The sequence below is a fragment of the Pedobacter jamesrossensis genome, assembly GCF_042650905.1.
In the GTDB taxonomy this organism is placed as follows: domain Bacteria; phylum Bacteroidota; class Bacteroidia; order Sphingobacteriales; family Sphingobacteriaceae; genus Pedobacter; species Pedobacter jamesrossensis.
Map to the genome: position 1 here is coordinate 1 of NZ_JBHSBY010000134.1, position 57671 is coordinate 57671.

The following is a 57671-nucleotide window of genomic DNA, read 5'->3' on the forward strand; positions in this document are numbered from 1 at the left end:
CAAGGATGGCAGGATGATCTCTTTAATCCATAAGTACCTAAGGTCGGGCGTAATTGTAGCAGGTAAGTTCGAACAAACGAACCTTGGGGTGCCCCAGGGAGGCCCACTGAGCCCACTATTAAGCAATATCATGCTGAATGAACTCGACAAAGAACTAACCAAACGGGGGCATCGCTTTGTCCGTTATGCAGATGACCTAGTGGTCTTCTGCAGGAGCAAACGCGGTGCGCAACGTACCATGGCCAGTACAGTCCGGTTCATCAGGGATAAGCTTTTCTTGGGTGTTAACCTCGAAAAAAGTAAAGTGGAGTATGCAGGGAATGCCAAATTCCTGGGCTACTCATTTTATAAAACCAAAGGATTATGGCGTCTAAGGACGCACCCAAAAAGTGCCTCACGGATGAAAGCCAAGCTGAGGATGCTTACCTCCCGCAGTAATGGATGGAGCAATGATCAGCGAAAAGACAAACTTAAACAGTTTGTAACTGGCTGGGTCGGATACTTCAAGCTCGCCGATATGAAATCATTATTATCTAGAACAGACGAGTGGCTTCGAAGGCGGCTTCGTATGATATTTTGGAAACAATGGAAACTGGTGAGAACACGGATAGCCAATCTGGTTAAACTCGGCATTGAAAGAGCTAAAGCATTCCAGTTCGCAAACACGAGGAAAAGTCTGTGGCGAACATCGAATAGCCCAATTCTTTCTAGCTCGGTAACCACCAAACGATTGGAGGCTGCTGGATATCCTTCATTGGCAAAGAGCTACTCCGATGTACGAAACTAAACTAGAGGAATCGCCGTATACCGAACGGTACGTACGGTGATGTGAGAGGACAGGCTGGGAAATAATCCCAGTCTTCCTACTCGATTTTAACAACCTACTGATTAAACTGTATATTTTTGGTTACAACAACGGCTAATTTTCGCGTGGTGAGGCAAATTGTTTAATATTGGGAATAACTTAATCTAACCAATTGTGACTGACCAACAAACCAGTAATACATTATTAAAAACCAAAAAGCATTTCGAAATTTTAGATGGTTTAAGAGGAATAGCTGCAATAGCTGTAGTACTTTTTCATTTCATGGAAATCGCAATTACAGATTATAGCAAAAACTTTATTGGACATGGTTATCTGGCTGTCGATTTTTTCTTCTGTTTGTCTTGTCTGGCTTTGTAATCGCATACGCTTACTATACAAGAGCTAAGGAAATCGGAATGACACAGTTTTTCAAGCTCAGACTTATTCGTCTACACCCATTAGTAATCATAGGCTCTGTACTCTTTCCTTTGGATATTCCTAACTTATGTTACCACGATTAAGCCAGATATATTAATATTAAAATTAATAATCCCAGTTTGCGTTATACTCCTTATTCTTTTTGCTTATCTGGTTATGGTGTTTATAGATTTATAGATATTCCTATAAGCAATTATCTCAAAAATAAATGGCTTAAAGTTAAGGCCTAAAGTATTTTTGATTCTGTTTAGAAGGCTATTTATCTAATAAAAACTTGCTTTTCAGCATAAAAAACAGCATCTTTGTATAAAATAAAATCACTTTGTATGTGATTTAGAATTCACTTTTTTATAAACAACTTCAAAAAGTCCTCTCTAGGGGATTTAGAGGTAAATCATAGTTGTAGATGATTAATATTACTTTACCTGACGGCTCTGTTCGTCAGTATGAAAAGGGCACATCTGCCCATCAAATTGCATTATCAATTTCTGAGGGTTTAGCCAGAAACGTTTTAGCTGCCGAAGTAAACGGAGAAGTTTGGGATTCGACTCGTCCAATTGAAGCAGATTCTTCTGTAAAACTTTTAACATGGAATGATGTAGAAGGAAAGTCAACTTTTTGGCATTCATCTGCCCACTTAATGGCCGAAGCATTAGAAGCGCTTTATCCTGGTACTAAATTTGGTATTGGTCCTGCAATTGAAACTGGTTTCTATTACGATGTAGATTTTGGCGATAAAGAATTTTCTTCGGATGACTTCAAAGCCATCGAAACCAAAATGATTGAACTGGCTAAGCAAAAAGAAACTTTTACTCGTAAAAGTGTTAGCAAAGCTGATGCAATTAAATATTTCACCGAAAAAGGCGATGAGTACAAACTAGATTTAATTGATGGTTTGGAAGATGGAAAGATTACTTTCTACTCTCAAGGTCAATTTACCGATTTATGCCGTGGTCCGCATATTCCAAATACTGGTTTTATAAAAGCAGTAAAACTGATGAATGTGGCTGGGGCTTATTGGAGAGGCGACGAAACTAAAAAACAATTAACCCGTATATATGGCGTAACTTTTCCAAAGGCTAGCGAGCTTACTGAATATCTTTTAATGATTGAAGAAGCTAAAAAACGCGATCATCGTAAACTCGGAAAAGAACTTGAATTATTTGCTTTCTCAGAAAAAGTAGGTATGGGTTTACCTTTATGGTTGCCTAAGGGAACAGCTTTACGCGAACGTTTGGTTAACTTTTTAACTAAAGCGCAAGCAAAAGCTGGTTATGAGCAAGTTGTTACTCCTCACATTGGTCACAAGAATTTATATGTAACTTCTGGTCACTGGGAGAAATATGGTAAAGATTCTTTTCAACCAATAAAAACTCCGCAAGAAGGAGAGGAGTTCTTCTTAAAACCAATGAATTGTCCGCATCACTGCGAGATTTATAAAACTAAGCCACGTTCTTATAAAGATTTACCTGTTCGCTTTGCCGAGTTTGGTACTGTTTATCGTTACGAACAAAGCGGCGAATTACACGGTTTAACTCGTGTACGTGGTTTTACTCAAGATGATGCACACTTATTCTGTATGCCAGAACAAGTAAAAGAAGAGTTTAAAAAAGTTATCGATTTGGTACTTTACGTATTCAAATCTTTAGGTTTTGAAGATTATACAGCTCAAATTTCGTTAAGAGACCCAGAAAATAAATCGAAATATATAGGTTCTGATGAAAACTGGAGATTATCTGAAAATGCAATTATCGAAGCAGCGGCAGAAAAAGGTCTAAATACAGTTGTAGAATATGGTGAAGCGGCATTTTATGGTCCTAAGCTAGATTTTATGGTTAAAGATGCTTTGGGTAGAAAATGGCAATTAGGAACCATTCAGGTTGATTACAACCTGCCAGAACGTTTCGAATTAGAATACACAGGTAGTGATAACCAAAAGCACAGACCTGTAATGATTCACCGTGCACCATTTGGTTCATTAGAAAGATTTATTGCGGTTTTGATTGAACATTGTGCCGGAAACTTCCCATTATGGTTAAGTCCGGAGCAGTTTACAATCCTTCCTATTTCAGAAAAATATGAAGATTATGCAAAAAAAGTTTTAGATGAGCTAAATAATTCCGATATTCGCGGGCTGATTGACTTTCGAGATGAGAAAATTGGTCGCAAAATACGCGACGCGGAAGTTAAAAAAATCCCTTATATGCTCATTATCGGTGATAAAGAGATGGCCGAAGGAAAAGTTTCGGTTAGAAAACATGGAGAAGGTGATTTAGGTGAAATGACGTTGGAAGAATTCAACAACTTATTAAGAAAAGAAATAACAGTTTAAATTAAAACAATACACATTTGGCATTAGGAAGACCAGGATTTAACAGGGGACCACGTCCACCTTTTAAGAAAAAAGAAGCAGAACATAACATTAATCAGTACATAAAATCGCCTGAAGTGCGTTTAGCTGGCGATAATGTTGAACCAGGGATTTATCCTTTGGCAAAAGCTTTGGCACTTGCTGATGAACTGGAGTTGGATTTGGTAGAGATTTCTCCAAACGCAGTTCCTCCGGTTTGTAGAATTATTGATTATAGCAAGTTTGTTTACGAGCAAAAGAAAAAGCAGAAAGAGATAAAATCAAACGCTAAGCAAACTGTTATTAAGGAGATTCGTTTCGGTCCTAATACGAACGACCACGATTTTCAATTTAAATTAAAACATGCAATAAGCTTTTTAGAGAGTGGTGAGAAAGTTAGAGCTTACGTGCATTTTAAAGGTAGAGCAATTGTTTACAAAGAACAGGGAGAGATTTTATTATTAAAATTTGCCCAGGCTTTGGAAGATGTAGGAAAAGTAGAGTTATTACCAAAATTAGAAGGTAAACGTATGTTCCTTACAGTTGCGCCTAAAGTAGCAAAAAAATAAAAATAGGTTTATAAATTAAAAAACAGGTTATGCCAAAAATGAAAACCAATTCCAGTGCTAAAAAGCGTTTTTCGCTTACTGGAACAGGTAAAATCAAGAGAAACAACGCATACAAAAGTCACATCTTAACAAAGATGAGTACTAAACGTAAACGTGCCTTAGGAAATGCTAGCATGGTAACAGCTGCAGATACTGGTAACGTTAAGCGTATGCTTTGTATCGGAAAGTAATTTATTAATTCACCAGGTATCAGGCTTTAAGTTTCCGATTAAACGGAACGCCGCTTGCCAAAAAACAACAACAACATGCCACGTTCGGTAAACGCAGTAGCTTCGAGAAGAAGAAGAAAGAAAATCCTTAATATGGCCAAAGGCTATTGGGGAGCAAGAAGTAAAGTTTATACTGTTGCTAAAAACACAGTAGAAAAAGGTTTGCAATATGCATACCGTGACCGTAAGGTTAAGAAAAGAGAATTCCGCGGATTATGGATCCAACGTATTAATGCAGGTGCTCGTCAGCATGGTATTTCTTACTCTCAATTAATCGGTAAACTAGCTTCAAAAGAAATCGGTTTAAACCGTAAAGTATTAGCTGATTTAGCAATGAATCATCCTGAAGCTTTCAAAGCTGTAATTGATGCAGTAAAATAGAAATTTTCGCCTCGGCGATTATAATATTAAAAAAGTCCTGATGTAAATCAGGACTTTTTTGTTTTAAAGTGTTTGATCGTCTATCGATGCATCAGGAGCATTAGTCTGAACCGATGCTATTCCATTATCTCTTGAAGTTTCACTCTCGTACATTTCACTCGAACCAATGATTTGTCCATTAGTCGCTTTTAAATTAAAATAAGCTTTTCCGCTGCTTGAAGTTTTCTTGTCGAATTTAGAATCGTCTTGCGAATTTTTTCTAACAGATTCAATACCGTTTTCACAACTGGATTTTGCAGAATAACCTTCACTGCTTAAAATTACCTGACCATTTCCTGCCGCTAAATTAAACTGAAACTCACCATTTTTTCTTTTACTGATTACAAATTTTCCCATTATAAAATTATTAAGTTAAAAATTAATTATTAATACTCTAGCCCGGGACGATTTGAATTAAAGTTATAATTTTTTCAAAATTTGTTTGCTAATTTTGAATATATATTATTTATAATCCATTTTAAACTTACTCAAATCTGGTTTTTGCTTTTTTGCTCTTTTCAATTCTACTTCGTAAATGCTTCTACCTAAATTTTTCATAAAAGGATAACAAACCGTTTCGTATTCATACTTATTATCATTGAAAATTCCATCTTCATTACTTTGAATAACTGCGGTTAAGAAAAACTCAATTCCATTTTTAAAATCTACGAAGTAAGAATTATCGATTATGTAACCATAACTATCACCATACTTATTAAATATTCTAATGTCTGGGTTTAAATCTGCGTTTTTATCTCTACCGTAATACAGCATTTTAGCATAGGTTGGCCAAAATTCTTTTTCATCATATTTAGGATAATTGCTTTCTGTTGGCAATTTGCTCATGTAGGTGTAAATCAATTGATAATCATCCGGAGTTAAATTATAGCGTTCGTTGGCAGGAAAAACTTCTGGTAGGATTAGTTTTTGCATTAGCTTTTGCTGGTCGTTAATTGCAAAAGCATTTTTATTCTCCAGGCTGAAAGGCTTATTTACCAATTTGTCAGAGCTATCTAAATAACCCTTACCCATTACTGTATTGGTTAAAACCAAATCATATTCTTTTGGGTCATATTGCGCTTCTTGATTGTAAACCAGTTTATCACCATTGTAAAATTTAATTGGATTAGTATGTTTAGCGGTTTCACCAGCATCACCGATGGCTAAGCGGTTTAAAATTCTACTATTCAGAAGTCCATTTTTCTTTAATTTTTCGTTTAATTCCGCTCTTCCAATAAACTCAAACAATCTATTAAAAGCATCGTTATCGCTGGTTAAAAGAATTTTTTTGATATAATGTTCAATTGATGGCAGGCTATTTTGAGCTGAACTATCTTTTAAAACCTTGGTTTGACCCTTAAAAGCGCTATCTGTTATCATGGTGCTTTTGACTGTAATTCCCGTTGCTTTTAAACGATTAACTTTCTCTAAAGCGAAAATTACGGCGGCTAATTTAACGGTGCTGGCAGGGTAGAAGTAATGCTGTGGATTTAAATTGTAACTATAGCTTTTAAAACTTGGTTTGTTTTTAGCATCGCGATTAATCTGTGTATAAAGAATTTGTACCTGGTTTTTATCTGCGTGGTTTAATATGCTTCCAAAGAATTCAGGTTTAGATTCTAATAATTTATTTAGAAAAACGGTATCTATTTTTTGAGCGATAGCAGATAAACTCATTACGGAAAATACAAAAAGGAGAATAGATTTCATAATTCGGATTTGATATTTAAAGTTAAAATAATCATTTCTTAATCGGTTATTTAAATAGGATAAAAAGCTTTTTGTTTTAACCTTTGGTCTTTCAGCTTTAATACCTACTTTTGCAGCGCTTTTGGTTTCCGGCTTTACAACCGGAATTAAAAGGGAATGCAGTGTAATTCTGCAACTGTCCCGCAGCTGTAAGCTCTATAACGTTTTTTCATTCAAAAAGCCACTGTTTCAATTCTGATTCGGGAAGGCAGAAAAAACGGGAGTAAGTCAGAAGACCTGCCTTAGCGTATAATTTCATAGCTTTCGGGGATTGAAGCTAGGTTTGAGGTACTAAACGTTTTCGTATTTTCATTTCCTTTCCTAATCTGTTGGCTGTGGGCAAAACTCACAATCAAATGAACAAAAAAAGAATTTTAATTGCTGCAGGCCTGGGGTTTGTACAATTAACAATTAGCCAATTGGCTAATGCACAAGACAGTTTACAACTGAAAGATGTTGTAATTACGGCTACAAAAAACGACCAGAAGCAATCGCAAACTGGTAAGGTGGTTACCATTATTAGCAAAGAAACTTTAGAACGTAGTCATGGTAAATCATTACCAGAATTAATTAGCGAGCAGGCAGGTATTATCGTTGCAGGTTCGAGCAGTAACCCAGGTTTAAATAAATCGGTATTTTTCCGTGGTGCGGGTAGTGCTTATGCTGTTGTTTTAATTGATGGAATTGTACAAAACGACCCATCAGGAAATGGCGGCGCTTTCGATTTACGTCTTTTATCAATCGACCAAATAGACCATATCGAAATTTTAAGAGGTGGCCAATCTACAATTTACGGTTCGGATGCAGTTGCAGGCGTAATTAACATCATCACTAAAAAAGGTGGTCCGAATGGAAACACAATTTATGGTGTTGCAAGTATTGGCAGTTACGAAACTTTAAAAGGTACTATTGGCTTAAATGGAGGGGTAGAAGGTTTTACATATAACGTTAATTATACTCAGAATAAAAGTAATGGTATTTCTGAAGCGGCTAATCCGGAAGGAAACAGTGCAGAATTTGATAAGGATGGTTTCAGAACGGGTGCTTTAAATGCAAATTTCGGAGTAAAATTAGATAAGCATTTCTCTGTAAATCCTTTTGTGCGCTATTACTATGGTAACTATAGTTTTGATGGTGGTGCTTTTGTGGATGCAGGAAACTATTCGATTCTTAAAAACGTTGCTGCTGGTACAAATGCAAAATATGAATTTGCTACAGGTAAAGTAACTTTAAACTATAGCTATGAAAGCACTTCAAACGATTCTCATAGTTCGTTTCCAAGTTTTTCTCAAGGTAAAATCTCAATTGTAGATGTATTTTACAACCAAAAGCTTAACAATAAGTTAGATTTACTGGTAGGTATAGATAATCGAGTAATGAAGCTTGTTTCGGCTGGTAAATCTCCAAAAGCCAATATTTTTGCAGCTTATGGTTCATTATTTTTACATGATTTAAGTGTATTTAACTTAGAGGTTGGTGGTCGTTACAACAAACACGAGCAATATGGTGAGAACTATACTTATTCAGTTACACCAAGAATCAACATTATTAAGGAAATAAAATTATTTGGTACAGTATCAACAGCTTTTAAAGTGCCAACATTAAATATGTTGTTTGGTCAGTTTGGTGCTAATTTAGATTTGAAGCCCGAAAAGTCTCAAAATTATGAGGCTGGAGTTAACTTCAGCTTTGCTGATGAGAAATTTACTTTAAGATTAGCTGGTTTTAAACGCGATTTAAAAGATGCAATTATTTATGCTTTCCCTGCAGGATATGTTAATCAGGTTAGCCAAAAAACTAAGGGTTTTGAAGTTGAGCCAGCTGTTAAGTTTGGAAAGTTTAGCTTAAATGGTTATTACGCTTATGTTGAAGGAAATGAATTTAACTTCGTAGATAACGCCATTGCAGATTATCTTTTCCGCAGACCAAAAAATACTTTTGGCATAACTGCAGGCGTTCAGGCTACTACAAATTTATTCGTTAGCGCAAATTACCGCTATTTCGGAAATCGTACTGATGGTAATTTCAGCACTTATACGGTTGATACTTTACCAGCTTACAAATTATTAAGCGCTTATGCAGAATATTCATTAGCAAACAAACGTGTTAAAATATTCTTCGATGCTAAAAACATACTAGATGAAAAGTATAATGAAATTATCGGCTATAATAGCATGGGTTTCAATTTTAATACAGGCGTAAGTTTTAATATCCGATAAGAAAATTTAACTTTGCAAAATAATTAACCAATATAAAATGGCTCATTTAAAATTTAACCCACGCACTTTATTGTTATTATTAATGATATTGGCAATAACGGGTTTCCGTTTACTGGTAACATTTAATTCTGATGAATTGAAGTTTGCTAATTTTTCATCGATAGGGGCAGTTGCACTTTTTGGTGGCGCTTACTTTAAAGATAATTTGAAAGCATTTGCTTTTCCTTTATTAAGTTTATTTTTAAGCGATTTTGTTTTATCGACAACTATTTTCAGTAAATACAGTAGCGGCTTTTTATACGAAGGTTGGTATTGGGTTTACGGAGCATTTGCTTTAATGGTTTTAGTTGGAAGATTAATGCTAAAAAATATAACGATAGCTAATTTATTAGCATCAACATTGGTTATAGTTTTAATACACTGGATTGTAACTGATTTTCCGATTTGGTTTAGAAACCCATCTTATACACAAGATTTAGCTGGTTTTTGGTTATGCCTGGAAAGAGCGATTCCTTTCGAAATTAGATTTTTAGAAGGAACTGTAATTTATGGCGCAATTCTTTTCGGAGCTTTCGAAATTTTAAAAGCGAAGTATCCAGTGTTAAAATTACAGACACAAAAGATATAATAGTTCTTAAAACGAATAATAAAATCCTCTTTCGATTAATTTCAAAAGAGGATTTTTTTTAACTTTATTCCAGGTTACATCATCCATTTTACTTTACTTATCACATTTACCACAATATGAAGGTTGTTTCTTTTTTACCCGCTGCTACCAAAATGATTTACGATATGGGTTTGCAGGAATATTTGTACGGCGTTACTTTCGAATGCCCAAAAGAAGCTGCAAACATGCCTAAAATTGTTCGCTGCATATTAGAAGGAAAAAATTATTCTAGTATAGAAATTGATAAGATTTTTTCAGCCTCGAAAGCGCAGGGGAAAAGCTTGTATTGGGTAGATGATGAGTTGCTGGAAAGCATTTCGCCTGATATCGTTTTTACACAAGATATTTGTGAGGTTTGCAATATTGACACCGTTTGCACCGAAACAGCAGTAATGAAACTTAGCAAACAGCCAACCCTCGTTCCTTTATCACCAAATAATTTGCAAGATGTTTTTGAATGTGCCATAACTATTGCTAAAGCAATGGGCAAGGAAGAAGTTGCCTTAAATTATCTAGCTAATCTTCAAAAGAAAACAGATTATATTCTGGATGAGTTAAGAGCAAATAAAGCGCCTTTAAAACGCATAATGTTGATGGAATGGATTGAGCCAATTTATAACTGCGGACATTGGATTCCTTTTCAAATTGCCGCTGCAGGTGGTGTAGATATGCTTTCTAATCCGGCAGGAGATTCTATTGTAACCCAATGGGAGAAAATTGTAAAATACAATCCACAGGTTTTGGTTATAGCGCCATGTGGTTTTGATGTAGCCAGAAGCATAGAAGAAATGCCTTTACTAACATCTAAAAAAGGTTGGGATGATTTGGAAGCTGTGAAAAATAACCAGGTTTACATAGCAGACTTTGATATGTTTACCCAACCAAGTGTAGGTACTTTGGTTGAAGGTATTGAAGCCCTGGCTTGCATGTTTCACCCCGAAATATTTACGGCAGATGAGTTTATTGCTAAGAAATTTGTAAACTATTCTAAAATCGAAGTTTTAAGCAGATAATGAAATTAGTTGTTTTAACAGGGGCAGGGATTAGTGCAGAAAGTGGCTTGAAAACTTTTCGCGATTCTGACGGACTGTGGGAAGGTTATAACATTTACGATGTGGCAACACCAGAGGCGTGGGAAAGAAATCCTGAATTGGTTCAGGAATTTTATAATGAAAGAAGAAGACAAGTTTTAGCTGCTCAGCCAAATTTGGCACATTCCATTTTGGCCGAACTCGAAAAAGATTTTGATGTTGAAATTATCACACAGAATATAGATGATTTACACGAAAGGGCAGGCTCAACAAAAGTTACTCATCTTCATGGGGTAATTACAAAATCTCAATCCAATATCAAATCAAGCCTTACTTACCAAATTAATGGCTCAGAGATACGAATGGGCGAACTATGCGAATTAGGCTCGCAGCTGCGTCCGCATGTGGTTTGGTTTGGCGAATCTGTTTCAATGATTGAGGTTGCTGCAGAAATTTGTAAGAAGGCAGATATTTTTGTGCTAATTGGTACATCTTTGGCTGTCTATCCGGCTGCTGGCTTAATAGATTTTATTCCATCATCAGTTCCAAAATACATTGTAGATCCAAAAATACCCGAAGTAAGGCGTTACAAAAACATAATAGCAATAGAACGAACTGCTGTTAACGGTGTAGCATCTCTAAAAGATATCCTTTTAAATAATGAATAAGAAGCTTTGCATTTTTAATTGGAGCGGTGGAAAAGATAGCACACTGGCTTTACATTACGCATTACAAGATGAAACTATTGAAATAAAGTATCTTATTACAACGCTAACAGAAAAATACAAGCGGGTTTCTATGCATGGCGTTCGCGAAAGCTTACTAATTAAACAGGCAGAAAGCATTGGTATTCCATTGTATCAAATTCGTTTGCCAGAAATGCCCGATATGGAAACCTATGATAATACAATGCGAATTCATCTTCAGAAATTCAAAGATGAAGGCATAACGCATTCTATTTTTGGCGACATATTTTTAGAAGATTTACGGCAATATCGGGAAGAAAAACTTGCCGAAGTTGGCTTAAAAGCAATTTTTCCTTTATGGAAAAAAGATACGACTTTATTAATTAATGAATTTCTTAAATTGAACTATAAAACCATCATAGTTTGTACGCAGCAAAATCTCAAATTCATTTGTGGAAAAGTAATTACACAATCTTTAATTAGCGCCTTACCAAAAAATATAGACCCCTGTGGTGAAAGTGGCGAGTTTCATACTTTTGCCTTCGAAGGTCCAATATTCAAGAAAATAGTCAATTTCGAGGTTGGAGAGCTTGTATATCGAACTTATAATAATCCAACAAAAAATACCGATAATGAAGTTGAAACTGATTCAGAATCAACTGATTTAGGTTTTTGGTATATTGACTTATTAGATTAGTTTTACAATTTTAAAAATTTTTGGCATCATTTTTTCTTTAGTATTGATTATTAACTAAATTATACATCCCAAATGAAACTTTTTTAACCGGGTTAGGTGGTTAAAAGAAGAGTAATGAAAATTAAACGTTATGAAAAAGATATTTGTAGTAATCGCATTAAGTTCAGTAATGTTTGCTTGTAACAATAAAGCAAAAGAAGAAGCTGCATTAAAACAACAAGAAGCAGAAAAACAATTGGCTGTTAAGGCTGTGAAAGATAGTTTAAGGTTAGATAGCTTTAAAAGAGCAGAAACTGCAAAAGTTGAAGCCGAAAAAGAAGCGCAACATCAAGCTGAGTTAGCTGCAGCAAGAAAAGCAGGTTCAAGATCTTCTAAATCTTATGCTACAACATCTGGTGGTAGTTCTAGCTCTTACGGAGGTACACAACCAACTGCTAAAAAAACAGGTTGGAGTGATGCTGCTAAGGGTACAGTAATTGGTGCAGCAGCAGGTGCAGTAGGCGGTGCTTTAATTGATAAGAAAAAAGGTCGTGGCGCAATTATCGGTGGTTTAGCTGGTGCTGGCGGTGGTTATTTAATCGGTAGAGGCGAAGACAGAAAATCTGGTCGTGTGCAACCTAAAAATTAGTTAGGTCCTTATATTTAAGAAAGCGTTTCGGTGAAAATCGAAGCGCTTTTTTTGTGACTAAAAAAATGATTTCTATATTTAAAATAAAAACTCCCATGACTGAAAACAATATAGCTGACAAAGGACAAATACAGCACTTTGTAATGTTTTGGTTAAAACCACAACTCACTAAAACCGAAATAACTGAGTTTGCAAATTTCTTCGAAAGCTTAAAACCAATCAAATTCATCAAAACATTAAATTATGGTTTGGCGGCTAATACACCTATTCGACCGGTAACCGATAATTCATTTACTTATTCGCTAACAATAACCTTTGCAAACATTGCAGACCATAATGCATACCAGGAAGATAAAACACATTTAGATGCGGTTGAGAAATTTTCTAAAAACTGGTATAGAGTAGTGGTTCACGATACCGTGATTGCTTAAAATATTTAGAAAAGCAAAACCTGTAGTTCGTGGCGAATATAGTCCCGACATTTACTACAATATTTTTGTTAACGATATTGAGATTAAATTCCATGCTGGTTTAAAACCAGCATGGAATTTTTGTTTATGAACCAAAAAGTATTTTTTTATGCTGGGTTTATAAATGATCGGAAAAGCTGATAAAAAAATGAAAATATTGTAAACTTCTCATTAATTTGGTAGAATTAACCCTCAGAATTATATTTTGTGTTATGCTTTAATAGTCAATATATCAGTAAGTTATAATACTTATACTAAACAAAAATATAAAATAAACATAGATTTTAGTGGTAAATACAGGTACTTTTTCAAAATTAAATTTTGATTAGCTATTTTACTATCTGTAAATCAGATAGTTAAGTGATACAATTAACTAAAATTGGTGTCTTTTGTAGGCTGCTGTAAAATCGCCTCTCATAATTTTAAATCTTTCTATTACTGTTGAGATAAACTCTTCGTCTAATATTTCGAGCACATCATTAACACCTCCTCCACTCAAATCAAGCTCCGCTACCTTGTAACTTTGCTCAAAAGTGCCTTGCTCAAATTTTGCAATGTATTTTTGGTTCATCGAAAAGATTGTGATCTTACATTCAGGATGTGGAAGTTCTGCTATAACTCTCATTTTTAATTATTGTTCAGTATTAGGTTTGTAATTCTCAATATTTACGCCGTTTAAAGCTCCGTGGCTTTCTAAAATAGCAAAGCGGGCAAACAACTCTTCTGAATACCATTTACGTTCTCTGGTAAGCTTAATTACGTCAGAATGGTCAAAAGATTTATATGCGTAGTTTTTCATGCTTTCGGCGTTTTCCCAAATAGAAAATGTTGCCTGGTCGAAAAATGGATTTTCACCAACACCTGCAGATAGAATAAATCCCTGTGCTTTTCTCATTCCGTCGGCAGCTCTTTTTATGTTTTGTCTAAACTCTTTCACTTTACCAAAATTAATGGCAGCTCTGGTAATCACGGCAACTCTACCTTCTATTGTTCTTTCATCTTTATTAACCTTAAAAGGCTCAACACCTGACCATAAACCATGACTAGCTAAAGGCTTTAGTAAAATAGTAAATTCTTCTACGCCAAAAAATTTAAACCATTTTATAGTGAATGATTTGCTGTAAAAATCATCATAGTCTAACTTATTTTCCCATGTAGTTAAAATAGCCCAGTGCTTAAAATCAGGACCTAAATCAACCTGAGCATTTTTACCGCTACCCATTAATTTCCAAAATTTACATTTCTTATTTAACAAAAGTGGTAAGCGCAAAATGGCCATCCCTAAAAAAGCAAACGGAATTGTTAGTGTGCGATACTTAGTAATGGTTAAAGCTACAATCATGTTCAATAGGATTAATTCGGTCAAAACTAAGGATTTTAACGATATGATGTGTTTCAAAATTTAGTCATATAATAGCTAAATTCATTAAATGCAATAAATCCTGATTAGTTTTGCTTAACAGATAATATAAATATAATGGCAGAAGATTTAACTATAAGTAGAAATACCACGAAAGAAGAACAATACAAATCTCTAATTCCTCAAATAGAAGGTTTATTGCATGGTGAAACGGATTTCATCGCCAATTTAGCTAATGTTTGTGCTGCATTAAAAGAACAGTTCAATTGGTTTTGGGTAGGTTTTTATTTGGTAAAAAACGATGAATTGGTTCTTGGGCCATTTCAAGGGCCAGTTGCCTGTACACGAATTAAAAAAGGTAAAGGCGTTTGCGGTTCTTCATGGCTGCAAGCAGAATCTATAATCGTACCTAATGTTGATGAATTTCCAGGTCATATTGCGTGTGCATCTGCATCTAAATCTGAAATCGTTTTGCCATTGATTAAAGACGGAGAAGTTATTGGTGTATTGGATGTAGATAGCGAGTTTTTAAATCACTTCGACGAAATAGATAAGCTTTATTTAGAAAAAGTTATCTCAATTATATTAAATAAATAATTTAGTTAAAATTTTGAAACTAAATCAGGAATACTATCTTAATGAAGATGTTATTAACCTTGCTAAAGACTTGCTGGGTAAAGTTTTATACACCAAAATTAATGATGAGACTACAGCAGGTATCATCGTAGAAACTGAAGCTTATTTTGGAATTCAAGATAAAGCCTCTCATGCCTACGGCGGGAAGAGAACGCCACGAACGGAAACCATGTACGCCCAAGGTGGAGTTTCATACGTTTATCTCTGTTATGGAATGCACAACCTCTTTAATGTTGTTACTTCTGCCAAAGATAATCCTAATGCTGTTTTAATTAGAGCAATAGAACCTTTAGTTGGAATAGAAATTATGGAGGAGCGAAGAAATATGCCACGTTCTAAGGCAGCAATATCTTCTGGGCCTGGTTCAGCTGCTAAAGCCTTGGGCATTGATAGAACGTTTAATGCCAAAGATTTACTTGGTGATGAAATCTGGATAGAAGATCAGCATATTAGTTTAAGTCATGAACAAATCGCAACAACACCGCGAGTTGGCATTGCTTATGCACAAGAACACGCTTTATTACCTTTACGCTTTTTTGTAAAGGGTAATAAGTATGTAAGCAAACCAAATAAAGTCTAATTTTTTTCAAACATTTCTTTGCTCGATTCTGTTCTTTCATAAATACCAAGAGTTATGAAAAACGAAAAAAACATATCAATTTTAAAAGAAATGGCAGAAAGTGTTCGCACTTGTATGTTTACAACATTCTCAAGTAACAATGAATTAGGGAGCAGACCGATGGGTACGGCTAAAATAGAAGATGATGGGAGCTTATGGTTTTATACTAATGAATATTCCCTTAAATCAAAAGAAATTTCGAAAGATGATAACGTGTTGTTGGCTTATAGCGATCCTTCTAAAAACACATATTTAACCGTAAAGGGCAAGGCTGAATTGATTGATGATAAATTAAGAAAAGAAGCTTATTTTTCGCCTTTCGTTAAAGCTTGGTTTCATGATGGAGTTGAAGACCCAAGATTGATTTTAATAAAAGTTACACCAGAAGAGGCTGAGTATTGGGATTCTTCATCATCAAAAATTGTAGTTCTTTTTAGTATTTTAAAAGCAGTCGTTACAGGCGACACCCCTGATTTGGGTAAGCACGACACAATTAAATTTTAGTTAAAATTAATTTCAAATTGAGCAGGATTGGAAACAATACCTGCTTTTTTTGTAATATTGAAAAATGAATTTCGAAAATAATTTAGCCTTCGCCAAAGCACAGGATGAAGCAGATATACTAAAAGATTTCAGGGGTCAATTTTTATTCCCAAATCATAATAATAAAAATTTTATATACTTATGTGGTAACTCTTTAGGGCTTCAACCTAAAGTTGCGAATGATGTTTTAAAACGGCAATTGGATAACTGGGCTAACCATGCAGTAGAGGGCTGGTTTGAAGGAGAGGAACCTTGGATGTTTTATCATAAAGAACTAAAAAAACTCATGGCGCCTATTGTTGGGGCTTCGCCAGCTGAAGTTTGCCCAATGAATACGCTTACTGTGAACCTTCATTTATTGATGGTTAGTTTCTATCAACCAAAGGGCAAAAAAATCAAAATTATAATGGAAGGTGGTGCTTTTCCATCAGATCAATATGCAATAGAAAGTCAGGTTAGGTTTCACGGCTTTGACCCAAAGGAAGCTATTATAGAAGTTTTTCCTAGAGAAGGTGAGGAAATATTAAGAACTGAAGATATAGTTGCTAGAATCAAAGAAAACAGCGAGGAAATTGCACTTGTTTTGTTTGGTGGCATAAATTATTATACAGGTCAGTGGTATGATATGGAAACGATTACGAAAGCTGGTCATGATATTGGTGCCATAGTTGGATGGGATTTAGCCCACGCAGCAGGTAATGTTCCTGTTAAACTACATGATTGGGGTATAGATTTTGCTTGCTGGTGTTCCTATAAATATCAAAATTCTGGTCCGGGAGGGGTAAGTGGGATTTTTGTTCACGAAAAGCATTTCTCAAACACCAAGCTTAACCGTTTTGCAGGCTGGTGGGGTTATCAGGAAAATAAGCGATTTAAAATGGAAAAAGGTTTTATACCAGAAGTTGGGGCAGACGGTTGGCAAATCAGTTGCACGCAGGTTATGCCAATGGCTTTATACCATGCATCACTGCAAATATTCGAGCAAGCAGGTTTTATAACGCCACTTAGAAACAAAAGTATTGCTTTAACAGGGTATTTAGAATTTGTTATAAATCAGGTGAATAAAGAATTAAATTTTCAGCAATATAAAATAATCACACCAAAAGATTCTAAAGGCCGTGGGGCTCAATTATCGATCATCGCAAAAGAAAAAGGAAAGGAAATTTTTGATGGCTTAGTAGCAGATTACATACTTGGCGACTGGCGTGAACCTGATGTTATACGTTTAAGTCCGATACCGCTTTACAACTCCTTTGAAGATATTTATCTAACGGGACAATCACTTTTAAAAGTGAGCAGGAAAATTATTAACACTTAATATTAAAAATCAATGATTAATTATAACCCTAAAGATTGGTTTACATTTATTTTTAACGTCCACAAGGCTGATACTATTCGCAAACTATGGCCTTTAATGTTAAGTGTTTCTATATTTTCTGCACTTGTTGCATTTTTAGAATTGAACATCTTCAAGCTCTCTAAAAGCGACTATGTAAGTAATATTGGTATGATGCATAGCCTACTTGGCTTTGTGATTTCGATGTTATTGGTATTTAGAACCAATACCTCGTACGATAGATGGTGGGATGGACGCAAATTATTGGGTGCCTTAACAAATGTTAGCCGTAATTTTGCAATGAAAATTAAAGCGCTGAAGTTACCAGAAGAAGATTTGCGTTTTTTTGAATACGGAATTCCTAAGTATGCTTTCGCACTGAAAGAACACCTTCGGGAAAAACAGTATTTTGGTAAGAATAGCTTCCTAATCGAAGTTGAAGCTGGTAAACATATTCCGAATCAAATTGCTAGTAGTATGATTACCAGGCTTTACGAATTATTAGAGCGAGGTTTAATTTCTCAGGAGCAATTAATTATTCTAACAAACGATGTTAATCAGTTTACGGATATTTGTGGTGGTTGCGAACGTATTAAAAACACACCAATCCCATTTTCTTATAGCGCATTTATTAAAAAATTCATCTTTATTTATGTACTTACCATACCAATTGGCTGGGTATTTAGTTTAGGCTATTATCTGGTATTAATTGTTCCCTTTATACTCTATGTACTAGCGAGTTTAGAGCTTATAGCTGAAGAAATAGAAAACCCATTTGGAGAAGATGCAAACGACTTACCTGTTGACCAGATTTGTGATAATATTGAAAAGCATGTCGAGGAAATTTTAAACTAATGATTAAAATTGCATGGCATCCTTTATATGCGCATCCATTACCTGAAGGACATCGCTTCCCAATGTTAAAGTATGAGCTAATACCAGAGCAATTACTACACGAAGGCACTATAGAACCAAGCAATTTATTTAACCCCGAGCCAGTAGATGAAGAAATTATTCTGCTAACTCATGATAAGAATTATTGGAGAGAACTAAAAGGTTTAACGCTTTCAGCAAAGGAGCAAAGAAGAATTGGCTTCCCACTAAATACTCAGTTGCTAGAAAGAGAATTACGTATTACACAAGGAACAATAGGTGGTGCACATTTTGCATTAGCCACTGGAGTTGCTTTTAACGTAGCTGGTGGAACACATCATTCTGGTAGCAATTGGGACGAAGGTTTCTGTATATTAAACGACCAAGCTATTACAGCCAACTACCTATTATATAAAAAGTTAGCTAAACGCATATTAATTATCGATTTAGATGTTCACCAAGGAAACGGAACGGCTGAAATCTTTCAAAATGAATCAAGGGTTTATACATTCTCCATGCATGGCGATAAAAATTTTCCGTTTAGAAAAGAACTTTCTGATTTAGATATTCCTTTGGATGATGGTGTTGCAGATTTAGAATATTTATCACTTTTAGAGAAGAATTTAAAAATAGCTTTTGAAAAAGCACAACCAGATTTTGTCTTTTATCTTTCTGGAGTGGATGTACTTTCTACCGATAAATTGGGTAAGCTAGCTTTAAGTAAAGCAGCTTGTAAAGAAAGAGATAAAATCGTACTAGAAGCTTGTAAAGCTAAAAATTTACCACTGCAAATTAGCATGGGTGGTGGCTATTCGACAGACATAAAGGATATTGTTGATGCACATTGCAATACCTATAGATTAGCTTTTGATTTATTTACCTAGATTTTCTTCCCCAATAATATTCTTATCTTCGCGGCAATATGTTGGAGATAATTTATCAGGATGAAAATCTAATTGCAATCAACAAACCACACGGTTTATTGGTTCATCAATCATCAATTGCGAGAGATGCTAAGGAGTTTGCCTTACAAATGCTTCGCGACCAGGTTGGTAAGCACGTTAGTCCGGTGCATAGATTAGATAGAAAGACAAGCGGAATCTTATTGTTTGCTTTTGATAAAGAGTCTGAAATTGCTATGCATCAGCAATTTATGAACACAGAAACTGATAAAAAATATTTGGCTATTTTGCGTGGCTTCGCACCCGACTCTATGGATATTGATTACCCACTCGCCAAAGAAAACGGAACCCTGCAAGAGGCATTTACATCTTTTAAAACTTTACAAAGAGCAGAAGTACCTATCGCTTTTGGAAAGCATCCAACATCTAGATATTCATTAATTGAGGCTACTCCTAAAACTGGAAGAATGCATCAGCTTCGCAGGCATTTCAGTCATATTCTACATCCAATTATTGGCGATAGAACTCATGGTTGTAATAAACAAAATAAGTTTTTTTTAGAACAATGGAACATGACAACAATGCTTTTGCATGCGTCCGAGTTAAGTTTCACACATCCAATTACTTCAAAACGAATTCATTTAAAGGCAGAACTTCAGAATGAATTTAAAAGGGTAATGGATTTTATGAATATTCAGCTCTAACACAATTTTTACCTTCAAAATCTGTTTATAAATCATCTATGATTAAATACTTACGTTACACAATTCCCGTTTTAGCGCTTTTTACAGCCAGTTGTTCTTCAGTTTATATGCCGAACGTTCCAAATACACCAATGTTGAGTAAGCAAGGTGAATTTAGCGGGGGCGGACATATTTCACTAAAAGGAAATGCCAGTATTAATGGCGCTTATGCTGTTTCCGACCATATTGGTGTGCTCTTTAGTGGTTCAAGAATGAACAATGAAAGAAAAAGTAAAGATTTTGGTCATAAGCTGATTGAAATTGGTGGTGGTTACTTCGATACTTTTGGACCAGATAATAATAGAATTATTGAGGTGTATGCAGGTGTAGGAAAGGGTTGGAGCGATATTACTTTTAGAGATTATAAGGACGATATCCTTATAAGTAATGAAGTGCAGGAAGTTGATTATCGCAAATCATTTTTGCAGGTAAATTATAGTTCGAAAAAGAAAAATAATCTACGTCTTTTCGGAACTGATTTTCCGATTAATTATGGAACAGCGCTTAGAATTAGTCATATTACGATGGATAGGTTCTTTATTAACGGTGTAGTTCAACCTAAAGAAGATAATGTATTTTTTGAACCTATATTCTTTACACGAATGGCATTGAGTAAAACTTTTCAGCTTCAATACACAACAAGTAGCAACATTGGTTTAAAGAACCGAAAATATATGTCGGCAGGGAACTCAATATTTACAGTTGGAGTTGTGGTTAATGTTGGCGGCAAATAATTATCCGTTAAGCGCTTTCGTTTTATTTTGAAAGCGCAGAAATAATAGGATGGAGGCTGTTAATAATCCTAGCGTTAAGCCATACCATATTCCATTAACGCCTAACCCGAATTGAAAACCAAGAATATATCCAACTGGAATGCCGATAACCCAATAAGCTAAAAAGGTAATAAGAGTTGGGATATTCACATCTCCCAATCCACGAAGTACACCTAAACCAACAACTTGCGTTCCATCAAATAGTTGGAAAAAACCTGCTATAATGAGTAATTGAGCAGCAATTTTAATAACGGCTAAATCATCAGTAATTATAAATGGCAGCAAATTATTAGCTGCGATAAAAATTATGGCTGTTATTGCCATAAAACCTAAAATAACATGATAACTTGCAATTGCCGATTTACGTAAATCATCAAAATTGTTTTTCCCAAAGTTATTACCTGTTTTAATTGTTGCTGCAGATGCAACGCCACTGGCAATCATGTAAGTCATTGCAGCCAGGCTAATGGCAATTTGATGTGCAGCCTGCTCAACAGCACCAATTGTTCCAATTAAAACAGCCGCACCGCTAAAAGCACTAATTTCAAACGAATATTGCATAGCAACTGGTGCACCAATTTTAATAATTTTCAAGGCTCTGGCTTTATCTATAAAAGTTGCTTTAAAATTTACGAGGTATTTTTTAAAATTTTGAGAACGCAAAACGTAAATACACATAACGGTTGCCATCAAAATTCTATCAATTAAAGTGCTTAAGCCCACACCGCTAACACCCATTGATTTTATGCCAAACATACCTTTTACGAAAATTACGCCTAAAATTACATTAAGTGAATTTCCCCAAATAGAAACAAACATTGCCTGTTTGGTAAAACCTAAGCCTTCGGCAAACTGCTTAAAGGTTTGGAATATTAGTAAAGGAATAATCGAAATTGAAAGTAAATTTAAATAAGGCTTAGCATAACCTACAACAGCTGGTGTTTGGTCTAAATGGTCTATTACGAGCAATACACCAAAATGAACAAGAATATAGAGGATAATGCCAATGCAAATATTGATGATTAAACTTGTTGATAAGAGTTTACCACATTCATCGTAGTTCTGTCGTCCATTCTCTTGCGCAATTAATGGAGTAATTCCATAAGAAATACCCAATCCAATTACCAGGATAAGCATAAAAATACTGTTAACTAAAGAAACTGCTGCAAGTTGAACTGTATCTGTAAAATGACCAACGATGATACTATCGGCCATATGAACCAAGGTATGGCCTAATTGAGAACCTACAATTGGCAGCGCCAGATGAAGATTTTCTTTATAGTAAGGTTTATATTTGGCGTAAATTTTAGAAAACATAAGTTTGCAAAGTTCGGCTTTTTAAAATCAAAAAATAGGAAGAAAAACGATTTTAGCATTAAATGAGATATAGACATCAAAGGCTAGTTACTCAATTAACATCTTTTAATGGGTTCAGATTTATTTTACGGCAGTAAAATATTCTTCCTTTTCTGTAGTATTAGATTTTATAACGTTAGTTAAAATCAAACTGACTAATATTTTTTGAGCTTTGCGGTAAGAGCAACGCAATAGCTTACTAAATTCTTTGAGGGTTACTTTATCATTTGCATCTAAATATTCGAGCAATTTTTTTTCGTTATCAGAATAGGAGAAGAGCACACCATTATCTTTATGGTCTTGCTTTAAAACTTCTACAATAATTTTACTTGCTAAAACACTTTTATCCTCAATTCTGATGTAAGCCCACCATTTTTTCTGGTCATCTAAAGCGTAATGTGGTTTCGTATCGCTTTCTGGAATATTAACAACAAGCACAAGTTTATCATCAACATAAATTTCTTCAAAATAAGGCTCAATAGCAGGTTTACAAAACTGATTTGCAGAAGTCAAAATCATATATTTTTCTTCTTCTTCAGATTTCACGCCCTTTATCGAGCCATCATCAGCAACACCAATTAGTAATTTCCCGCCCTTATTATTTGCAAAAGCTACAAGGCTTTTGGCAATTTTCTCGGTATTGGTAATCGTTTTCTTGAAATCAAGCATAACGCCTTCGCCCTGCAAAATCAAACTTTTAATACTCGGCATAATCTACATGTTAATAAGCAACTCTTGATTCTTCTCCTTGATGCAAGTTTCGGATATATACTTCGTTCATTACAGTTGCACAAAGTTCACCTTCTTTATTTGTAATTTCCATCGGGTAAGCCTTAACAAACTTGCCAACGGTTTTCAATGCTACTTCAGCCTCTGCAATCATCTCATCCGTAACACGAATTGTAAAATATAAGTTAAAACGTCCAGGCTTTAAATATTGTATAGATGCGCTTTTTAACCAAACTCGAACTTTAAAACCTCTGCGCTGCATTAGCTGATCAAATAATAAAGCATAAAATGGATCTGTGGCTGCATAAATTGTACCACCAAAAATAGAACCATTATAGTTTTTGTTTAAAAAACTTTTGTTCAGTTTAACAGTACAGCTTCTAAATTCATCTTCAAATTTCTGAACCCAAATGCGCTGAAAAAATAAAGGGGGGTAAAGGCGCATCACCCATTTAAGGGTATTTTGAGAAATAATCATATTCACTAATATCAGAAAGTTTTGCCACGTTTTAAAGTTTTGGAGATGATGTTTTAATAATATTTTCGTAAATTAGAATCATGCATGTTTACGATACTATTACAGCAGCTCTAGCCGACTTAGACAGTCGTGGTTACAACCTAGACTTCAATTTAACACCAGAAGCTTTAGAATGTAAAGAGATTGATTTAATATTAATGCCAGAAGAATTTGAAATTGAAGAAATCTATCGTTTTGAAGGAATGACTGACCCTGCAGATAGCTCCGTCGTATATGCAATTTCATCGAATGTTGGAAATTTGAAAGGTGTTTTGGTAGATGGTTACGGTGTTTATGCTGAAAATGTATCTCCAGAATTATTAAATAAATTGAAAATTCATCATGAATAAATATTAGTTAATTATCTGTTTGTCTATGTGTTTTGTTAAAATGACGGTATCAAAAAACAAAAAAACAAAACCAAATCATTAGAAGGTTGTTAAGAATACAGATAACAATAAAAAACTATGAAAAAAATAATCTTAAGTCTTGCTTTTGCTGGCTCATTAATGATAGCCACATCAGCATGCAATTCATCTAAAAACATGGCAAGTTCTTCTGACAGTTCAAAGATGGATTCTACAACAACACCAATGGCGGATACGACAAAAAAAATGACAACTCCACCAGATACAATGAAAAAAACAGTGCCTGATAGCACTAATAATATGCCTAAAATGTAGCAAGAAAGCTTCCCGGTTTAAAATCGGGAAGCTTTTTTGTTTATACCCCTTTTATTTATTTGTACTAATTTGTACTTTCAGCAACTAAACCAAATAAATAAATGGATTCCCAATCGAAAAGCAACAACCGTAATGTAATTTTTCTGGTTATTGTAGCTGCATTAGGCTACTTTGTAGATATTTATGACCTTGTTCTATTCTCCGTTGTACGTGTTCAAAGCTTAACCGAAATTGGTGTTTCTCCAGAAAACATGCAACATGATGGCTTTTTGATCATCAATTCTCAAATGTTTGGTTTACTACTCGGCGGAATACTCTGGGGTGTTTTAGGCGATAAGCTTGGCAGAATAAAAGTCCTTTTTGGCTCAATTTTACTTTATTCTTTAGCCAATATTGCAAATGGTTTTGTTACAACTGTTAATAGTTATGCAATAATCCGTTTTATTGCAGGTATTGGTTTAGCAGGAGAATTAGGTGCTGGAATTACCTTAGTTGCCGAAACCATGGATAAAGAAAAGCGTGGTTACGGAACCATGATAGTTGGCGCAATTGGATTATTAGGTGCTGCTGTAGCTGCTACAGTTGCATCGAAATTTACCTGGCAAACTTCATACTTTGTTGGCGGTGGAATGGGTTTAGTATTGCTTTTGCTCAGAGTAGGTACTTTCGAATCGGGTATGTTTAAACAAGCTGCTACAACCGACGTTTCAAAGGGTAATATTTTTATGCTTTTTAATAATAAGAAACGGTTCTTAAAATACCTTTACTGCATATTAATTGGCATACCATTGTGGTTTGTTGTTGGTATTTTAGTAACCCTAGCGCCAGAATTTGGGAAAGCATTGGGCGCAACAGAACCATTAAAAGCAGGCACAGGTATTATGTTTACCTATTTTGGTATTGCAATTGGCGATGTGGCTACCGGTTTATTATCCCAGGTGTTAAAATCAAGAAGAAAAACAGTTTTTATATTTCATTTGCTATCTGTTGTTAGTGTAGTTGTTTATCTAACCAGCTACGGACTTAATAGCAATTCATTTATTTGGATTTGTCTTTTTATGGGCTTTTCTGTAGGGTATTGGGCAACATTTGTTACCATCGCCTCAGAACAATTTGGTACAAATATTAGGGCAACTGTAACCACAACCGCACCTAATTTTGTACGTGGCGCATTAATTCCGATTACATTTTTATTTGAGTTTTTAGCAGAAAAATATAATTTAATTACCGCTGGATATTTGGTTATGGCTATTTTAACGGTTATAGCTATGTTTGGTTTAAGCCAATTAAAAGAAAGTTTTAATAAAGATTTAGATTATCTGGAAGAATAAAATTGTTTGAAAAGCAATTTTCTGTTTCTATCGGCTCCGAAAGCCCTGCTCATACACTCCAATCTTTTTGTTGCTGTAAGTTTAAACTTGTCTAATACCTGTAACAAAAAGTATTTCCATTTTTATCAGGTTTATTTAAATCAATACTGCTTTTAGCCACCTCATAAAAGTCAAACTGTCAATAAAATGTACTATATAAATATAAATGGGAATAGGTATGTTAATACCATTAAATTTGCATAGCAGTTAGATAAAGAAGAGCCATGTTTAAACAAGAAGTTGCCGAGCGATATAAGCAAATACAGGATGAAATTTGCAGAGGATTGGAAATTGCCGACGGGAAAGGAAAATTCGAAGAAGAGCTTTGGGAAAGAAACGGTGGGGGAGGCGGCCGTACGCGAATTATGCAAAAGGGTTCGATTATTGAAAAAGGCGGTGTAAATTTTTCTGCTGTTTATGGTAAACTGCCAGAAGCAATAAAAAAAGCTTTCAATGTTAGCGAAGACGATTTTTTTGCAACCGGTGTTTCTATCGTAATTCATCCAAACCATCCTTTGGTTCCAATAATCCACATGAATATTCGCTACTTTGAATTAAACGAAGAAACCCGTTGGTTTGGTGGCGGCATTGATTTAACACCACATTATGTTTTTGAAAACGATGCTCGTTTCTTTCATCATCAGTTAAAAAATGCCTGTGATGAATTTAACATCGATTTCTATCCAAAATTCAAAAAACATGCTGATGATTATTTCTATATCAAACATCGTGAAGAAACTCGTGGCATTGGTGGTATTTTTTATGATAGGTTAAAACCTGAAAACACAAACTTATCCTGGGAAGAAATTCTTAATTTTTCCGCAAAAATTGGGCAAACTTTTTTGCCAATTTATACAGAATTAATAGACCGTAACCGCGATAAAGATTTCACAGAATTTCAAAAAGAATGGCAATACCAACGTCGTAGCCGATATGTTGAATTTAATTTAGTTTACGACTCTGGAACAAAATTTGGACTAGAAACAAATGGCAGAATCGAATCTATTTTAATGAGTTTACCACCGCAAGCAAATTGGGGCTATAATGTTCAATCCGAAATTGGTTCAGAAGAACATAAAACATTGCAATTGCTTAAAAAAGGCATTAATTGGATTTAAAACAACGTTAAAGGCTGTTCTACTAAGTGAAAACCAGCCTTTAATTTACCCGTTCTAAAATCATTTACAATTTCGTGCGCCATTCTTGTTGGTTCCGGAATTCTATAATTCCCAATACATTTCTTAATGATGTTTATACTTTGTTCTTGAGTAATTAAATGACCAGCAGAAACATAGACCGGGGCACAATTTATTTTTGTTCGCAAAGCATACCCTAATAAATCGCCATAGCTTTTAATTTCAGCTGTGCTATATTTTGAATTTCCTGGGGTATGATTTTCTCCGTAAAGAATACTTTTCGCACAACCAATTGTAGCTTGATTTGCTAAAATCCCGAAGTGAGATGCAACACCCATTCTTCTGGGATGTAAAATCCCATTACCATCCAAAACTACAACATCTGGTTTAGCATTAATCAAATCCCAAACTTTTAGTAAGGCAGGAACTTCCTTAAAACCTAAAAAACCAGCTTTGTAAGGAAATGATGTTTCGTAAGTTTCTAACGCAAAAGCCTTTAAATTCATTTCGGGATAATTTAAAATCACAATCCCAGCGTACATTGTTGTGCTGTTCTTATTAAAAGAAATATCAGCACCAGCTATTGTTTTAATATCATCTAAATCCCGAAACTTTAGCTGTTTCGCAAGTTCTATCTGTAATATTGTAGCATCTTCAAAAGAAAAGTTATCGTACATAATTCTTAAACAAAGAAAAACAATAATTGTATGTAGAAATTAATACTAACTTTTCAAAAATCGGATTCTTTTGAAATTACGTAGGCAATCATTTCCGTTCTAATTTCAAAACCAACTTTCTGATACAATTTTACAGCTGCAATATTATCACTTCTAACGTGCAAAAAAGGAATTTCCGATTTGTTTAAAATTCGTTTAACCTGTTCGCATAAAAGAATATAGGCATAACCTTTACCTAAATAATCAGGGTGTGTACAAACGGCACTAATTTCGGTGTAAGGAGTGGGGTTAAACCGATGACCAGCCATCGATACTAATTTATCATCTTCGAAAATCCCTGTGTAGTTACCTAAATCTATAGTTCGAATACGAAATGGACCAGGTTTAGTTAAATTTACTAAATCTGTCATTTCAGTAACATTCGTTTCGCACAAATCACGCAAGCTAATATTATCAAATTCTGGTATTTCATTTTTTTGATATACCAGTTGATACATATCAATACGGGTAATCAATTTCCATGATTTTGGAATTTCGATTTTTAATTTAGAAAAAACTATAAATAAATCATTAGCATCTGAAATTTTATAAAGTTCTTCAAAGTCTTTAATGGAATTATTTTTCAGTCCTGCAAACGATGCAATTTCTTTATTATAGAACTTTACATTTTCTGAACCAGCAGAATATTTATGGTGAGCAGTAATTAGAGAATTGTATATCGGATTATCAAGTATATGACTCATTATTTTTAAAAGAATTATTCAAATATAACAACATGTTTATTCTAAAAGCAAGAATTAATCATTAATCTTGTCCTATAATTAACATTATGTTAAGTTGAAATACTTAATCCCTATTCTTTTAAAGAATAACATCCTAAAGTTCTTGTAATCGTCTTTTGAGTTCTTGCACTTTATCTAGTGCATTTTTACGAGTGTAAATTTCAATTAGCAACTGAACGGTTTGCTTATCATTTGGATTGATTTCATTTGCACGTAATAGCGCAAATTGTGCTCTGTTAATTAAAGAGCCATATTGAGCTATTTTATCTGCTTCTGGTTTTTTCAACGCATCATTAGCGGTATTAATATAAGCTAATCCAAGCTGATATAACGCATCAAAATAATTTTGATCAGTACTTAATGCTTTATTGTAAGCTAATATAGCGGTAGAATTATTGCCTCCAACTTGCTGTAGATAACCGTACAAGAAAAATAAAAGTTTATTCCCTTTTTCAACCTTAAGGTTATTTTCAATTAAACCCTGGGCTTTGCTATAGTTTTCGGTATCAAGTAATAAATTTATATAATCATTAGTAAGATTATGATTATAAGGATTTAAAGACAACCCATCTTCGAGTATTTTAACCGCATTTTCATTATCAAATTTTGCTACATATAATTGTGCCATTTTTTGAAATACAGCAGGATTTTTAATACTATCTTCTTTCGCTCGCTTAAAATATTTTAAAGATTCATCATACATTTGTACGTTTTGTGCGCAAATTGCTGTGTTTAATGCTAATGTAGAATCAGAAGGAAAATTATCACTAACTTCTTTCAAGTCATCAAGCGCTTCTTTAAAATCATTGTTAAAATAAGCAAGATTACCTCGCTCCTGCTTTTTAATTAAAATATTATGCTCAGAAGCTTTAATTAAACCTGAAGGATCCTCATATTTATCGAGGCTCTTTGCTTTTCTAATTGCAACAACAGAAGTGTCAAAATATTTAAAAGAAGATGTTGCATCTGTTTCAATAATGGCCGCATAAGAAGTCAAATATGACTTAATTGCCCATGTTTCTGCCCAGTTTTTAGTTTTGTTATCTTTTTCTGCAGATTCTATAGATTTTAAACCTTCGGAGATAATGGTTAACTGTTTTTTAGGGTCTTCTTTCCCAGCAAAAGATGCTTGTAATTTACCAACCGAGTTACGGGCAATTAGCATTTGACTCTTTTGAGCAAAGGTGTTAAATGATAGCGTAATTAAGATAGCGAATAAAAAACGTGAGCAATTTTGCATAAGATAAAGTAATGGTGATGGTGTAAAAATAAACATAAAAAAAAAAGCCCCGAAATTTCAGGGCTTTTTTTTTCGTTATTCAATTTATTGTTTAGGCAACGCGTCTAAACGTTTTTTAATTTCATCGTAGTTTTTTGTATCGTTTTTGAACGCGTAAATGGTTTTTAGTGTTTCCAATGCGCCTTCATTTTTAGGATCAATATCTAATGCTTTTTTATAATATGGTACCGATTTTTCTAACAAACCATTCATTTTTGTTGTAAGTTCATTAAATTCTTTAACCTTTTTAGCATCAATTTTATTTCTATCTGCTTGTAATTTTAAGGCCTGAGAAAAATAAACATTACCTAATAAAAGTTGATAAGTAGCATTATTTGGTTCTTTAGTAGCTAAAGTATTTAACATTTGCTCCGATTTAGCGGCATCACCTTTATTAATGTAGATTTGAGTTTCTGTCTTGATATAATCAGCTTCATCAGGAAACTTGGCCTGAGCTTCTTTAATTAACGCTAGGCCAGCGACCGTATCCTTTTGTTTTGTTAAAACAATACCAATTAACTCAGAATATAATTCTTTAGATTGAGGAGAGTTAAGTGAAATAACTTTTTTGAATTGCGTAATTGTACCAGGATAATCTTCAATATTTCTAGCTGCGATACCTGCATTTAAATACATTGCAGTATCAGTTGGGTTAATTACTGTAGCTTGTACAAATTTTGTATAGGCTGTTTTGTAATCTTTTTTATTGTAAGCAATAACACCTGCATTTCTAACAGCATTAGCGATATTAGTTTCAGCTAAAGCAATATTCTCCTTTTCTGCACCTTTAGTATCAATCGTTTTAGCTTGTGCTGCAGCATCCATAGCAATTTTCAAGTTTGCTTCAGAATTTTGTACACTAGCTGTATCTATTAATGCAATAGATGAAGCGAATAAAGCACGGTATGACCACGCATCTGGCATAATTTTAGATTTTTCATCAGCAATAGCTTTATCAGTATGTGCTAATCCTGCCGATAATGACTCTAACTTTTTAGCCAATGGAACTGAAGCCGCTTGACCTGTAATTTGGAAAATACCCCATGCCTTTTTAGCATCAGCAACTTCGCTTTTTTGAGCAAATGTAAAGCTAACCACACCTGCTAAAATTATACTTAGAACTACTTTTTTCATAAAATTATTATTCTATTCTTATTTAATGGATTAATTTTCATCTTCCTTTTCGTTGTCAGATTCGCCTTCTTCTTCTGTTTCCTCAGCTTCGGCAGTTGTGTCGGCTTCTAATTCCTCACCATCAACAACTAAAACATCAGCTAAATCTACTGTTTCTTCTTCATCTTCTTCGTGGTCTATTTTAGTAACTGATGCAATTTCATCATCACCTTTTAAAGATATTAAACGAACACCCTGCGTTGCACGGCCCATAACCCTTAATGCAGAAACCGGGATTCTGATTACTATACCAGAACGGTTAATGATCATTAAATCTTCGCTATCTGTAACATCTTTAATCGAAACTAATTGTCCGGTTTTTTCCGTAACATTAATTGTTTTTACACCTTTACCACCACGATTTGTAACACGATAATCTTCAATATCTGTACGCTTCCCGTATCCTTTTTCTGATACTACTAACACTGTAACCTCTGGATTGTTTACAGCAATCATGCCAACAACCTCATCTTGGTCATGTGCTAATCTTACGCCGCGTACACCAGTAGCTGTTCTACCCATCGGACGAACGGTACTTTCATTGAAACGAATTGCCCTACCAGAACGCAATGCCATAACAATTTCGCTCTGACCGTTTGTTAAGCAAGCTTCTAATAATACATCTCCATCGTTTATATTAATTGCATTAATACCATTAACACGTGGACGAGAATAAGCTTCAAGAGAAGTTTTCTTAATGGTACCTTTCTTAGTACACATTATGATAAAGTTGTTCTCTAAATATTCTTGATCTTTAAGGTTTTTGACTTTAATGTAAGCCTTAATCTTCTCGTCTTTCGGGATATTGATAATGTTTTGAATCGCCCTTCCTTTACTGGTACGAGAACCTTCCGGAATTTCGTAAACTCTTAACCAGAAACATCTTCCGGCCTCGGTAAAGAATAACATATAATTGTGGTTGGTTGCAACCAGCATGTGCTCAATAAAATCTTCATTTCTTGAAGTACTGCCTTTTGAACCTTTTCCACCTCTACCCTGCGCTCTAAATTCTGTTGCTGGCGTACGTTTTACGTAACCCTCATGAGAGATTGTGATAACCACTTCTTCATCATCAATGAAATCTTCCATGCTCATATCTTCAGCCGAATGAACGATAGTTGTTCTACGCTCATCACCAAATTTCTGCTTAATTTCTGCTAATTCATCTTTGATAATCTGCATACGCAAACCCTCATCATCTAAAATAGATTTTAAATATTCGATGGTTTTCATTAATTCAGCATACTCTTCTTTAATCTTATCACGCTCCAGTCCTGTTAAACGACGTAATGTCATATCCAGGATTGCACGGGCTTGCAGGTCGCTTAAACCAAATTTCTCCATTAAGCCAACACGAGCTTCTTCTGGAGTTTCTGATGCACGAATTAATTTTATTACTTCATCTAAATGATCTAAAGCAATTAAATAACCTTCTAAAATATGTGCACGTTTTTCGGCTTCTGCCAATTCATATTTTGTACGACGAACAACTACATCATGGCGGTGATCTACAAAATGCACAATTAAATCTTTTAGATTTAGCATTTGTGGACGACCCTTTACCAATGCAATATTATTTACACTGAAAGACGTTTGTAAAGCCGTGTACTTATATAAGTTGTTTAAAACGATAGATGCATTTGCGTCGCGTTTAATTTCGTAAACAATACGAATACCATCTTTATTCGACTCATCTTTAATATTAGAGATACCTTCTAGTTTTTTCTCACCAACTAATTCAGCAGTACGCTCAATCATCATGGCTTTATTAACCTGATAAGGAATTTCTGTAACAATGATTACTTCACGGTCTTTAATGCTTTCGATTTCTGCTTTAGCACGCATAACAATACGTCCGCGACCAGTTTCGAAAGCTTCTTTAACACCTGTGTAACCATAAATAATACCACCTGTAGGGAAATCCGGAGCTTTTACAAACTTCATTAACTCCTCAATGGTAATATCTCTGTTATCGATGTAGTTCACAATACCATCAATACATTCGGTTAAGTTATGTGGTGCCATGTTGGTGGCCATACCTACCGCAATACCACTTGAACCGTTTACTAAAAGGTTGGGGATTTTTGCTGGTAAAACTGTTGGTTCCTGTAAGGTATCATCAAAGTTTAACTGAAAATCTACGGTATCTTTATTGATATCGGCAAGCATTTCCTCTGCTATTTTAGAGAAACGTGCCTCCGTATAACGCATTGCAGCTGGCGAGTCACCGTCGATGTGGCCAAAGTTTCCTTGTCCGTCTACCATTGGGTAACGTAAGCTCCAATCTTGAGCCATACGAACCATAGTGAAATATACTGATGCATCACCATGTGGGTGATACTTACCTAAAACCTCACCCACAATACGGGCAGATTTTTTGTGTGGTTTATTACTGGTTACACCAAGATCAAGCATACCATATAAAACACGACGGTGAACCGGTTTCAATCCATCGCGTACGTCAGGCAAAGCCCTTGATACAATTACCGACATTGAATAGTCAATGTAGGCCGATTTCATCTGCTCCTCTATATTAATTTGGATGATTTTGTCGTTTTGTTGATTTTCTAAATCTTCTGCCATAAATTATTATTCTCGTTATCAAAAACGATGTTTCAAAAAGGTATTATTATAACCTTGCGAATTTAGCAAAAATATGCCGAAATAAGGCATTGTGGAAAAGTTTTGGCACTAAATAAAGGTTTTTAGATAGCAAAGTTTTTTTGTATGATTTTAGAGGCTTTTGCCGCGTTTTCTAAAAATGATAAATTGAAATGATTGTTAAGTACCAAAACAATTTACCTAATTAGTTCTATTTTTGCTGAGTAACCCAATCTACATTATGGCCAAGGAAAAAAAATCTGCGATGATCTTCATAATGATTACGCTTTTAATTGATTGTACAGGATTCGGAATTATAATACCCGTGTTGCCCAACCTGATTAAAGAATTTACTGGTGGAAGTACAAGTGTTGCTGCAGATTATGGAGGTTACCTAATGGTTGCTTTCGCATTACCACAGTTTATTTTTTCACCCATTTTAGGAGGTTTAAGCGATAAGTATGGAAGAAGACCAATATTATTATTTTCGCTATTTGGTTTAGGAATGGATTACTTGCTCCTCTCCTTTGCTCCATCTATATTTTGGTTTTTTATCGGACGAATTATAGCAGGAATAACTGGTGCGAGTTTTACAACTGGCATGGCTTATATTGCCGATATATCTACCCCTGAAAAGAAAGCACAAAATTTTGGATTAGTCGGTGCAGCGTTTGGCCTGGGTTTTATTCTAGGTTCAGTTGGTGGTGGATTATTAAGTCAGTTTGGTTTGAGAGTTCCATTTATGGTAGCTGCAGGTTTATCTCTTCTAAACTGGCTTTATGGTTATTTCATTTTACCCGAATCTTTATCAAAAGAAAAACGTAGAGATTTTTCATGGAAACGTGCTAATCCGGTTGGTTCTTTTATGAATGCATCTAAATACCCCGCAATTTTGGGCTTGTTAGCTACATTGCTATTACTTTATATTGCCAGTCACTCAGTACAATCTAACTGGTCTTATTATGTAATCGAGAAATTTAAATGGACACCGACAATGATTGGTTATTCATTAGCTGTTGTTGGTATTATGGTTGCAATTGTACAAGGTGGCTTAATTAGATTTATTATTCCTAAAATTGGAAATAGAAAAGCAATTTACTTTGGCTTAATGTTATATGTAATTGGTTTTATCTGTTTTGCTTTTGCCGCAAATGGATTAATGATGATGTTGTTTATCATACCATATTGTCTAGCCGGAATTGGTGGACCGGCAATGCAAAGCATTATTTCCAACCAAGTACCCGAAAATGCCCAGGGAGAAATACAAGGAATTACCACAAGTTTGCAAAGCTTGGCTGCGATAATTGGGCCATTCTTAGCCAGCCATATTTTTGTTTATTTTATTGAAAAAGGAACTCCTTTTTATTTTCCTGGAGCACCATTTATTTTAAGTGCATTTTTAACATTGATAGGATTGTTTATTGCAATAAGAGCTTTACGAAAGTATCATTAAAGCAATTCGTTTGCCAAATTTGCCAATTCACTACGCTCTCCTTTATGCAAAGTAATATGTGCATAAAGCGGATGGTTTTTAGCATTTTCAATCAAATAAGATAGTCCATTGCTTTCGGAGTCTAAATATGGTGTATCAATTTGGTAAATATCTCCTGTAAAAACTATTTTAGTATGCTCTCCCGCTCTGGAAATAATGGTTTTCACTTCGTGAGGGGTTAAATTTTGTGCCTCATCGATAATAAAAAATATTTTAGTTAACGTTCTACCTCTTATAAAAGCTAAAGGCGCAATTGCTATTTTTTCGGTTGCAATTAATTCATCAATTTTAGCGGTCATTTTTTCATCACCAGCAAATTGTTCCTTAATGAATCTCAAATTATCCCAAATAGGTGCCATAAAAGGATCTATTTTAGATTTTGCATCACCAGGTAAAAAGCCAATATCTTTATTACTTAACGAAACAATAGGTCGGGTTACATAAATCTGCCTAAAATCTCTACGTTGTTGGAGTGCACTGGCCAAAGCTAAAAGTGTTTTACCAGTCCCTGCATTTCCTTGTATGCTAACTAATTTAATATTCGGATCTAACAGAGCATTAATTGCAAATGCTTGTTCTATGTTTTTAGGTTTTATTTTAAAAATGGCATCGCTAGAAACCGAAGAAATTGTTTTTAAGCTATGGTTATAAAATACGTTTGCAGTTTTTCGCTTATTCTTTAAAATATAAAAATGGTTACCTGTTCTAGCGGGTAGACTGGATTCTGTAACATCAACAACCGTTTCTTTTTTTACTTTATCGATAATTTGCTCATCGAAATTGGCTATTTCGGTTTTACCTACGTAAAGTTCATCAACGTTTTTAATTTTACCAGTTTCATAATCTTCAGCATTTAAATCGAGGGCTTTTGCTTTTAAGCGAAGGCAAATATCTTTAGATACTAAAACAACTTTTTTATCAGGATTTTCATCCTTTAAACTTAATGCTGCATTTAAAATTTTATGGTCTGTTTTGCCTTTTCCGAAGATATCTTCTGCATTAATTTTTAGCGGACTTTCATTTAAAACCACTTTGAACATGCCTGAGTTAGGCTTTTTTAGTGGAACCCAATTGCTAATTAATTCTTGTTTTGAGGCTTGATCGATAAGTCTGATGAAACTTCTGGCCTCAAAGTTTCGGGTATCGTTGCCACTTTTAAAATTATCTAACTCTTCTAAAACCTGAATTGGGATAGCAACATCATGCTCATGAAAGTTATTTATTGCATCATGGTCGTAAAGAATAACAGAAGTATCTAAAACGAAAATCTTTTTTGATGCAAGAGAAGCTGATTTAACCTTTTTAGACATTCTGTAAATTTAATATTTTAAACAGATAAAGCCTAAATCTAATTGGTGTTGTAATTTAAAACTGAGACAAAATAAAAACGGGGTTCTTCTTCTTGCGATTCAGTTCCCCGTTTTAACCTTAATAACAACCGTGATTGATACTAAAGCACCTAATACATGTGAATTGAATTTCTTCGTTTTTACTTGGTTTTTGCAAACTTCTGTAACTCGTTAAGAAATTATTTCCGATAGCGATATTCCGTAAAACAATGCTATTTTCAATAATGTCTGCTTAAGCCTTTTGATTTTCTGATGCTTCAATCTTTCGATTTCTTCATTCATATTCTTAATTAGTTTAACCCTCTTAAAAAACAATCATATTCTTTGAAGTTAATCCGAAAAACTTTCCCTTTCAGTTCTGTTTTTCTTTTGGATTCTCTCGTCAGACTTTCAAATTACTCCGTATTTGATATATTCTAATATAGGATGAAAAAGCATACTCGTCAATAAAAAAATAATTGTTTTTATAAACAAAGTTATTAACCTGAAAGTCAGTATTATTAACATGCTAAAGTAACTTAAATATTGTGTCAAGTTATAAAAATGCGGTTTATTAAACTTTATCAACATTTCACTTTAACTGGCTTATTAACAATTAGATAAGATTAATCTAGCTAAGAGAAACAAATTTTCTGCTTAAATTTTGTAAATCTTCTAAAAACTTAAACAAAATCGTACAACAAAAGCATTCGTATTATGTTATTTTTGTAGTATGCAGATAAGGCAACCCATCAGAAATGTTCAGGATTTTTTACTCAGCACATATTTTGCAGATGGGTTACGAATTACTATTGGGGTATTGTTGCCTTCTTTAATATTTGCACAATTTGGATTGCTTAAATACGGAATGACACTTTCGCTCGGCGCACTATGTGTGAGCGTGGTAGATAGCCCCGGCCCTATGGTTCATCGCCGCAATGCAATGCTGGTTACAGCAGCATTAATATTCATTTTTTCTATCCTGACAGGATTAACAAATAAAAGCCACTATTTCATAGGTTTCCTTCTTGTTGTATCTAGTTTCATCTTTTCGATGTTCTACATATATGGAATAAGAGCTGCATCTATCGGTACCGCTACCTTATTGATAATGGTTTTAAGTATTGATGATATAAGGCCTTGGCAAGAAGTAATAATTCACTCTTTAATGGTTTTGGCCGGAAGTTTATGGTACACCGGATTAAGCTATTTCGTTTATAGGTTACGCCCGTATCGCTTGGTTCAGCAATCACTTAGCGATTCTATTCTAGAAGTTGCAGAGTTTCTCAGAGAAAAAGCTAAATTTTATCATCATAATAATAATTACGACAAAACTTATGCTGATTTGCTCCAACTTCAGGTTTCAGTTCACGAAAAACAGGATGCAGTTAGAGAATTACTATTTAGAACCCGTGAAATTATAAGAGATTCTACACCTGAAGGTAGGTTTTTAATGCTGGTTTTTGTTGATATGGTCGATTTGTTTGAACAGGTTATGTCTACCTATTACAATTACAAACAACTACATGAGCAATTTGACTCTGCCGGCATATTGCCAGATTACGAAATGGCTATAAAACGTATTTCTTATGCTTTAGACGATATTTCCTTCGCACTAAAAAGTGGTGGCAAACCTGTAATTTCAAAAAGATTGTTGATTGAAATTGAAAGATTGAAAATCAAGATAAATAATTTTGAAAAGAATAACAATAACAATCAATTCAGCACTTCGGGTATAATTGCTTTAAAAAACATTGAAGTTAATATTGAAAATATTCTTGGGCGAGTTAAAACAATAAACAACTACTTTAAACTTAGAAATAGTAAAGATATCAGCAAAGCTGAAGTTGATACAGAGAAATTTATTACCCGTCAGAAATTTGATTTTAATCTTTTTACCGAAAATTTAACTTACAGTTCTTCAACTTTTAGGCACTCTTTAAGGGTTACTGTTGTAATGCTTTTAGGGTATGTGGTTTCGCAGGTTCTTGATTTTTCTCATAGTTATTGGATACTGTTAACCATTTTGGTTATCTCTAAACCTGGGTTTAGCTTAACAAAACAAAGGAATTATCAACGATTGATAGGTACAACAATTGGGGCTTTTGTAGGTATGGCTGTTTTAACATACATTCATGATAAAAATACATTATTTGCAATTCTTCTCATCTGTATGATTGGGTGTTATAGTTTTCAGCGGAAAAATTATGTAGTAAGTGTTTTGTTCATGACACCCTACATCCTGATTTTATTCGATTTCTTAGGAATGGGATCTCTGGCACTTGCAAGAGAAAGGATTTACGATACCTTTATCGGCTCTGGAATTGCGCTTTTAGCAAGTTATTCTTTGTTTCCAACCTGGGAACGTGATAAATTAAAAGAAGCAATGTTGAACATGCTCATCGCCAACAAAGCTTATTTTGAGCAAATATGCAAGCTTTATTTCGAAAAGAATTATAACAGAACAGATTATAAATTAGCCCGAAAGGAAGTTTATGTTAGTACCGCTAATCTTGCCTCATTATTTCAAAGAATGTTTTCTGAACCTAAGAGTAAGCAACTATTTATTAAAGAAGTACATCAATTTACAGCATTGAGTCATTTACTTTCCTCTTACATAGCAACATTATCACTTTATAATAAGGAGCACGATTTTCACTTCGAAAATTTCGATGCACTAAAACCGATAGCAAGCAACACAACTTATTTACTAGATACTTCGGTAGAAAATTTGCAAAAAGGACAAAATACTATAGATAATGTTCCCTTAATAAGATTAAATAATACTGGTTTGAGTATGAAATCGGGAGAAGATTTAATACCTGAACAATTCGATTTAATACAGAAAGTGGCTTACGATTTATATAAGCTTACCGTTAAAATAAAGATTTAATTCTTCTGCAATTGTTCAGTTATTGTGCAAATACTAAATGGTAATGTTAAAATAGAACCATTATCTAATTTGAAAACAATATGGGCATTGCACCCTATTTTTTTATTTTCTAATTCTTTAGAGCTGAAAATTATTGGGTAAAATTTCAATTCAGGGTTATCAGAACTTACTACTTCTTCTCTGGCTTTAAACTTTACTTTAATTTCTGTCTTTCCTTCTCTGAAATAAATGTTATCAATCTTTTTATAAGTTTCATTTGAAACAAAATTTAACATCAGTTTATCATCTTCTGATGAAGAATCTTTATAAAGTTCGAAAGCGTAATACGATTTATCAGTGCGATAGTATTGATAATCTAAACTTTGTTTTGGTTTTTGTGCTGAACACAATGTAGATAGCGCAACGAAAAAGAATATGATTATGGATGTTTTCATATGTAGATAATATTGTTTTAAAATGTCATATGGAATACGCCATGTATCTTCATTTGTGTTTATGCGTTTCGGCACATGGCTATTTCATATTTTTAAAATTTAGGACAAGGGACTTTGAATCCTTTAAAGTTATTATGTCTGTAGATTAATGAAATCTCGTAAGTTCTTGGCGTTGAACTTAAAACTCGGCTACCATAAACTGTGTAATTTACACCAGCACTGATGTTTCCAAATCCAATTCCTAAATATGGATAGTAAGATGATTCATTAAATTTATACCACAAGCCAGCATTTAATTTAATTTTAGTTTGTTCGTTAGGTTTAAAACCGACAACTGCTCCTGCTAATTTATCATTGATGTTTCCTTGCTTATTGTATATGGCGGTAAAATTTAAATCAACATAGTTGCTTAATAAATAAAGCATGCCAAAGTTTACTGTTTTGCGAGAAGGCAAAGCATCTTTATTTGTTCCGAGAAGTGTTTCTACGGGTTTTGTGAGGTGATATTGTGCATAACCAGCCACAACACTAAATCTCTCGAAAGTTGCAGAAAAATTTGCACCCACATTTAAATCAAAATAAGATGTTTTATCATTTTCTAAATTAAGATAGTTTGGCATCGAAGAATCGAAACCGCTCCCATTATATTGAGATGCAAAAGTTAATTTGTTGTAATCTAAAAATCGTGAAACATAAGAGATTTGTGGAGCCAAGCCGAATTTAAAACGATGATGAGCATCTAAATATTGATAATATGAAGCACTAGCACTAATGTATTGTGATTTTAGTGCTTTATTAAATGATTCATCAAAAAGCCCACTTAAACCAATAGAAATTACACTATTCGTGAAATTTTCATCCGCAATTAATTTTACATCTCCTGAAATACTGTAAGTATTGTATGGGTCGCCTAAATTACCCCATTGCTGCCTTGTATTTAATGCAATACGGTAATCTCCATCAAAAAAACCAGTAAATGCTGGATTTAAAGTTAATGGCGCAGCAAAATATTGCGAAAATTTAGGATCTTGTGCTGAACAGTATGTCGTTATAAAGCACAAAATGAAAAAAGCTAGTTTTTTGTACATTATAATATTAATATCGTTTTACCTTTTGATTGAAATTTCCCACCTAAAGTATCTAAACCTTCTGCAAACCAAGAGAAAGTTTCCATTGGCTGCATTTTACTTTTAAATTGTCCATCCCACCCAGTTGATAGCATACTATCAGTTTGATAAACTAAAATACCCCACTTGTTGTAAACTTTGAAGCTGTTAAGTTTTTGTATACTAGTATAAAATGGATAAAGTAGATTATTGGTAGATTTTTGTGGCGTAAAGGCAGTTGGCACAATTATCTTGGGTGCTGGTAAAATGGTTAATTCTAATGATGCAGTAATGGTACATCCATTTTCGCTTTCTAATGAAATATAATAAATTCCGGCCTTGTTAACTTTGGTTGCATCTGGTACTTGTTTTGTAAGTGCATCATCTAAATAATAGCGAATCTTAAGATAACCCGTACTTCCTTTTACTACCTCTGGTGAGGTTAAGTCAATATAGTCGTAATCGAAAATTGGTTTAGGCTTATTTAATACAATTACTGGCAAGGGATTAATGGTAACACTAATCTTGTTAGACACAAAACAACCATTTTCATTGGTAATTTTAACATAATAAATACCTGTTTTAGCTACTTGCGAAGGTTGAAGAAGTTTATTGCTTAAATTAATATCGGTATAATATGAGTAAGTTACGTTTGCTGTTGTGCCCGAGTATAGTGTTAAATCTGTTATATCAACAGTTGAGGGGTAACAAACTGGTAAAGGATCTTTTAAAACCAATATTGGCAAATCGCTTACAACAACGTTAATTTTATCGGTAACAATACAACCTAAAGCATTTGTTGCCTTAATGTAGTAAGTACCTGTTTTCTCAATTTTTGTTGGGTCAGGTATTTTCAGTTCTAATGATGAATCTGAATAAAATTCGTATGCTAAATCGCTATCGCTACCTGCAAAATTAGCAGCTGCTGTAATATCTACTTTTTCAGGATAGCAAACACTTTTAGGATTTGTTATTTTTAAAGTCGGTTTCTTATTTACAACAACATCAATCGGCAAAATTTTAACACATCCTAAACTATTGCTTAGTTTCGTGTAAAATCTTCCGCTGGTATTAATTCTATTTGGGTTAGATAGTACTTTCGTTGCTAGCGAATCTGCAAAATATGACTTGGTTATATCCGTCAAATCGCCAACATATATATCATTTTGTGTAATATCTACTGTTTGGGTATAACAAACTTGTGCAGGGTTTTTTACAACAAAATTTGCAATGTCAAATATCGACATATCAATAATACTCACGCTCTCACAGCCTTTATAGTTTGTAGCTTTTACATAATAGGTTTTATTTGTATTGATCTTAGCCATTCCTGTAATTGGCATGGTTAAATCTTTATCTTCAAAAGCAAAATAGCTAAAATCGGCATTTCTATTGAGTACATAATCATCAGATGTTAAGTCTACTGGCGTACCCTTGCATACTGTGTTCTTTGGTAAGAGCTGTAGCTGATAATCTACAGCCATTACAGTAGCACTTAATGTACTCGGACAGCCGAAGCCTGTAAAAGGAATTAAATCAAGAATAATTTTTGTTCCATCTGGTGGCGTTGGTTTAATTTTAACAGCTTGCCCGGTTCCATATTTAATAGTTCTATCTCCATTATACCAATTGTAAGTTTGAAAACCACTTGGCCCCGAAACATTTAGCTCTTCTGAGCTTTTGCAATAGGTATTACCAACAATTAAATCGCCACAAAGATTATTTACATCCACATATGCGTAACCAAAATGCCCACCTAAAGTACAATCTCCGGTTATAAATTCTAATAAAACTTGTTTGCCTTGGTAACCAGATAAATTTATGGTTACAGGTGTCCATTCTTTATAAATTACGGTACTGCTAATTTGTGATTTTTTAAAACCTGGTAGTGTAGATGTTGCAATATAATCGAAAGAGGCACAAGGAATATATAGACCTGTCTCTAAATCTTTTACCTTAGCGGTAAAACGTGGTTGTTCTATAACTTGATGATTTGGATCTTCAAATACTACAGCATATTGATAAGTTAAAGTAAATTCGGGTCTGTTAGAAGGGATGTTAATTAAATAGGAAATTGCTTCAGCCTGACTACCAGTGCCATTATTACCAAGTTTAACTATGTAATTACCGCCGTTTTTTGGCACAATTGTAAATTTGCCGTATTCATCTATAACAGCTTTATTATTCTGCAGAGTATGCCTTCCTGAAACTGGCGAAGTAGTTTCGATTAAATTTATTCCTGAGGTAGTTATGCTGCCGGTATAAGTCTTCCAGTTCTTGAAAGTGCCGTTTTCAAAACCAATATTTTCAGGACACAATTGAGCTTTTAAGTTTGATGTCATAGCAATACTTGCCACAATTAGCATCAGAGTTAATTTATAAATCAATTTAGGGAATGATTTTAAAATAGTTTACTAAGTAAAAGTATAGATTTATGTTATTTGACTATTATCCTTTACTCCTACAGTGTTTAAATTTTACACGAAAGCAATTCATTTCCCCAGAAAAAGCATGATATTTAAGTATTTAAATTGCTGTTAATCAATTTTTTAAATGCTATTTTTGATTAAAGAAATGGTGATAACAACTGCAGTAGATATTTACACGAAAATTATTCATTTTAAGGAGCAGTTTCATCCTATTGAAACAATTTATTCCAATTACTGTTAATCTTTTTCAATACAAGTAATTATGGAAAAGCTATATTCAGCTGAAGTTACAGCTACCGGAGGAAGAGATGGACACATTAAATCAAGTGATGGTCAATTAGATTTAGAAATTAGAAAACCAAAAGAATTAGGTGGTCAAGGCGGGGCTACCAATCCTGAACAGTTGTTTGCAGCAGCCTGGGGACCGTGTTATTTAGGTGCTTTAGGCTCCATTGCAGAGCGTGAGGGAGTGGATGTTAGCGAAGCTAATGTTAATGTTATTGTTTCATTTAATAAAGATGGAAATGCATTTGTTCTTTCAGCCGATTTAGATGTACATATTCCAGGCATATCGCATGAAGAAGCTCAATCGCTGGCAGAAAAAGCACATAAAGCTTGCCCGTATTCTAAAGCTACAAGAGGCAATATAGACGTTAGAATCACAGCAATATAAAGTTTGTTCGAAAAAGCGGGTTCAAATAACCCGCTTTTTTAATGAATTAAATTTTGAATATTTTCTTTTAAAATATAAATTGTTGAAGGCTGCCCTTTCTCATACTCTAAATACTATTAGTGTTTCTTAACAAGAATCAAGTTTTTTTATTTGCCACTTTCGATTTCGTTTGTACATTTGCAGCGAAATACTAATGCTAAAAAGAACCCTTATATTTTTTCTTGTAATCTGTACAATTTCAAATTGCTACATGCAGTTGATTGTGTATTCGGGTTATCAAATGAATAAGGAATATATTACTTCTGTATTTTGTATTAACAAAGCGCATCCGGAGTTGCATTGCGATGGGCAATGTTTCTTAGCTAAAAAGCTGAAGGATTTGGATGGCAAGAATAAACAAACTCAGGATAATTTAAAAAGAGTTATTGAGGCTGAACCAGAATTTCAAGTTATAATCATCAATCATAATATTCCCTATTTCATTATCAAATCAGAAAGTGGTTATTTAGAAAAACCTATCAAAGATCTTTCGATTTCAATTTTTCATCCGCCAAAATTGGCTTAAGTAAAATTTACTCTACTACCGTCACCCTGAATTTATTTCAGGGTCTTTAATGTTATTTTTTTTTGCAGCTAAGGTGCTGAACTAAATTCAGCATGACGGGCGTATTATCATATTTCGTGAATTGACGAAATGTGATTCCATAATCAGTTTCTTACTTATTCAATTTTTCTTAAAATGAAATTATCAAAATACTTATTGGCATTATTATGCCCTATTATACTTTTATCATCATGTAAAAAAGACTCGGACGAAATTGCCTCAGACACAAAATCTAGCTTTACCTTAGAATTCGAACATCAGGTAAATGGTGCGGCATTAGCGTTAAATACCACAACATACAAAAATGCAAAAGGCGAAGATTTTAAAATTAATGTCTTCAAATATTATGTAAGTAATGTTAAATTAAGCAAAGCCGATGGAACAACTTATCTCATACCAGAAAGTTATTTCCTTATTGATGAATCTAAGCCTACGTCGAAACTGATAACAATAAATGATGTTCCAACAGGCGATTACACAAAAATAGAATATACGATTGGAGTAGATTATGCCCGTAACTTTGCTGGTGCACAAACAGGTGCTTTAGACCCAATTAATGGAATGTTCTGGACTTGGAACAGCGGTTATATTTTTGTGAAATTAGAAGGAACTTCACCTCAATCTACAGCGGCTAACAATGCGTTAACTTTTCATATTGGTGGCGTAATCGACCCAAATAACCCTATCAGAACTTATTCTACCGAAATTAATTCGGCTAATCCGTTAAGAATTAGAACGGATTCAAAACCAGATATGCATTTTATAGTAAACGCAGCATCGTTATTTACTGGTGTAACTGACGTCAGTTTTGCGAGCTTAAATTTTACAATGGGAGGTGCCAATTCGGTAATTGTAGCTAACAATTATGCAAAAGGTTTATTCCGTTTAGACCACATTCACAACTAATATGTGGCGAAAATTAATCGTCTTCGCAATGCTTTTTTTAAGCATTGCGTTGATGTATGCCTGCAGTAAAAATGAAGATGAAATAACACCAGAAGAAAAGCTAATTACTTTTTCAGTTCCGTCTAACTTCCCTGCACCAGCATACAATTTCGAAGAAAACAAACTTAGTAATGCGGGCTTTGCTTTAGGCAAAAAGCTATTTTATGATGCTCGTTTATCGGCTGATAAAAGCGTTTCGTGCGGAAGTTGCCATCAGCAATTTGCTGCTTTTGCCAATCTCGACCATAAGGTTAGTCACGGTGTAGATAATTGCCAGGGAAAAAGAAATGCTCCACCCCTTTTTAATTTGGCTTGGCAAAAAGCTTTCTTTTGGGATGGAGGTGTTAAAAATCTCGAAACTTCACCACTCAATGCCATTACCGATGCCTGTGAAATGGGAACTAATATCGAAAGCATTATTGCATTTTTGAAAAGTACAGGACCTTATCCTGAAATGTTTAAGCAGGCTTTTGGTTCTACAGAAATCAATTCTCAGTTGCTTTTAAAATCGTTGACTCAATTTATGGGCGTTTTGGTTTCAGGTAATTCTAAATATGATAAAGTCATGCGGAAAGAAGGCGGAATTTCTTTCTCAACAGAAGAACAAGCAGGTTACACACTTTTTAAAGCAAACTGTGTTTCTTGCCATTCTGAACCATTTTTTACAGACTTTTCTTATCGTAGCAATGGTTTGGATTTGGTAAGTATAGATGAAGGGCGTTCGCACATTACAGGAGTGCATAGCGATTTTGGGAAATTTCGTGTTCCCACATTGCGCAACATCGAATATACTGGCCCTTATATGCACGATGGCCGTTTTTACAATTTAGACGAAGTTTTAGAGCATTACAATTCTGGTGTAAAAGCCCCTGAAAATTTAGATTCTACACTAAAAAACGGAATCCAGTTAAACAGTTCGGAAAGAACTCAAATCAAAGCATTTTTAAAAACATTAACAGACAATGAATTTATCAAAAATACATTATATAGCGAATCGTAAATTATTCATAATAGTGCTTCTATTAATCAGCAGCAATGTTTTTGCTTGCGATATTTGTGGTTGTTTTATGGGCATTACACCTTACTATAATCGAAATAGCGTCAGTGTATTGTATCGTTACCGTTCATTTAATGGTTACGATGGTCAATCACATTCTATATTCCCAAGTGGCGGAAAGTTTTTCATCCCGGCAAGAAGTCAGAATGCGCCAATAACAGGGCATGCTGGTAATCCTGATGATTATGAATTGTATCGTTCTATGGAAATTAGAGGGAAATATTTTATCAATAGTAAATTAGAAATCAATGCAATATTGCCTTATGTTTCAAACAGCGAACGCTATAATGGCTATACCTCAACTGTAAGCGGAGTTGGCGATATTAATCTTTACGCTGGTTATCACTTAGTTCAAAAATTAGAAGATAATTTTAAACAGCAGCTTATAGCAGGTGCAGGAATTAAACTTCCGACGGGAAAAAACGATTTCAAAAATAGTGCTGGTATTCGCTATTCATCTTTACAACAAGCCGGAACCGGAAGTACTGACGGATTTGTTTACTTAAACTACATGGTTGGCCTAGGCAAATTTGGTGCAAGCTTAAATACGTCATACAAAGTAAACGGAACTAATAATCGTGATGAGGGAATAGCAAACAGCACTACCAGTTTCCTAAATATTTTCTACACGCAACGAATTGGAAAAGATGTACAAGTAATGCCATCTGCACAGTTTTTTTATGAATATTCTGGCGGAGAAAAGTACAGCGGTGTAAAAACTGGCGAACACGTAATGAATAACTTAATGGGTGGTATTGGTGCGGATATTTTTTATAAAAACATTGCACTGAATATGGGTTTGCAAAAAAATATCTGGGAAGCTAAAACTGATCATCCTATGAGTGCTGGTAAAGTTTATGTTGGTATAACTTATAATTTTTAAATCGATGAAAAAGAAAATAACATTAATTTTTAGCGCACTAATATTGTTTTTATGCGCATGTAAAACCGAGCCTGATGCAAAAACCATTAAAACAGAGGTTTTAAATATCCATGATAAGTTAATGATTGATGGTGAAAAGGTAGTCAAAAATAGAATGAAGTTAGATACCCTACTCCTTTCTGAGAAATTGAAAAGCAGAACTGATTCATCAAAACAAAACATTAGTAATTTAATTAAAAAGTTAAATGAAGCAGATGAAAACATGATGGATTGGATGCACTTTTTTAAGGATGATTTCAAAGGAAAAACCGAAAAAGAAGATTTAGATTACTACAAATCGCAAATGATTAAAATTCGTGAAGTTGAAGACAGTTACATTAAAGTGATTCGTGAATCGGATTCTGTTTTAAAAGTTTACAATATCAATTCAGCTGAAAAGATGGAAATGTCTAATCATAAACATTAATAAAATGAGAAAAATAAGTCTAGGAATAATCCTAATAGGATTAACTGTGTTAAATTTAAAAGCAAACGCAAGCTCCAAAATTGATAATGAAAAGGTATTTATCGACTCACTACAGAAAAAGGTAGTTGACCCTGTTTGCAAAATGAAAATAAAATCTACGGGAGCGAAAAACAACCATTATAAAAAGGTTACTTATTATTTTTGTTCTGAAAGCTGTAGGCAAAAGTTTATAGCAGAACCTGAGAAATACATTAAAGAGTAAGAACCATTTTTACTATCGTCTAGGCTGTCTCATAATTAATTTTGAAACTTTGTTAGTGGAATAATATCTTGAGTTGTCGTCACTCCCGTGAAAACGGGAATTGTAAAGCGCTAGAAAGGAAACATTATATATGCCTGCGAAAGCATTAAGATGCCCAATCAAGTTGAGCATGACGTAACGCCAATAGCAGCATGACGACACACCACGTCATTCTCGTGAAAACGGGAATCGTAAATCGATAGAAAGGTTATGAAATAAAAGCCTATTAAAGCTTCAAGATGCCCATTAAACTGAGTATGACAATACAGCAGAATTTGATTCCACTAGAATTTTTTTACTAATTATTATGATAAAGTTTGATTTGTTGTAATAAAGATGCTGAAATGAATTCAGCATGACGAAAGCCAAAACATTTAATTGCCATCTGCCAATCAGAGGCGTATATTTACACTTTAATAAAAAATCATGAATAAAATTATTTCATCAATAGCAATTTGCCTGATATCTATTACCATACTTTCTTCTTGTAAGCAAGAAAAGAAACTTCCTTTTTACGGCGAGCGCCATGCAGAAACAATTAAAGATGCAGCGGGTATAGAAAAGATTGATACCGTTTATCAAACGATTCCGAATTGGGCCTTTTTAAATCAAGATAGCGTTTTAACCACAAACAAAATAACCGATGGTAAAGTGTATGTAGCCGATTTCTTTTTCACTTCTTGCACTACAATTTGCCCAACTATGCATCGTAATTTAATGACGGTTTATAACGATTTTAAAACCAATCCTGATGTAATGTTTATTTCGCACACCATCGATTTTAAATACGATAAACCATCTGTTCTAAAAAAATATGCTGCCAAATTGGGTGTTGATGATGCTAAATGGCAATTTCTTTATGGTAGTAAAGATAGTGTCTACACTTTAGCCGAGAAAAACTATCTGGTTGCTGTTGGCGAAGACAGCACTGCAAAAGATGGTTATATTCACCAGGGTTATTTGGTTTTAATTGATAAAGACAGAAGAATTCGTGGTGCTTATGATGGAACCAAAGAAGACCAGGTTGAACAGTTAAAAAAAGATATCCCGGTTTTATTAGCTGAATATAAAAAGTAAAAATTTAACCACGGAAATAGGGAAAGTACGGAAAAATAGAATTTTTAATTCCGAGTAATCTGTATTTCCGTGGTAAACAAACAAAACTTCAATGCGCAAATACATCATCACTTCTATCTTTTTATTCGCTGTAATAGCAATTGTCGTTTCCTGCCAAAGCCAGCAAGAAATTGATTATCAAAATTATATGTCTAACGGAAAAGATATTTACAAAGCTAAATGTCAAAATTGCCACGGCGAAAATGGCGAAGGATTAGGTCAGCTTGCTCCTCCATTAACCGATTCAGTATTTTTAAAAACCAATAAAACCAGATTGGCGTGCATTATTAAAAATGGCGCAAACGAAACTTTTGTAATTCATCTTAAAGAATACAAAGAAAAAATGCCTGCCTTCCCTGAATTAGCTGATATAGATGTGGCTCAGGTAATGGTTTTTGTTACTAATTCTTTTGGCAATAAACAGGGATTCGTGCCCTATACAGAAGTTTCCACACAACTTCAAAATTGTAAATAAGGGTAAAAAATGTTTGAGTTTTTTGTGTCTTTGTGGTTTAAAACAAGCATCTTTGCACAAAATGCAGGTTGTTCTATCGCTGTTTCGAGTAAAATCGAGAGAGAGGAAAGTCCGGGCAACGTAGGGCATCTCGCTTTCTAACGGAAAGGGATTTAGGAATGAAAACCTGAATTACGGATTAGTGCAACAGAAAATATACCACCCAACGTAAGTTGGGAAAGGGTGAAAACGTGCGGTAAGAGCGCACGAGCATTACAGGCGACTGTAGTGGTTTGTAAACCCCGAGAGTTGAAAGACCAAATAGGCTAACGCATGTAGGGCTGCCCGTCCGATGTTAGTGGGTAGGTCGTTAGAGGTAAACGGCAACGTTTACAGTGGATTAATGATAGAAATCTTGAGCAATCAGGAAACAGAACCCGGCTTATAGACCTGCATTTTTTTATATTTTGAAAAGCAATATTTTGTGTTTATTGGCTAAGGTAGTCCTGCTAACGTTTTAAACTTTTTATCAAAGTATTTCCACCTATATCAGGTTTAAACTTCAAAACCTGCAATCGATTAACTAATATCCCCTCAAAATTTCTAATTTAAATCAGTTAAAACCTTTTAGATAATTTTTGGTTTATAGCCTAAATCATTGTATAAAAAACTATACATTAATTAAAAAATAATATATTCGTACCTCAATTAGAATAAACAAATATAAATGGCCAAACTATTAATTATTGATGATGAGCGGGCAATAAGAAGCACCCTACGCGAAATCTTAGAGTACGAAAATTATGATGTTGAAGACATCGATAATGGTATCGATGGGCTTGAAATGATTAAAAAAGGTAATTTCGACCTTGTTCTTTGCGATATCAAGATGAATAAGATGGATGGTATGGAAGTGCTTGAGCAGGCGCAGATTATCAAACCGGATTTACCTTTCATTATGATTTCTGGTCACGGAACGGTTGAAACTGCTATAGAGGCTAGTAAAAAAGGAGCTTTTGATTTCATTTCTAAACCACCAGATTTAAATCGCCTGTTAATTACCGTTCGAAACGGCTTAGACCGTGGTAATTTAGTTACCGAAACCAAAGTTTTAAAACGCAAAGCGAGTAAAACCAGAGAAATTTTAGGTGAATCGGAAAGTATTTCAAAAATTAAGGAAACCATTGAACGCGTTGCACCAACTGAGGCTCGTGTTTTAATTACTGGCGCAAATGGTAGTGGAAAAGAATTGGTTGCCCGTTGGTTACATGAAAAATCTAACCGTGCGGATAGCCCTCTAATTGAAGTAAACTGTGCAGCAATTCCTTCAGAATTAATAGAAAGTGAATTGTTTGGTCACGAAAAAGGTTCATTTACCTCGGCTGTAAAACAACGCATCGGTAAGTTCGAATTGGCTAATGGTGGAACTTTATTTTTAGATGAGATTGGTGATATGAGCCTTTCTGCGCAAGCAAAAGTTTTACGGGCTTTACAAGAACATAAAATATCTCGTGTTGGTGGCGAAAAAGAAATAGATGTAAATGTTCGTGTTTTAGCAGCAACAAATAAAGATTTATTAAAAGAAATTGAAGACGGTAACTTCCGTATGGATTTGTATCACCGATTAAATGTAATAAATATTCATGTTCCGCATTTAACAGAACGTACTGACGATATTCCTGTTATTGCACAGAACTTTTTAGAGAATATTTGTAGTGACTATGGCATGCCAGTTAAAAAGATTAATGATAGCGGTATGGCTGCTTTGCAAGCTTTACCATGGACGGGTAATGTACGTGAGCTACATAACATGATTGAGCGGTTAATTATTTTAAGCGATAGAGTTATCACAGAAAATGATGTTCGTGCTTTTGCAAATCCAGGTGGCGGAACTAATATTGGTGCTGCTACAAGTACACAAATTGCAAACGCAAGTGGTGGTTCTGGCATGTCTTCTTCTTTTGATAGTTTTAATAATTTTCAGGATTATAAAGACCATGCAGAAAAAGAATTCATCAAATTTAAGCTAGAGAAAAACAACTGGAATGTATCAAAAACTGCTGATGAAATTGATATTCAAAGAAGTCATTTATACAGTAAGATTGAGAAATTTGGTTTGAAAAGAGCTGACACCCCCTAACCCGCTAAAAAAGGGGGAACTTACAGGCAAATTGGAAATGCATATTGCTTGAGCACTATATAACAAGAAAAGCTGGAATATTCCAGCTTTTCTTGTTTATTAAAATTTTAAATCCACTGTATTTTAACTTTAGAAAGTCAAAAGCCCCTTTAGGGGTTGGGGGCTTTACCCCATATAATCGTTCTGTCTCATCAATAAAGCTCGGTACTTATTAAAAATTGCTGTTTTGGAAACGAAACCTTTATAACGATTTGCCTCATCAACAACAGGTAAAAGCCAAACATTGTCTTGCTCCATTTTTTGCAAAACCATTTTTAAATCATCATTTTCATTAATGGTATTTGGTGCAGGGTGAACTAAAACAGAGGCTGTAAGTTCTTCTTTTTGCGCATTACTTACTATTTCACTAAATAATTCTTCAATGTAGATAATCCCTTTGAAGTCTCCCAATTCATCTGTTACGGCACAAATATTTTTGTGCGACTGGATAATTTCATTCATTTTTGATGAAATCAAATCGTTCATATTTAATTGAGGATAAGTTTTCTCTATCAGATACTTTAACTTCATTTGATTTAAAACCGTTGTATCCTTATCCTCATGAGAAAGCAATTCACCCTTATCAGCCAATACTTTTGTATAAATAGAATGTTTTTGCGAGCTGCGATTAATCGCATAAGAAATAGCCGTAGTAATCATTAAAGGAACCATTAATATATAGCCACCAGTAATTTCTGCAATAAGAAAAATACCCGTTAGCGGTGCATGCATTATCGAACCTAATGCAGCGGCCATTCCTGCTACAATAAAGTTAGGAACGTTTAAATGTGCTAAACCAGATAGATTTACAGTATAAGCGAAGATGAAACCAATCAACCCGCCCATAATTAAACTTGGTGCAAATGTGCCACCATTGCCTCCAGCACCTAAAGTAATTAAGGTGGCCAACGATTTCATAAAAATTGTTACCACAGTAAATAGCACCACCAGAGCCGGAATGGTATTGTAATCTTCGAAAATACTATTGTTAATTACCGCAAGATAATCGCCTCTTAATAAATTTTTCATGGTAATGTAACCTTCGCCATAAAGTGTTGGAAAAAGAAACACTAAAAAGCCAAGTATTAAACCACCAACAATCACTTTGGTATATGGATGTTTAATTTTATAGAAAAATCCTTTTACAGCATAATTTGCCTTGGTGAAATAGATGGAGAACAATCCTATTAAACCCGCTAAAAGAATGTAATAAAATAACGCATTAACTTGCCAACCCTCTGTAACCAAGAAAAATAACTGTTGTGTATAAAATAGCCTTGCCACCACTGCTGCGGTTGCCGCCGATAATAATAATGGTATAAACGCCGGAATCGTGAATTCTGGCAATAAGATTTCTATTGCAAAAACAATTCCTGCTACAGGACTATTAAAAGCGCCTGCAATACCTGCGGCTGCTCCGCAAGCTACAAGCATGGTAATTTCTCGATAAGATAAACCTAAAAACCGCCCAAGATTTGAACCGATAGCCGAACCACTGGTTACAATTGGCGCTTCTAAACCAGTTGAACCACCGAAACCAACCGTAATTGCTGCGGTAATAATTTGAGAATAGATATTGTGTGCCTCTACCTTACTTGATTTTTTAGAAATCGCGTAAAGCAACGGCGTTAAACCAGTTTCAAATTTACTTTTCCTGATAAAATATTTGATATATAGAACCGTGAGGAAAATACCAATCATTGGGAAAATGAAATACACATAATATTTGTATTTCCAATGCCAATCTGATTGAAGAAATTCTTCAATATGGTGGGTTAAACTTTTTAAGGCGGCAGCGGCAAGTCCAGCTAAAATACCGACAATTACGGCGAGTATAACTAAGAAATTACGGTTTGATATTTTTGATTTTCTATATTGATTAATCTTATCAAGGTAATTTACAAAGCGGATATACATTCTATTGATTTTTTAATAGAGAGCGAATGTTCCAAATGTAGCTAAAAGTAAAGGTCTAGACAATATTTAATGCTTTTTTTAAGCATCAAATTTATCTAAAAGCTTAATTAGCGTAGCATAATCTTTTGGATATGGTGCATCGATAGCAATATCCTTATCATCCAAACCTTTAAAAATCAAATGCCTTGCATGCAATGCAAAACGTTTCATAATAGGCTGTTCTTCTTCGCCTTTGGTTAATTTATATCCACGTTTTATTGAAGAAAGAAAAACTGGTTTTCCTTTGTACATATCATCGCCAACAATTGCAGCACGTTGCGTAGCGAGGTGAATACGAATTTGATGCATTCGGCCTGTAATTGGCTTGCATTCTACTAAAGTATAGTGCTTATAATATTTTAATGAATCGAAAATAGTTTCTGCTCTTTTACCCTCTGCCCTATCGATGGTAACACTTTTATTTCCATCGTTTAAAATTGGTAAATCAACTACTAATTTATCAAAGATAACATGTCCATCAACTACAGCATGATAGGTTTTATCAACTTTTCTGCGCTCAAATTGCATTGATGCATGGCGATAGCCTTCTGGATTTTTCGCAATAATTAAAGCACCAGAAGTTTCCTTATCCAAACGGTGACAAACCTGTGCATCATCACTGTATTGTTTAGCTAAACGTAACACATTAGTTTCGCCAGAACCACCTCTTTCATCGAGAGATGCAAGAAATGGAGGTTTGTTAATTACAATAAAATCGTTGTCTTCGAAAAGAATAAGGTCTTTAAAATTTGGGTACTTCAAACTGTGCTGTTTTTAATGAGCCGCAAAAATACGGATTTTATTTTTATTGGTTTAGAATTAACAACAGATAAAAAGGATGAACACAGATATTTTGAACATAGTAATTCTGAAGGAAGTGAGTAAATCTGCAAGCTATAAAATACAAATCTCAATAACACCACAATAAAGCAGCCTTACAAAGCTATTATGTGTATTAGTTTTTTATTAGAGGATTTCTAAATGCACTCCGAATGGTAGTACATTTTTAATAAAAAACACAGATTAATCATCAGAAAAAAATCTGTGTTAATCTGTGCTCATTTTGTGGTAAAAATATTTTAAGAAAGCTCAAACTTATAACCAACTCCTTTTACGGTTGACACATAAGTTTCACCTAATTTTTCGCGTAACTTACGAATATGGACATCAATTGTTCTATTAGTTACTACAACAGAATCTTCCCAAATATTCTTAAGTATTGATTCGCGGGTGTAAACTTTACCAGGTTTTGAGGCTAAAAGATATAGCAGTTCAAACTCTTTCTTAGCTAAAACTACTTTATTTCCACCTTGAAAAACTAAATAAGCCTCACGGTCGATAACCAAATCACCAATTTCTAATTTGTTTTCAGAAACTTCTTCAGTACCAGAATTTCTTCTCAAAATGGCGTTAATACGGCTAACTAAGGCACGTGGTTTAATTGGTTTAGCAATGTAATCATCGGCACCAACATTAAAACCTGCAATTTCAGAGTATTCTTCGCTCCTAGCAGTTAAGAAAACCATAAATGTGTTTTTGAATTCAGGGATTGCACGCATTAAACGACAAGCCTCAATTCCATCCATCTTAGGCATCATAATATCCAGAATTATTAAATCGGGATGAACCTTTTTGGCAACAGTTATTCCCTCTTGACCATTAGAGGCTGTAAAAACCTGATAACCTTCTTTTTTTAGGTTATACTCAATTAACTCCAGAATATCTGGTTCATCATCAACAATTAATATTTTCTGACCTGCGTTGTTCATAGTTAAATATTTGTTACGAAAGTAGTGTCTCTGATGTAATTTTCAGTTAAGCCTAAGTTAAGAAATTGTTAATGACTTAAATTAGTTTAACATTGAGTTTCTTTTAACGTAACGTTTTTGCTAAAAAAGCTTCCAGTTCTTCGCCACGCAGGTTTTTGGCTACAATTTTCCCTGTTGGATCAATTAAATAAGAAGTTGGAATTGCTTGAACTTGGTATTTTTTAACCGTTTCTCCGTTAAAATCTTTCAATTCTGAAACATGTGTCCACATTAAACCATCTGCTTTTATAGCACCTAACCATGCAGCTTTATCCGTATCTAAAGAAATTCCTAAAATATCGAAGTTCTTTGTTTTATACTTATTGTAAACTTTAACAACATTTGGGTTTTCCTGGCGACAAGGCTGACACCAAGATGCCCAGAAATCTACAAGTACATATTTTCCTTTATAATCTGATAAACTCACAGGTTTACCATCGGCAGTATTAATCGTAAAGCCCGGAGCAACTTGTCCTACCTGAACGGTTTTTAACAATGCCATTTGCTTAACAAATGTATCTACAGTTGCGTTTCCTTTAATTTCTTCTTTAACTTCATCAGCAAATTTCACCAATTCTGCCTCAAACTCTTGCGGACTTAAAGTGTTCATTGCATAAAAACTAGCTAATGTACCTTTGTTATCTTTCGCAAATTTTAAGATTTGAGTATTTAATTGATTGATGTAAGATTCATATTGAGGCTTCATTTGCTCTAAAATTGCTGCTCTGTTTTGGGGTTGCGAGGCAACTTTCGTTTCAAAATCTGCTTGCAATTTTTCTACTTGCTTTGCAAAATTGTTTCTGATAGCGTTTAATTCCGATAATTTTTCGACTTCGTTAGCACCAGAAATTTTATATGCCATCGTTTTATCAGCTAAATCCGCCTCAACTTTAATTTCATCTCCATTTTTTGCGATGAGCATAAATTCGTGATTACCAATTGATACCCTGAAAAAATCTACAGATGGTGTTTTACGAATAAATTTGAATTCTCCTTTTTCTGATAAATTGGTAGAATCAACAGCAACCATTTGGCTACTTTGCATTCCATATAGGTAAACTTTCTTTTCGGTTCCTGGATTTTGGAAAGTGCCATCAATAGTAAAACTATCTTTTGGTTTACATGCTGTAAAAGCAATCGCGATAAGTACGATAAGGCTTAAGTTTTTTATTTTCATTATTTTAATTTTTCAAGTATCAATTCATTTAATTTTTTAGCATCTGCCTTGCCTTTGGCTAATTTCATTACATCGCCAACAAACAAACCTAAAACGCCTTTTTTACCTTTTTTATATGCTTCCACTTGCGCAGGATACTTATTCAACACTTCATCAATAAAACCACCTAATTCATCACTATTTTCAGAAATTAAAAGATTTAAAGATTGTGCTAAATCGGCAACTTTTGCATGCCCCTGTTCTTCAACAGCTGGTAATAATTGTTGTATGGCAATATGTTGTGTTAACTTTTTATCATCAACCAAATTAATGGTTTCAGCAAGTTGTTCGGGCTTAACTTTATAATCTCCAATTGTAACTGCTTTTTCGCTTAGCACAGCTCTAATTGGTCCAATTAACCAATTAATTAATGTTTTCTTTGTGTTTACAATTGGTAAAGCTTTATTAAAATAGTTAAGCAAATCTAAATCTTCGGCAAATAAAGATGCATCAGCTTTGCTTATACCAAATTCGGCTACCATTTGTTTAGAAATTTCGTTTGGTAAAGGGGGCATCAAAGATTTTATTTCAGCCAACCAATCATCAGAAATATAAATGGGCTGCAAATCTGGGTCAGAGAAATAGCGGTAATCGTTTGCCTCTTCTTTAGTTCGCATTGGCGATGTTGTACCTTTATCTGCATCGAAATTCAAAGTACTTTGGATAATTCTACCGCCGTTAGAAATCACTTCGACCTGTCTGCCAAATTCAAATTCCATAGCTCTACGTACATTACGCATCGAGTTTAGGTTTTTTACTTCGCAACGTGTTCCAAATTCTTTAGTTCCATTTTTGCGGATAGAAATATTTGCATCGCAACGCAAACTTCCCTCTTCCATGTTTCCATCGCTCACATTTAAGTGGCGAACCAACTTTCTAATTTCACTTAATAGAGCAGATGCCTCTTCTGCACTGCGAATATCTGGTTCGGTTACAATTTCAATTAACGGCACTCCGGCACGGTTTAAATCAACTAACGAATAATTATCATCTTGATCGTGAATACTTTTACCAGCATCTTCTTCTAAATGAATACGATTGATTCCTATTTTTTTAACCGAACCATCTCCAAGTTGAACTTCTAAAAATCCGTTAATACAAATCGGCTGATTATCTTGTGTAATTTGATATCCCTTTGGTAAATCTGCGTAGAAATAATTCTTCCTATCAAAATGGTTAATTTGATTGATACTACAGTTTAAAGCTAAACCAATGCGAATCGCTTTAGCTACAACTTCTTTATTC

General features: G+C 34.3%; 57 protein-coding genes, 1 other RNA gene, 1 pseudogene and 1 riboswitch (1 of these 60 running past the window's edge). Of the genes and pseudogenes, 38 read left to right on the plus strand and 21 right to left on the minus strand.

Going from position 1 to position 57671, the window contains the following annotated elements; translation table 11 throughout:
• From ACFOUY_RS15360 to rplT, 6 genes and pseudogenes are all read left to right on the plus strand, one after another.
• The coding region (locus tag ACFOUY_RS15360) for a reverse transcriptase domain-containing protein (RefSeq protein WP_378961870.1) at positions 1-787 on the plus strand (787 nt) is incomplete at its 5' end.
• 192 nt (positions 788-979) lie between these two features.
• A pseudogene (locus tag ACFOUY_RS15365) lies at positions 980-1287 on the plus strand (acyltransferase family protein); the annotation flags it as partial.
• A 362-nt stretch (positions 1288-1649) separates the two neighbouring features.
• On the plus strand, positions 1650-3575 hold the full coding sequence (thrS, locus tag ACFOUY_RS15370) for a threonine--tRNA ligase (protein WP_378961871.1): 1926 nt from the start codon (positions 1650-1652) through the stop codon (positions 3573-3575).
• Between the two features lie 17 nt (positions 3576-3592).
• Positions 3593-4162, plus strand: a complete 570-nt coding sequence (gene infC / locus ACFOUY_RS15375; protein WP_025144713.1) for a translation initiation factor IF-3 — start codon at positions 3593-3595, stop codon at positions 4160-4162.
• A 29-nt stretch (positions 4163-4191) separates the two neighbouring features.
• Complete coding sequence (rpmI, locus tag ACFOUY_RS15380; RefSeq protein ID WP_056872807.1) at positions 4192-4392, plus strand: 50S ribosomal protein L35; 201 nt, start codon at positions 4192-4194, stop codon at positions 4390-4392.
• 75 nt (positions 4393-4467) lie between these two features.
• A complete protein-coding gene (gene rplT / locus ACFOUY_RS15385) occupies positions 4468-4812 on the plus strand; it encodes a 50S ribosomal protein L20 (RefSeq protein WP_123206121.1) in 345 nt (114 codons plus the stop codon).
• A 63-nt stretch (positions 4813-4875) separates the two neighbouring features.
• On the opposite strand, the gene ACFOUY_RS15390 is transcribed toward rplT, so the two are convergent.
• Both ACFOUY_RS15390 and ACFOUY_RS15395 read right to left on the minus strand, forming a co-directional pair.
• The gene (locus tag ACFOUY_RS15390) at positions 4876-5208 is read right to left on the minus strand and encodes a YegP family protein (RefSeq protein ID WP_378961875.1); all 333 of its coding nucleotides are present in this window, start codon (positions 5206-5208) and stop codon (positions 4876-4878) included.
• A 105-nt stretch (positions 5209-5313) separates the two neighbouring features.
• Positions 5314-6561 carry a serine hydrolase gene (locus ACFOUY_RS15395; RefSeq protein ID WP_378961877.1) on the minus strand — a complete coding sequence of 416 codons (1248 nt, stop codon included), beginning with the start codon at positions 6559-6561 and terminating at the stop codon, positions 5314-5316.
• 105 nt (positions 6562-6666) lie between these two features.
• A riboswitch (cobalamin riboswitch) is annotated at positions 6667-6859 on the plus strand.
• A gap of 97 nt (positions 6860-6956) precedes the next feature.
• On the opposite strand from ACFOUY_RS15395, the gene ACFOUY_RS15400 reads away from it, so the two are divergent.
• The 7 genes from ACFOUY_RS15400 to ACFOUY_RS15430 all read left to right on the plus strand — a co-directional run bounded on the left by ACFOUY_RS15400 (position 6957) and on the right by ACFOUY_RS15430 (position 12959).
• On the plus strand, positions 6957-8819 hold the full coding sequence (locus ACFOUY_RS15400) for a TonB-dependent receptor plug domain-containing protein (protein ID WP_378961879.1): 1863 nt from the start codon (positions 6957-6959) through the stop codon (positions 8817-8819).
• A 37-nt stretch (positions 8820-8856) separates the two neighbouring features.
• The gene (locus ACFOUY_RS15405) at positions 8857-9447 is read left to right on the plus strand and encodes a DUF6580 family putative transport protein (protein WP_378961881.1); all 591 of its coding nucleotides are present in this window, start codon (positions 8857-8859) and stop codon (positions 9445-9447) included.
• 116 nt (positions 9448-9563) lie between these two features.
• The gene (locus ACFOUY_RS15410; protein ID WP_378961882.1) at positions 9564-10499 is read left to right on the plus strand and encodes an ABC transporter substrate-binding protein; all 936 of its coding nucleotides are present in this window, start codon (positions 9564-9566) and stop codon (positions 10497-10499) included.
• Complete coding sequence (locus ACFOUY_RS15415) at positions 10499-11185, plus strand: Sir2 family NAD-dependent protein deacetylase (RefSeq protein WP_378961884.1); 687 nt, start codon at positions 10499-10501, stop codon at positions 11183-11185. The genes ACFOUY_RS15410 and ACFOUY_RS15415 overlap by 1 nt, the downstream gene beginning before the upstream one ends.
• Positions 11178-11900 carry a Dph6-related ATP pyrophosphatase gene (locus tag ACFOUY_RS15420; protein WP_378961886.1) on the plus strand — a complete coding sequence of 241 codons (723 nt, stop codon included), beginning with the start codon at positions 11178-11180 and terminating at the stop codon, positions 11898-11900. The genes ACFOUY_RS15415 and ACFOUY_RS15420 overlap by 8 nt, the downstream gene beginning before the upstream one ends.
• A 130-nt stretch (positions 11901-12030) precedes the next feature.
• Positions 12031-12528, plus strand: coding sequence for a YMGG-like glycine zipper-containing protein (locus tag ACFOUY_RS15425; RefSeq protein ID WP_378961888.1), 498 nt, complete (start codon positions 12031-12033; stop codon positions 12526-12528).
• A 95-nt stretch (positions 12529-12623) separates the two neighbouring features.
• Complete coding sequence (locus tag ACFOUY_RS15430; protein ID WP_378961891.1) at positions 12624-12959, plus strand: Dabb family protein; 336 nt, start codon at positions 12624-12626, stop codon at positions 12957-12959.
• Between the two features lie 412 nt (positions 12960-13371).
• On the opposite strand, the gene ACFOUY_RS15435 is transcribed toward ACFOUY_RS15430, so the two are convergent.
• Positions 13372-13623 carry a hypothetical protein gene (locus ACFOUY_RS15435; protein WP_378961892.1) on the minus strand — a complete coding sequence of 84 codons (252 nt, stop codon included), beginning with the start codon at positions 13621-13623 and terminating at the stop codon, positions 13372-13374.
• Positions 13624-13629: 6 nt separating this feature from the next.
• Positions 13630-14364 carry a DUF3291 domain-containing protein gene (locus tag ACFOUY_RS15440; RefSeq protein ID WP_378961894.1) on the minus strand — a complete coding sequence of 245 codons (735 nt, stop codon included), beginning with the start codon at positions 14362-14364 and terminating at the stop codon, positions 13630-13632.
• 111 nt (positions 14365-14475) lie between these two features.
• Here ACFOUY_RS15440 and ACFOUY_RS15445 point away from each other — a divergent pair, with 111 nt between their 5' ends.
• From ACFOUY_RS15445 to ACFOUY_RS15480, 8 genes are all read left to right on the plus strand, one after another.
• The gene (locus ACFOUY_RS15445; RefSeq protein ID WP_378961896.1) at positions 14476-14955 is read left to right on the plus strand and encodes a GAF domain-containing protein; all 480 of its coding nucleotides are present in this window, start codon (positions 14476-14478) and stop codon (positions 14953-14955) included.
• A 13-nt stretch (positions 14956-14968) separates the two neighbouring features.
• Positions 14969-15574, plus strand: coding sequence for a DNA-3-methyladenine glycosylase (locus ACFOUY_RS15450; RefSeq protein ID WP_378961898.1), 606 nt, complete (start codon positions 14969-14971; stop codon positions 15572-15574).
• Positions 15575-15628: 54 nt separating this feature from the next.
• Entirely contained in the window at positions 15629-16117 is a 489-nt protein-coding gene (locus ACFOUY_RS15455; protein ID WP_378961900.1) for a pyridoxamine 5'-phosphate oxidase family protein, read from the plus strand.
• 64 nt (positions 16118-16181) lie between these two features.
• The gene (gene kynU, locus ACFOUY_RS15460; RefSeq protein ID WP_378961901.1) at positions 16182-17474 is read left to right on the plus strand and encodes a kynureninase; all 1293 of its coding nucleotides are present in this window, start codon (positions 16182-16184) and stop codon (positions 17472-17474) included.
• A gap of 12 nt (positions 17475-17486) precedes the next feature.
• Entirely contained in the window at positions 17487-18347 is an 861-nt protein-coding gene (locus ACFOUY_RS15465) for a bestrophin family protein (RefSeq protein ID WP_378961903.1), read from the plus strand.
• The gene (locus tag ACFOUY_RS15470; RefSeq protein ID WP_378961904.1) at positions 18347-19249 is read left to right on the plus strand and encodes a histone deacetylase family protein; all 903 of its coding nucleotides are present in this window, start codon (positions 18347-18349) and stop codon (positions 19247-19249) included. Before ACFOUY_RS15465 ends, ACFOUY_RS15470 begins: the two co-directional genes overlap by 1 nt.
• 38 nt (positions 19250-19287) lie before the next feature.
• The gene (locus ACFOUY_RS15475) at positions 19288-19971 is read left to right on the plus strand and encodes a pseudouridine synthase (RefSeq protein ID WP_378961906.1); all 684 of its coding nucleotides are present in this window, start codon (positions 19288-19290) and stop codon (positions 19969-19971) included.
• A gap of 38 nt (positions 19972-20009) precedes the next feature.
• A complete protein-coding gene (locus tag ACFOUY_RS15480) occupies positions 20010-20744 on the plus strand; it encodes a hypothetical protein (protein WP_378961907.1) in 735 nt (244 codons plus the stop codon).
• Here ACFOUY_RS15480 and ACFOUY_RS15485 read toward each other — a convergent pair whose 3' ends face one another.
• The 3 genes from ACFOUY_RS15485 to ACFOUY_RS15495 all read right to left on the minus strand — a co-directional run bounded on the left by ACFOUY_RS15485 (position 20745) and on the right by ACFOUY_RS15495 (position 23346).
• Complete coding sequence (locus ACFOUY_RS15485) at positions 20745-22100, minus strand: MATE family efflux transporter (protein ID WP_378961909.1); 1356 nt, start codon at positions 22098-22100, stop codon at positions 20745-20747. It abuts the gene before it with no gap.
• A 120-nt stretch (positions 22101-22220) separates the two neighbouring features.
• Positions 22221-22850, minus strand: a complete 630-nt coding sequence (locus ACFOUY_RS15490) for an AlbA family DNA-binding domain-containing protein (RefSeq protein ID WP_378961911.1) — start codon at positions 22848-22850, stop codon at positions 22221-22223.
• Positions 22851-22860: 10 nt separating this feature from the next.
• Positions 22861-23346: a PaaI family thioesterase gene (locus ACFOUY_RS15495; protein ID WP_378961913.1), complete on the minus strand. Its 486-nt coding sequence runs from the start codon at positions 23344-23346 to the stop codon at positions 22861-22863.
• Positions 23347-23426: 80 nt separating this feature from the next.
• Here ACFOUY_RS15495 and ACFOUY_RS15500 point away from each other — a divergent pair, with 80 nt between their 5' ends.
• From ACFOUY_RS15500 to hemF, 4 genes are all read left to right on the plus strand, one after another.
• The gene (locus tag ACFOUY_RS15500) at positions 23427-23735 is read left to right on the plus strand and encodes a phosphoribosylpyrophosphate synthetase (protein WP_378961915.1); all 309 of its coding nucleotides are present in this window, start codon (positions 23427-23429) and stop codon (positions 23733-23735) included.
• Positions 23736-23852: 117 nt separating this feature from the next.
• Complete coding sequence (locus ACFOUY_RS15505; protein ID WP_378961916.1) at positions 23853-24068, plus strand: coproporphyrinogen III oxidase; 216 nt, start codon at positions 23853-23855, stop codon at positions 24066-24068.
• A 101-nt stretch (positions 24069-24169) separates the two neighbouring features.
• Entirely contained in the window at positions 24170-25399 is a 1230-nt protein-coding gene (locus tag ACFOUY_RS15510) for an MFS transporter (RefSeq protein WP_378961918.1), read from the plus strand.
• A 263-nt stretch (positions 25400-25662) separates the two neighbouring features.
• The gene (gene hemF, locus ACFOUY_RS15515; protein WP_378961921.1) at positions 25663-26556 is read left to right on the plus strand and encodes an oxygen-dependent coproporphyrinogen oxidase; all 894 of its coding nucleotides are present in this window, start codon (positions 25663-25665) and stop codon (positions 26554-26556) included.
• Here hemF and ACFOUY_RS15520 read toward each other — a convergent pair.
• The 5 genes from ACFOUY_RS15520 to gyrA all read right to left on the minus strand — a co-directional run bounded on the left by ACFOUY_RS15520 (position 26553) and on the right by gyrA (position 33068).
• Positions 26553-27251, minus strand: coding sequence for an endonuclease V (locus tag ACFOUY_RS15520; RefSeq protein ID WP_378961922.1), 699 nt, complete (start codon positions 27249-27251; stop codon positions 26553-26555). The two genes, hemF and ACFOUY_RS15520, sit on opposite strands and share 4 nt — an antisense overlap.
• A gap of 53 nt (positions 27252-27304) precedes the next feature.
• Positions 27305-27994, minus strand: coding sequence for a GNAT family N-acetyltransferase (locus tag ACFOUY_RS15525; RefSeq protein ID WP_378961924.1), 690 nt, complete (start codon positions 27992-27994; stop codon positions 27305-27307).
• A gap of 133 nt (positions 27995-28127) precedes the next feature.
• The gene (locus tag ACFOUY_RS15530; protein WP_378961925.1) at positions 28128-29309 is read right to left on the minus strand and encodes a tetratricopeptide repeat protein; all 1182 of its coding nucleotides are present in this window, start codon (positions 29307-29309) and stop codon (positions 28128-28130) included.
• A gap of 48 nt (positions 29310-29357) precedes the next feature.
• Entirely contained in the window at positions 29358-30446 is a 1089-nt protein-coding gene (locus tag ACFOUY_RS15535) for a tetratricopeptide repeat protein (protein ID WP_378961927.1), read from the minus strand.
• A gap of 30 nt (positions 30447-30476) precedes the next feature.
• Positions 30477-33068 carry a DNA gyrase subunit A gene (gene gyrA / locus ACFOUY_RS15540; protein WP_378961929.1) on the minus strand — a complete coding sequence of 864 codons (2592 nt, stop codon included), beginning with the start codon at positions 33066-33068 and terminating at the stop codon, positions 30477-30479.
• Between the two features lie 259 nt (positions 33069-33327).
• On the opposite strand from gyrA, the gene ACFOUY_RS15545 reads away from it, so the two are divergent.
• Positions 33328-34539 carry a TCR/Tet family MFS transporter gene (locus tag ACFOUY_RS15545; protein WP_378961932.1) on the plus strand — a complete coding sequence of 404 codons (1212 nt, stop codon included), beginning with the start codon at positions 33328-33330 and terminating at the stop codon, positions 34537-34539.
• Here ACFOUY_RS15545 and ACFOUY_RS15550 read toward each other — a convergent pair.
• Positions 34536-35888: a PhoH family protein gene (locus ACFOUY_RS15550; RefSeq protein ID WP_378961934.1), complete on the minus strand. Its 1353-nt coding sequence runs from the start codon at positions 35886-35888 to the stop codon at positions 34536-34538. The genes ACFOUY_RS15545 and ACFOUY_RS15550 overlap by 4 nt on opposite strands.
• A gap of 751 nt (positions 35889-36639) precedes the next feature.
• On the opposite strand from ACFOUY_RS15550, the gene ACFOUY_RS15555 reads away from it, so the two are divergent.
• Positions 36640-38799: an FUSC family protein gene (locus tag ACFOUY_RS15555; protein WP_378961935.1), complete on the plus strand. Its 2160-nt coding sequence runs from the start codon at positions 36640-36642 to the stop codon at positions 38797-38799.
• Here the strand turns inward: ACFOUY_RS15555 and ACFOUY_RS15560 are convergent.
• The 3 genes from ACFOUY_RS15560 to ACFOUY_RS15570 form a co-directional block, all read right to left on the minus strand.
• On the minus strand, positions 38796-39233 hold the full coding sequence (locus ACFOUY_RS15560; RefSeq protein WP_378961936.1) for a hypothetical protein: 438 nt from the start codon (positions 39231-39233) through the stop codon (positions 38796-38798). The genes ACFOUY_RS15555 and ACFOUY_RS15560 overlap by 4 nt on opposite strands.
• 92 nt (positions 39234-39325) lie before the next feature.
• Positions 39326-40321 carry a PorP/SprF family type IX secretion system membrane protein gene (locus ACFOUY_RS15565; RefSeq protein WP_378961938.1) on the minus strand — a complete coding sequence of 332 codons (996 nt, stop codon included), beginning with the start codon at positions 40319-40321 and terminating at the stop codon, positions 39326-39328.
• Positions 40321-42705: a hypothetical protein gene (locus ACFOUY_RS15570; RefSeq protein WP_378961939.1), complete on the minus strand. Its 2385-nt coding sequence runs from the start codon at positions 42703-42705 to the stop codon at positions 40321-40323. Before ACFOUY_RS15570 ends, ACFOUY_RS15565 begins: the two co-directional genes overlap by 1 nt.
• 325 nt (positions 42706-43030) lie before the next feature.
• Between ACFOUY_RS15570 and ACFOUY_RS15575 the strand changes: the two genes are divergently transcribed.
• The 11 genes from ACFOUY_RS15575 to ACFOUY_RS15625 all read left to right on the plus strand — a co-directional run bounded on the left by ACFOUY_RS15575 (position 43031) and on the right by ACFOUY_RS15625 (position 51407).
• Complete coding sequence (locus ACFOUY_RS15575; RefSeq protein WP_378961940.1) at positions 43031-43441, plus strand: organic hydroperoxide resistance protein; 411 nt, start codon at positions 43031-43033, stop codon at positions 43439-43441.
• A gap of 250 nt (positions 43442-43691) precedes the next feature.
• Positions 43692-44006 carry a hypothetical protein gene (locus ACFOUY_RS15580; RefSeq protein WP_378961942.1) on the plus strand — a complete coding sequence of 105 codons (315 nt, stop codon included), beginning with the start codon at positions 43692-43694 and terminating at the stop codon, positions 44004-44006.
• A 174-nt stretch (positions 44007-44180) separates the two neighbouring features.
• Positions 44181-44951, plus strand: coding sequence for an MbnP family protein (locus ACFOUY_RS15585; RefSeq protein WP_378961944.1), 771 nt, complete (start codon positions 44181-44183; stop codon positions 44949-44951).
• Positions 44952-44979: 28 nt separating this feature from the next.
• Positions 44980-45990: a cytochrome-c peroxidase gene (locus ACFOUY_RS15590; RefSeq protein WP_378961946.1), complete on the plus strand. Its 1011-nt coding sequence runs from the start codon at positions 44980-44982 to the stop codon at positions 45988-45990.
• 13 nt (positions 45991-46003) lie between these two features.
• Complete coding sequence (locus tag ACFOUY_RS15595) at positions 46004-46930, plus strand: transporter family protein (RefSeq protein ID WP_378961947.1); 927 nt, start codon at positions 46004-46006, stop codon at positions 46928-46930.
• A gap of 4 nt (positions 46931-46934) precedes the next feature.
• The gene (locus ACFOUY_RS15600; protein ID WP_378961949.1) at positions 46935-47396 is read left to right on the plus strand and encodes a hypothetical protein; all 462 of its coding nucleotides are present in this window, start codon (positions 46935-46937) and stop codon (positions 47394-47396) included.
• Between the two features lie 4 nt (positions 47397-47400).
• Positions 47401-47658, plus strand: coding sequence for a YHS domain-containing protein (locus ACFOUY_RS15605; protein ID WP_378961951.1), 258 nt, complete (start codon positions 47401-47403; stop codon positions 47656-47658).
• Positions 47659-48123: 465 nt separating this feature from the next.
• On the plus strand, positions 48124-48774 hold the full coding sequence (locus ACFOUY_RS15610) for an SCO family protein (protein WP_378961953.1): 651 nt from the start codon (positions 48124-48126) through the stop codon (positions 48772-48774).
• Between the two features lie 91 nt (positions 48775-48865).
• Positions 48866-49288 (plus strand): c-type cytochrome, encoded by a 423-nt coding sequence (locus ACFOUY_RS15615; RefSeq protein WP_378961955.1) that lies wholly within the window; start codon positions 48866-48868, stop codon positions 49286-49288.
• Positions 49289-49348: 60 nt separating this feature from the next.
• Positions 49349-49728, plus strand: an RNA gene (gene rnpB / locus ACFOUY_RS15620) — RNase P RNA component class A.
• A 266-nt stretch (positions 49729-49994) separates the two neighbouring features.
• A complete protein-coding gene (locus tag ACFOUY_RS15625; protein ID WP_378961956.1) occupies positions 49995-51407 on the plus strand; it encodes a sigma-54-dependent transcriptional regulator in 1413 nt (470 codons plus the stop codon).
• A 165-nt stretch (positions 51408-51572) separates the two neighbouring features.
• On the opposite strand, the gene ACFOUY_RS15630 is transcribed toward ACFOUY_RS15625, so the two are convergent.
• From ACFOUY_RS15630 to gatB, 5 genes are all read right to left on the minus strand, one after another.
• Positions 51573-53363: a chloride channel protein gene (locus ACFOUY_RS15630; protein ID WP_378961958.1), complete on the minus strand. Its 1791-nt coding sequence runs from the start codon at positions 53361-53363 to the stop codon at positions 51573-51575.
• A 78-nt stretch (positions 53364-53441) separates the two neighbouring features.
• Complete coding sequence (locus tag ACFOUY_RS15635) at positions 53442-54164, minus strand: RluA family pseudouridine synthase (RefSeq protein ID WP_378961960.1); 723 nt, start codon at positions 54162-54164, stop codon at positions 53442-53444.
• 317 nt (positions 54165-54481) lie between these two features.
• Positions 54482-55171 (minus strand): response regulator transcription factor, encoded by a 690-nt coding sequence (locus ACFOUY_RS15640; RefSeq protein ID WP_056870373.1) that lies wholly within the window; start codon positions 55169-55171, stop codon positions 54482-54484.
• A gap of 103 nt (positions 55172-55274) precedes the next feature.
• On the minus strand, positions 55275-56387 hold the full coding sequence (locus ACFOUY_RS15645) for a redoxin domain-containing protein (protein ID WP_378961962.1): 1113 nt from the start codon (positions 56385-56387) through the stop codon (positions 55275-55277).
• A protein-coding gene (gene gatB / locus ACFOUY_RS15650; RefSeq protein WP_378961963.1) for an Asp-tRNA(Asn)/Glu-tRNA(Gln) amidotransferase subunit GatB crosses the window boundary here: on the minus strand, positions 56387-57671 show its 3' portion. 173 nt of this gene lie beyond the right edge of the window; the window shows 1285 of its 1458 coding nt (coding positions 174-1458); the start codon falls outside the window, past its right edge; it ends in the stop codon at positions 56387-56389. The genes ACFOUY_RS15645 and gatB overlap by 1 nt, the downstream gene beginning before the upstream one ends.

Excerpts from the sequence above, each read along its gene's own strand:
- ACFOUY_RS15570 (WP_378961939.1), bottom strand. The coding sequence starts at position 42,705 with ATGCTAATTGTGGCAAGTATTGCTATGACATCAAACTTAAAAGCTCAA.
- ACFOUY_RS15455 (WP_378961900.1), top strand. The coding sequence starts at position 15,629 with ATGAAAAACGAAAAAAACATATCAATTTTAAAAGAAATGGCAGAAAGT.
- ACFOUY_RS15530 (WP_378961925.1), bottom strand. The coding sequence starts at position 29,309 with ATGTTTATTTTTACACCATCACCATTACTTTATCTTATGCAAAATTGC.
- ACFOUY_RS15545 (WP_378961932.1), top strand. The coding sequence starts at position 33,328 with ATGGCCAAGGAAAAAAAATCTGCGATGATCTTCATAATGATTACGCTT.
- ACFOUY_RS15475 (WP_378961906.1), top strand. The coding sequence starts at position 19,288 with ATGTTGGAGATAATTTATCAGGATGAAAATCTAATTGCAATCAACAAA.
- ACFOUY_RS15555 (WP_378961935.1), top strand. The coding sequence starts at position 36,640 with ATGCAGATAAGGCAACCCATCAGAAATGTTCAGGATTTTTTACTCAGC.
- hemF (WP_378961921.1), top strand. The coding sequence starts at position 25,663 with ATGTTTAAACAAGAAGTTGCCGAGCGATATAAGCAAATACAGGATGAA.
- ACFOUY_RS15390 (WP_378961875.1), bottom strand. The coding sequence starts at position 5,208 with ATGGGAAAATTTGTAATCAGTAAAAGAAAAAATGGTGAGTTTCAGTTT.
- ACFOUY_RS15470 (WP_378961904.1), top strand. The coding sequence starts at position 18,347 with ATGATTAAAATTGCATGGCATCCTTTATATGCGCATCCATTACCTGAA.
- ACFOUY_RS15575 (WP_378961940.1), top strand. The coding sequence starts at position 43,031 with ATGGAAAAGCTATATTCAGCTGAAGTTACAGCTACCGGAGGAAGAGAT.
- kynU (WP_378961901.1), top strand. The coding sequence starts at position 16,182 with ATGAATTTCGAAAATAATTTAGCCTTCGCCAAAGCACAGGATGAAGCA.
- ACFOUY_RS15590 (WP_378961946.1), top strand. The coding sequence starts at position 44,980 with ATGCTTTTTTTAAGCATTGCGTTGATGTATGCCTGCAGTAAAAATGAA.
- ACFOUY_RS15585 (WP_378961944.1), top strand. The coding sequence starts at position 44,181 with ATGAAATTATCAAAATACTTATTGGCATTATTATGCCCTATTATACTT.
- ACFOUY_RS15550 (WP_378961934.1), bottom strand. The coding sequence starts at position 35,888 with ATGTCTAAAAAGGTTAAATCAGCTTCTCTTGCATCAAAAAAGATTTTC.
- ACFOUY_RS15405 (WP_378961881.1), top strand. The coding sequence starts at position 8,857 with ATGGCTCATTTAAAATTTAACCCACGCACTTTATTGTTATTATTAATG.
- ACFOUY_RS15490 (WP_378961911.1), bottom strand. The coding sequence starts at position 22,850 with ATGCCGAGTATTAAAAGTTTGATTTTGCAGGGCGAAGGCGTTATGCTT.
- rplT (WP_123206121.1), top strand. The coding sequence starts at position 4,468 with ATGCCACGTTCGGTAAACGCAGTAGCTTCGAGAAGAAGAAGAAAGAAA.
- ACFOUY_RS15645 (WP_378961962.1), bottom strand. The coding sequence starts at position 56,387 with ATGAAAATAAAAAACTTAAGCCTTATCGTACTTATCGCGATTGCTTTT.
- ACFOUY_RS15625 (WP_378961956.1), top strand. The coding sequence starts at position 49,995 with ATGGCCAAACTATTAATTATTGATGATGAGCGGGCAATAAGAAGCACC.
- ACFOUY_RS15505 (WP_378961916.1), top strand. The coding sequence starts at position 23,853 with ATGAAAAAAATAATCTTAAGTCTTGCTTTTGCTGGCTCATTAATGATA.
- ACFOUY_RS15415 (WP_378961884.1), top strand. The coding sequence starts at position 10,499 with ATGAAATTAGTTGTTTTAACAGGGGCAGGGATTAGTGCAGAAAGTGGC.
- ACFOUY_RS15610 (WP_378961953.1), top strand. The coding sequence starts at position 48,124 with ATGAATAAAATTATTTCATCAATAGCAATTTGCCTGATATCTATTACC.
- ACFOUY_RS15485 (WP_378961909.1), bottom strand. The coding sequence starts at position 22,100 with ATGTTTTCTAAAATTTACGCCAAATATAAACCTTACTATAAAGAAAAT.
- ACFOUY_RS15435 (WP_378961892.1), bottom strand. The coding sequence starts at position 13,623 with ATGAGAGTTATAGCAGAACTTCCACATCCTGAATGTAAGATCACAATC.
- gyrA (WP_378961929.1), bottom strand. The coding sequence starts at position 33,068 with ATGGCAGAAGATTTAGAAAATCAACAAAACGACAAAATCATCCAAATT.
- ACFOUY_RS15630 (WP_378961958.1), bottom strand. The coding sequence starts at position 53,363 with ATGTATATCCGCTTTGTAAATTACCTTGATAAGATTAATCAATATAGA.
- ACFOUY_RS15395 (WP_378961877.1), bottom strand. The coding sequence starts at position 6,561 with ATGAAATCTATTCTCCTTTTTGTATTTTCCGTAATGAGTTTATCTGCT.
- ACFOUY_RS15500 (WP_378961915.1), top strand. The coding sequence starts at position 23,427 with ATGCATGTTTACGATACTATTACAGCAGCTCTAGCCGACTTAGACAGT.
- ACFOUY_RS15600 (WP_378961949.1), top strand. The coding sequence starts at position 46,935 with ATGAAAAAGAAAATAACATTAATTTTTAGCGCACTAATATTGTTTTTA.
- ACFOUY_RS15525 (WP_378961924.1), bottom strand. The coding sequence starts at position 27,994 with ATGAGTCATATACTTGATAATCCGATATACAATTCTCTAATTACTGCT.
- ACFOUY_RS15560 (WP_378961936.1), bottom strand. The coding sequence starts at position 39,233 with ATGAAAACATCCATAATCATATTCTTTTTCGTTGCGCTATCTACATTG.
- ACFOUY_RS15495 (WP_378961913.1), bottom strand. The coding sequence starts at position 23,346 with ATGATTATTTCTCAAAATACCCTTAAATGGGTGATGCGCCTTTACCCC.
- ACFOUY_RS15605 (WP_378961951.1), top strand. The coding sequence starts at position 47,401 with ATGAGAAAAATAAGTCTAGGAATAATCCTAATAGGATTAACTGTGTTA.
- ACFOUY_RS15425 (WP_378961888.1), top strand. The coding sequence starts at position 12,031 with ATGAAAAAGATATTTGTAGTAATCGCATTAAGTTCAGTAATGTTTGCT.
- thrS (WP_378961871.1), top strand. The coding sequence starts at position 1,650 with ATGATTAATATTACTTTACCTGACGGCTCTGTTCGTCAGTATGAAAAG.
- ACFOUY_RS15535 (WP_378961927.1), bottom strand. The coding sequence starts at position 30,446 with ATGAAAAAAGTAGTTCTAAGTATAATTTTAGCAGGTGTGGTTAGCTTT.
- ACFOUY_RS15400 (WP_378961879.1), top strand. The coding sequence starts at position 6,957 with ATGAACAAAAAAAGAATTTTAATTGCTGCAGGCCTGGGGTTTGTACAA.
- ACFOUY_RS15410 (WP_378961882.1), top strand. The coding sequence starts at position 9,564 with ATGAAGGTTGTTTCTTTTTTACCCGCTGCTACCAAAATGATTTACGAT.
- ACFOUY_RS15640 (WP_056870373.1), bottom strand. The coding sequence starts at position 55,171 with ATGAACAACGCAGGTCAGAAAATATTAATTGTTGATGATGAACCAGAT.
- ACFOUY_RS15580 (WP_378961942.1), top strand. The coding sequence starts at position 43,692 with ATGCAGTTGATTGTGTATTCGGGTTATCAAATGAATAAGGAATATATT.
- ACFOUY_RS15520 (WP_378961922.1), bottom strand. The coding sequence starts at position 27,251 with ATGTACGATAACTTTTCTTTTGAAGATGCTACAATATTACAGATAGAA.
- ACFOUY_RS15510 (WP_378961918.1), top strand. The coding sequence starts at position 24,170 with ATGGATTCCCAATCGAAAAGCAACAACCGTAATGTAATTTTTCTGGTT.
- ACFOUY_RS15430 (WP_378961891.1), top strand. The coding sequence starts at position 12,624 with ATGACTGAAAACAATATAGCTGACAAAGGACAAATACAGCACTTTGTA.
- ACFOUY_RS15615 (WP_378961955.1), top strand. The coding sequence starts at position 48,866 with ATGCGCAAATACATCATCACTTCTATCTTTTTATTCGCTGTAATAGCA.
- ACFOUY_RS15420 (WP_378961886.1), top strand. The coding sequence starts at position 11,178 with ATGAATAAGAAGCTTTGCATTTTTAATTGGAGCGGTGGAAAAGATAGC.
- ACFOUY_RS15465 (WP_378961903.1), top strand. The coding sequence starts at position 17,487 with ATGATTAATTATAACCCTAAAGATTGGTTTACATTTATTTTTAACGTC.
- ACFOUY_RS15565 (WP_378961938.1), bottom strand. The coding sequence starts at position 40,321 with ATGTACAAAAAACTAGCTTTTTTCATTTTGTGCTTTATAACGACATAC.
- ACFOUY_RS15480 (WP_378961907.1), top strand. The coding sequence starts at position 20,010 with ATGATTAAATACTTACGTTACACAATTCCCGTTTTAGCGCTTTTTACA.
- rpmI (WP_056872807.1), top strand. The coding sequence starts at position 4,192 with ATGCCAAAAATGAAAACCAATTCCAGTGCTAAAAAGCGTTTTTCGCTT.
- ACFOUY_RS15445 (WP_378961896.1), top strand. The coding sequence starts at position 14,476 with ATGGCAGAAGATTTAACTATAAGTAGAAATACCACGAAAGAAGAACAA.